The 57,671-nt window shown below is 60.8% G+C and carries 51 protein-coding genes and 1 pseudogene (2 of these 52 only partly in view); 22 read left to right on the forward strand and 30 right to left on the reverse strand.

The genetic code is table 11. The annotated features are described in order from the left end of the window. From AC0L4C_RS16535 to AC0L4C_RS16550, 4 genes are all read left to right on the forward strand, one after another. Positions 1-191 carry the 3' portion of a hypothetical protein gene (locus tag AC0L4C_RS16535; RefSeq protein ID WP_473400801.1) on the forward strand. It extends 163 nt beyond the left edge of the window, so only the last 191 of its 354 coding nucleotides appear in the window; its start codon lies beyond the left edge, outside the window; its stop codon occupies positions 189-191. Positions 192-433: 242 nt separating this feature from the next. Continuing rightward, a complete protein-coding gene (locus AC0L4C_RS16540) occupies positions 434-1,018 on the forward strand; it encodes a hypothetical protein (RefSeq protein WP_473400802.1) in 585 nt (194 codons plus the stop codon). Continuing rightward, positions 1,018-1,437, forward strand: coding sequence for a phage holin family protein (locus AC0L4C_RS16545; protein ID WP_473403541.1), 420 nt, complete (start codon positions 1,018-1,020; stop codon positions 1,435-1,437). The genes AC0L4C_RS16540 and AC0L4C_RS16545 overlap by 1 nt, the downstream gene beginning before the upstream one ends. After that, a complete protein-coding gene (locus AC0L4C_RS16550; protein ID WP_473400803.1) occupies positions 1,434-2,399 on the forward strand; it encodes a nutrient deprivation-induced protein in 966 nt (321 codons plus the stop codon). Before AC0L4C_RS16545 ends, AC0L4C_RS16550 begins: the two co-directional genes overlap by 4 nt. Positions 2,400-2,469: 70 nt before the next feature. Here the strand turns inward: AC0L4C_RS16550 and AC0L4C_RS16555 are convergent, their stop codons facing one another. Then, on the reverse strand, positions 2,470-3,201 hold the full coding sequence (locus tag AC0L4C_RS16555; RefSeq protein ID WP_473400804.1) for an SDR family oxidoreductase: 732 nt from the start codon (positions 3,199-3,201) through the stop codon (positions 2,470-2,472). A gap of 104 nt (positions 3,202-3,305) precedes the next feature. On the opposite strand from AC0L4C_RS16555, the gene AC0L4C_RS16560 reads away from it, so the two are divergent. Then, entirely contained in the window at positions 3,306-4,133 is an 828-nt protein-coding gene (locus AC0L4C_RS16560) for an amidohydrolase family protein (RefSeq protein ID WP_473400805.1), read from the forward strand. Here the strand turns inward: AC0L4C_RS16560 and AC0L4C_RS16565 are convergent. Next, the gene (locus AC0L4C_RS16565; RefSeq protein ID WP_473400806.1) at positions 4,118-5,848 is read right to left on the reverse strand and encodes a PAS domain S-box protein; all 1,731 of its coding nucleotides are present in this window, start codon (positions 5,846-5,848) and stop codon (positions 4,118-4,120) included. The genes AC0L4C_RS16560 and AC0L4C_RS16565 overlap by 16 nt on opposite strands. A gap of 169 nt (positions 5,849-6,017) precedes the next feature. Between AC0L4C_RS16565 and AC0L4C_RS16570 the strand changes: the two genes are divergently transcribed. Genes AC0L4C_RS16570 through AC0L4C_RS16580 form a run of 3 tightly spaced genes read left to right on the forward strand, consistent with a single transcriptional unit; the run spans position 6,018 to position 10,324 of the window. Next, positions 6,018-6,725, forward strand: coding sequence for an ABC transporter ATP-binding protein (locus tag AC0L4C_RS16570; protein ID WP_473400807.1), 708 nt, complete (start codon positions 6,018-6,020; stop codon positions 6,723-6,725). Beyond that, a complete protein-coding gene (locus AC0L4C_RS16575) occupies positions 6,722-9,085 on the forward strand; it encodes an ABC transporter permease (protein ID WP_473400808.1) in 2,364 nt (787 codons plus the stop codon). Before AC0L4C_RS16570 ends, AC0L4C_RS16575 begins: the two co-directional genes overlap by 4 nt. Before the next feature lie 3 nt (positions 9,086-9,088). After that, complete coding sequence (locus AC0L4C_RS16580; RefSeq protein WP_473400809.1) at positions 9,089-10,324, forward strand: efflux RND transporter periplasmic adaptor subunit; 1,236 nt, start codon at positions 9,089-9,091, stop codon at positions 10,322-10,324. Positions 10,325-10,351: 27 nt separating this feature from the next. On the opposite strand, the gene AC0L4C_RS16585 is transcribed toward AC0L4C_RS16580, so the two are convergent. The 14 genes from AC0L4C_RS16585 to AC0L4C_RS16650 all read right to left on the reverse strand — a co-directional run bounded on the left by AC0L4C_RS16585 (position 10,352) and on the right by AC0L4C_RS16650 (position 22,468). Continuing rightward, entirely contained in the window at positions 10,352-10,738 is a 387-nt protein-coding gene (locus AC0L4C_RS16585; protein ID WP_473400811.1) for a DUF302 domain-containing protein, read from the reverse strand. A gap of 51 nt (positions 10,739-10,789) precedes the next feature. After that, positions 10,790-11,194, reverse strand: a complete 405-nt coding sequence (locus AC0L4C_RS16590; protein ID WP_473400812.1) for a CBS domain-containing protein — start codon at positions 11,192-11,194, stop codon at positions 10,790-10,792. After that, entirely contained in the window at positions 11,191-11,352 is a 162-nt protein-coding gene (locus tag AC0L4C_RS16595) for a hypothetical protein (protein WP_473400813.1), read from the reverse strand. The genes AC0L4C_RS16590 and AC0L4C_RS16595 overlap by 4 nt, the downstream gene beginning before the upstream one ends. A gap of 9 nt (positions 11,353-11,361) precedes the next feature. After that, a complete protein-coding gene (locus AC0L4C_RS16600; protein ID WP_473400814.1) occupies positions 11,362-12,324 on the reverse strand; it encodes an FAD:protein FMN transferase in 963 nt (320 codons plus the stop codon). Positions 12,325-12,326: 2 nt separating this feature from the next. Continuing rightward, positions 12,327-13,547 (reverse strand): NADH:ubiquinone reductase (Na(+)-transporting) subunit F, encoded by a 1,221-nt coding sequence (nqrF, locus tag AC0L4C_RS16605; RefSeq protein WP_473400815.1) that lies wholly within the window; start codon positions 13,545-13,547, stop codon positions 12,327-12,329. After that, complete coding sequence (gene nqrE / locus AC0L4C_RS16610) at positions 13,544-14,146, reverse strand: NADH:ubiquinone reductase (Na(+)-transporting) subunit E (protein WP_473400816.1); 603 nt, start codon at positions 14,144-14,146, stop codon at positions 13,544-13,546. Before nqrE ends, nqrF begins: the two co-directional genes overlap by 4 nt. Beyond that, on the reverse strand, positions 14,143-14,802 hold the full coding sequence (locus AC0L4C_RS16615; RefSeq protein ID WP_473400817.1) for an NADH:ubiquinone reductase (Na(+)-transporting) subunit D: 660 nt from the start codon (positions 14,800-14,802) through the stop codon (positions 14,143-14,145). The genes nqrE and AC0L4C_RS16615 overlap by 4 nt, the downstream gene beginning before the upstream one ends. After that, positions 14,803-15,606, reverse strand: coding sequence for an NADH:ubiquinone reductase (Na(+)-transporting) subunit C (gene nqrC / locus AC0L4C_RS16620; protein ID WP_473400819.1), 804 nt, complete (start codon positions 15,604-15,606; stop codon positions 14,803-14,805). Then, positions 15,599-16,396, reverse strand: a complete 798-nt coding sequence (locus AC0L4C_RS16625; RefSeq protein ID WP_473400820.1) for an RnfABCDGE type electron transport complex subunit D — start codon at positions 16,394-16,396, stop codon at positions 15,599-15,601. Before AC0L4C_RS16625 ends, nqrC begins: the two co-directional genes overlap by 8 nt. Continuing rightward, a complete protein-coding gene (locus AC0L4C_RS16630; protein ID WP_473400821.1) occupies positions 16,393-17,637 on the reverse strand; it encodes a hypothetical protein in 1,245 nt (414 codons plus the stop codon). Before AC0L4C_RS16630 ends, AC0L4C_RS16625 begins: the two co-directional genes overlap by 4 nt. A gap of 55 nt (positions 17,638-17,692) precedes the next feature. Next, positions 17,693-18,481 (reverse strand): universal stress protein, encoded by a 789-nt coding sequence (locus tag AC0L4C_RS16635; RefSeq protein WP_473400822.1) that lies wholly within the window; start codon positions 18,479-18,481, stop codon positions 17,693-17,695. Positions 18,482-18,569: 88 nt separating this feature from the next. Next, positions 18,570-19,415 carry a universal stress protein gene (locus tag AC0L4C_RS16640; RefSeq protein WP_473400823.1) on the reverse strand — a complete coding sequence of 282 codons (846 nt, stop codon included), beginning with the start codon at positions 19,413-19,415 and terminating at the stop codon, positions 18,570-18,572. A gap of 159 nt (positions 19,416-19,574) precedes the next feature. Further along, positions 19,575-21,347, reverse strand: coding sequence for an SLC13 family permease (locus AC0L4C_RS16645; RefSeq protein ID WP_473400824.1), 1,773 nt, complete (start codon positions 21,345-21,347; stop codon positions 19,575-19,577). Positions 21,348-21,448: 101 nt separating this feature from the next. Further along, the gene (locus tag AC0L4C_RS16650) at positions 21,449-22,468 is read right to left on the reverse strand and encodes a polyheme membrane-associated cytochrome C (protein WP_473400825.1); all 1,020 of its coding nucleotides are present in this window, start codon (positions 22,466-22,468) and stop codon (positions 21,449-21,451) included. A gap of 336 nt (positions 22,469-22,804) precedes the next feature. Here AC0L4C_RS16650 and AC0L4C_RS16655 point away from each other — a divergent pair, with 336 nt between their 5' ends. The 9 genes from AC0L4C_RS16655 to AC0L4C_RS16695 all read left to right on the forward strand — a co-directional run bounded on the left by AC0L4C_RS16655 (position 22,805) and on the right by AC0L4C_RS16695 (position 35,043). Then, positions 22,805-23,515 (forward strand): ABC transporter ATP-binding protein, encoded by a 711-nt coding sequence (locus AC0L4C_RS16655; RefSeq protein ID WP_473403542.1) that lies wholly within the window; start codon positions 22,805-22,807, stop codon positions 23,513-23,515. Next, the gene (locus AC0L4C_RS16660; protein WP_473400826.1) at positions 23,512-26,052 is read left to right on the forward strand and encodes an ABC transporter permease; all 2,541 of its coding nucleotides are present in this window, start codon (positions 23,512-23,514) and stop codon (positions 26,050-26,052) included. The genes AC0L4C_RS16655 and AC0L4C_RS16660 overlap by 4 nt, the downstream gene beginning before the upstream one ends. Before the next feature lie 115 nt (positions 26,053-26,167). After that, complete coding sequence (locus AC0L4C_RS16665; RefSeq protein ID WP_473400827.1) at positions 26,168-27,448, forward strand: hypothetical protein; 1,281 nt, start codon at positions 26,168-26,170, stop codon at positions 27,446-27,448. Positions 27,449-27,579: 131 nt separating this feature from the next. After that, positions 27,580-28,611 carry a LacI family DNA-binding transcriptional regulator gene (locus AC0L4C_RS16670; RefSeq protein ID WP_473400828.1) on the forward strand — a complete coding sequence of 344 codons (1,032 nt, stop codon included), beginning with the start codon at positions 27,580-27,582 and terminating at the stop codon, positions 28,609-28,611. 97 nt (positions 28,612-28,708) lie between these two features. Further along, positions 28,709-29,974, forward strand: a complete 1,266-nt coding sequence (locus AC0L4C_RS16675) for an ABC transporter substrate-binding protein (protein ID WP_473400829.1) — start codon at positions 28,709-28,711, stop codon at positions 29,972-29,974. A gap of 156 nt (positions 29,975-30,130) precedes the next feature. After that, positions 30,131-30,961 (forward strand): carbohydrate ABC transporter permease, encoded by an 831-nt coding sequence (locus tag AC0L4C_RS16680; RefSeq protein WP_473403543.1) that lies wholly within the window; start codon positions 30,131-30,133, stop codon positions 30,959-30,961. Then, positions 30,958-31,776, forward strand: coding sequence for a carbohydrate ABC transporter permease (locus tag AC0L4C_RS16685; RefSeq protein ID WP_473400830.1), 819 nt, complete (start codon positions 30,958-30,960; stop codon positions 31,774-31,776). Before AC0L4C_RS16680 ends, AC0L4C_RS16685 begins: the two co-directional genes overlap by 4 nt. Before the next feature lie 8 nt (positions 31,777-31,784). After that, positions 31,785-33,971: a glycoside hydrolase family 2 protein gene (locus tag AC0L4C_RS16690; RefSeq protein WP_473400832.1), complete on the forward strand. Its 2,187-nt coding sequence runs from the start codon at positions 31,785-31,787 to the stop codon at positions 33,969-33,971. 10 nt (positions 33,972-33,981) lie between these two features. Beyond that, complete coding sequence (locus tag AC0L4C_RS16695; protein WP_473400834.1) at positions 33,982-35,043, forward strand: ABC transporter ATP-binding protein; 1,062 nt, start codon at positions 33,982-33,984, stop codon at positions 35,041-35,043. Between the two features lie 727 nt (positions 35,044-35,770). Here the strand turns inward: AC0L4C_RS16695 and AC0L4C_RS16700 are convergent. After that, positions 35,771-36,640, reverse strand: a complete 870-nt coding sequence (locus AC0L4C_RS16700; protein ID WP_473400835.1) for a glycosyltransferase family 25 protein — start codon at positions 36,638-36,640, stop codon at positions 35,771-35,773. A 187-nt stretch (positions 36,641-36,827) separates the two neighbouring features. Between AC0L4C_RS16700 and AC0L4C_RS16705 the strand changes: the two are divergent. Then, positions 36,828-37,471: pseudogene (locus tag AC0L4C_RS16705) on the forward strand (alpha-1,2-fucosyltransferase). A 5-nt stretch (positions 37,472-37,476) separates the two neighbouring features. On the opposite strand, the gene AC0L4C_RS16710 reads toward AC0L4C_RS16705, so the two are convergent. Beyond that, positions 37,477-38,757, reverse strand: a complete 1,281-nt coding sequence (locus AC0L4C_RS16710; RefSeq protein ID WP_473400836.1) for an O-antigen ligase family protein — start codon at positions 38,755-38,757, stop codon at positions 37,477-37,479. A 192-nt stretch (positions 38,758-38,949) separates the two neighbouring features. Here AC0L4C_RS16710 and gmd point away from each other — a divergent pair, with 192 nt between their 5' ends. Both gmd and AC0L4C_RS16720 read left to right on the forward strand, forming a co-directional pair. Then, complete coding sequence (gmd, locus tag AC0L4C_RS16715) at positions 38,950-40,011, forward strand: GDP-mannose 4,6-dehydratase (RefSeq protein WP_473400838.1); 1,062 nt, start codon at positions 38,950-38,952, stop codon at positions 40,009-40,011. An 11-nt stretch (positions 40,012-40,022) separates the two neighbouring features. Next, a complete protein-coding gene (locus AC0L4C_RS16720) occupies positions 40,023-41,138 on the forward strand; it encodes a glycosyltransferase family 4 protein (RefSeq protein WP_473400839.1) in 1,116 nt (371 codons plus the stop codon). A 23-nt stretch (positions 41,139-41,161) separates the two neighbouring features. On the opposite strand, the gene AC0L4C_RS16725 is transcribed toward AC0L4C_RS16720, so the two are convergent. From AC0L4C_RS16725 to AC0L4C_RS16765, 9 genes are all read right to left on the reverse strand, one after another. Next, positions 41,162-41,998, reverse strand: coding sequence for a glycosyltransferase family 2 protein (locus AC0L4C_RS16725; RefSeq protein ID WP_473400840.1), 837 nt, complete (start codon positions 41,996-41,998; stop codon positions 41,162-41,164). Positions 41,999-42,179: 181 nt separating this feature from the next. Continuing rightward, positions 42,180-43,211, reverse strand: coding sequence for a hypothetical protein (locus AC0L4C_RS16730; protein ID WP_473400841.1), 1,032 nt, complete (start codon positions 43,209-43,211; stop codon positions 42,180-42,182). Between the two features lie 5 nt (positions 43,212-43,216). Beyond that, entirely contained in the window at positions 43,217-44,212 is a 996-nt protein-coding gene (locus tag AC0L4C_RS16735; protein WP_473400842.1) for a UDP-glucuronic acid decarboxylase family protein, read from the reverse strand. Between the two features lie 447 nt (positions 44,213-44,659). Further along, a complete protein-coding gene (locus AC0L4C_RS16740) occupies positions 44,660-45,067 on the reverse strand; it encodes a DUF268 domain-containing protein (protein ID WP_473400843.1) in 408 nt (135 codons plus the stop codon). A gap of 1,894 nt (positions 45,068-46,961) precedes the next feature. Next, positions 46,962-47,855 (reverse strand): alpha-1,2-fucosyltransferase, encoded by an 894-nt coding sequence (locus AC0L4C_RS16745; protein WP_473400844.1) that lies wholly within the window; start codon positions 47,853-47,855, stop codon positions 46,962-46,964. After that, positions 47,852-49,057, reverse strand: coding sequence for a glycosyltransferase (locus AC0L4C_RS16750; RefSeq protein WP_473400845.1), 1,206 nt, complete (start codon positions 49,055-49,057; stop codon positions 47,852-47,854). Before AC0L4C_RS16750 ends, AC0L4C_RS16745 begins: the two co-directional genes overlap by 4 nt. 39 nt (positions 49,058-49,096) lie before the next feature. Beyond that, positions 49,097-50,068 carry a hypothetical protein gene (locus AC0L4C_RS16755; RefSeq protein WP_473400846.1) on the reverse strand — a complete coding sequence of 324 codons (972 nt, stop codon included), beginning with the start codon at positions 50,066-50,068 and terminating at the stop codon, positions 49,097-49,099. Next, positions 50,065-51,213 carry a glycosyltransferase family 2 protein gene (locus tag AC0L4C_RS16760; protein WP_473400847.1) on the reverse strand — a complete coding sequence of 383 codons (1,149 nt, stop codon included), beginning with the start codon at positions 51,211-51,213 and terminating at the stop codon, positions 50,065-50,067. The genes AC0L4C_RS16755 and AC0L4C_RS16760 overlap by 4 nt, the downstream gene beginning before the upstream one ends. Positions 51,214-51,314: 101 nt before the next feature. Beyond that, positions 51,315-53,003, reverse strand: a complete 1,689-nt coding sequence (locus AC0L4C_RS16765; RefSeq protein ID WP_473400848.1) for an ABC transporter ATP-binding protein — start codon at positions 53,001-53,003, stop codon at positions 51,315-51,317. A gap of 451 nt (positions 53,004-53,454) precedes the next feature. Between AC0L4C_RS16765 and AC0L4C_RS16770 the strand changes: the two genes are divergently transcribed. After that, positions 53,455-54,645 carry an IS3 family transposase gene (locus AC0L4C_RS16770; RefSeq protein ID WP_473400849.1) on the forward strand — a complete coding sequence of 397 codons (1,191 nt, stop codon included), beginning with the start codon at positions 53,455-53,457 and terminating at the stop codon, positions 54,643-54,645. A gap of 72 nt (positions 54,646-54,717) precedes the next feature. On the opposite strand, the gene AC0L4C_RS16775 is transcribed toward AC0L4C_RS16770, so the two are convergent. Next, positions 54,718-55,404, reverse strand: a complete 687-nt coding sequence (locus AC0L4C_RS16775; RefSeq protein ID WP_473400850.1) for an FkbM family methyltransferase — start codon at positions 55,402-55,404, stop codon at positions 54,718-54,720. A gap of 12 nt (positions 55,405-55,416) precedes the next feature. After that, a complete protein-coding gene (locus AC0L4C_RS16780) occupies positions 55,417-56,148 on the reverse strand; it encodes a class I SAM-dependent methyltransferase (RefSeq protein ID WP_473400851.1) in 732 nt (243 codons plus the stop codon). 999 nt (positions 56,149-57,147) lie between these two features. On the opposite strand from AC0L4C_RS16780, the gene AC0L4C_RS16785 reads away from it, so the two are divergent. After that, positions 57,148-57,453: a hypothetical protein gene (locus AC0L4C_RS16785; protein ID WP_473400852.1), complete on the forward strand. Its 306-nt coding sequence runs from the start codon at positions 57,148-57,150 to the stop codon at positions 57,451-57,453. A 55-nt stretch (positions 57,454-57,508) separates the two neighbouring features. On the opposite strand, the gene AC0L4C_RS16790 is transcribed toward AC0L4C_RS16785, so the two are convergent. Then, positions 57,509-57,671 carry the 3' portion of a LuxR C-terminal-related transcriptional regulator gene (locus tag AC0L4C_RS16790; protein WP_473400853.1) on the reverse strand. Its footprint extends 8 nt past the window's final position, so the window shows 163 of its 171 coding nt (coding positions 9-171); the start codon falls outside the window, past its right edge — the gene reads right to left on this strand; it ends in the stop codon at positions 57,509-57,511.

Here is a 57,671-nt window from a genome sequence, read left to right on the forward strand (position 1 = left end):
ATTCGTCCGGTACCATTCTCGAAGTCGACGAAGATCGTTTCGACATGCTCGAGATACTCGCGCTTTATCATGACGCCCGCTACCCGTTCGTGCGCAAGGTAGCGAAATCGGATCGCGACCAACCGATCGCGACGCAGGCGCCCGAGCGCTTCCAACGTATGAGCACGGCGGCCGTCAAGGTTCGCATCTAGCCTGACGGTCCTTGCGGGACCAGGCACACCTCCCCACAAATTCTCGACCGTATTCGCGCGCCCTGCCTCCGGGAGCGCGATTGCCGTTTCGCGGTCCGGATGTCGCAAGAGCGGCGCCCGGCCGGTTCGGCTTAATTCGTCTCGGGGAAGGGCCGCGATGGAACCACACTCCACCGTGCGAGGTTGAGAGCGCATCGAGCGTGCCAACTGAGCGGCACGAAAGCCCCCCAATGGAGAGACCGATGCCCAACGAATATTCGACCCCCTCCACATCATCCGGGAGGCCGCACCAGCAGGTGTTGCCGCCCGAGGCAAAAGACACTCTGGTCCATGACGCCGAGGCCGTTGTCGAAACCGCCAAGAGCGAATTCGACAAGGCGGCAACTCAGGTGTCGCATGACGCCGGCAACCTTGCCCACGAGGCACATGCGCGCATTGATGATGTCGCGCACAAGGCCAAGGGTCTGGCAGGAGAGCAGAAGGATCTGCTGGCTGGCCAGATCGGCGGCGTTGCCGAGGCGATGCGCCGCGTTGCCGACGACCTGACGCAGAACGATGCGTCGGGCGCAGACTATGCCCGCACCATTGCAGACAGCGCCTCCCGCATTTCCGAGACGGTACGCGACAACGATGTCGATGCCCTTGTCGGCATGGCGCAGGACTTCGGCCGCAAGCAGCCGGTGGCATTCATGGGGGCAGCCGCCCTCCTCGGCTTCGCTGCCAGCCGCTTTGTGCTGGCTTCGGCCAAGCGCGAGGACGAGCGCTCCGCTCCAGTTGCCAATGAAGGCACGGACGCTCCGGCTTACCCCAGCACCGGGAGGGCATGATGAGCGCAAGTGATCATGGATCCTCGCTGAGCGATCTGCTGGGCGGACTGGTACAGGATATCTCCGGACTGTTCCGCAAGGAGATCGAGCTGGCCAGCGTCGAAGCGGGCGAGAAGATCGATCAAGTGGTTGGCGCCAGCCGCAATCTTGCCATCGGTGCCGTTCTCGCCATCGGCGCGACCGGCGTGCTGCTGACAGCCCTGGTGGCTGGCGTCGCCGCGGTTCTGGTCGCGATGGGCCTGGGCGAAACGGTCGCCAATTTCCTTGGTGCACTGATCGTTGCCCTGGTGATCGGCGGCATTTCCTGGGCGCTGATCCAGCGCGGCCTCAATGACGTGCGCACCAGTCATCTCAAAATGAAACGGACCGCCCATTCGCTGCGCGCGGATGCCAAGGTGGTCGAGGAGAGTCTTTCATGAGCCATGATAGCGAAAACAATTCGGCCCGCGTCGAGCGCGAAGTCGAAGAACAGCGTCACCGCGTCGAAGCGCGGATCGACGCCATCAAGGACCGACTGTCTCCCGGGCAGTTGCTGGACGAGGTCCTGTCGCACACCAAGGGCGGCAGCCAGTTCGCAGCCAACTTGGGGACTACGGTCACCAACAACCCGATGGCAACCGCCCTGCTGGGCGTCGGCCTCACCTGGCTGATTGCCGGGCAGAACAAGCCGGCCATGCAGCCGCGACACCAGTCGCGTGCCGTCCGCCCCGACTATCCCTATGCCCGCAGTTCGTCGCAGGTCAGGCGTATCGGCCACGCCGCCGACGAGCAGGGCCAATGGTGGAGCGAATTCGACGCGGGTGAAGCCGGGCAACTCAAGGCCAAGTCGAATGAAGTCGGTGACCGCCTCGGACATTTCGTCGACAAGGCGGGTAAGCTTTACGCCGGCTTCATCGACGAGTCCGGCTATCGCGTGCACAAGTTCCAGGACGAGGCGGGCAACCTCATCGACGAGGCCAAAGGCTGGGCCGACGATGCCCGGCACGGGCTGGAACATGCGGCCGAAGATGTGGCCCATGCCGCCAAGGACGTCGGTCGGGCCATGCAGAAGTCGAGCGATCAGTTGACGCGCCAGCTGGGTGCGCTGCTTGAAGAGCAGCCCCTGATCGGCGGCGCGCTCGCCTTTGCTGCCGGCGCTGCACTGGGTGCCGCCCTGCCGCCCACACGGCAGGAGGACAAGCTCGTTGGCCGCGCGTCTGACGACCTGCGCCGCGAGGCCGGTCATATCGCCAGCGACCTCTACGAGGACGGCAAGGAGCAGGTGGAGGACGCCATCGAGAAGGCGGCCGAAACGGTGAGCGGCGCATATGATGACGTCAAGCACAGGCTTGGCGAAACCGGCGCCAGCGATGCCGACGGCGCTGCGCGCGCCCCGCACTGAGCGATCTGAGCCATAATGACGAAACGGCGGCCTAGAGGCCGCCGTTTTCTTTCTAACGGTCCCTCGGCAATCAGGCCGTCCAGCCGCCGTCGATGATGTGGACCTGGCCGGTGGTGTAGGTGGCGCCGGCGAGATAGACGGCGAGATCGGCGATCTCGGAGGGCTGGCCGATGCGGCCGATCGGCTGGCGGGCGATGAAGGCCTTCCTGGCTGCCTCGAAGTCGCCGGTGGCGTGCCAGCGTTCGTGCAGGCTGGGGCTGTCGACCGTGCCCGGCGCGATGGCGTTCACCCGGATGCCCTTGTCGGTATAGTCGGCGGCCATGGACTTGGTCAGGCCGATGACCGCCGCCTTGGAGATCGAGTAGGCAGCGCGGTTGGGCACGCCGGTCACCGAACTGGCCACGGTCGACATGTTGATGATGGCGCCGTCGCGGCGTTCGAGCATCTGCGGCAGGATGGCCTTGATGGTGCGGATCTGGGCCCAGACATTGAGGTCGAAGGCGAAGTCGAGGTCCTTGTCGGCCATCTCGAGTACCGAGCCGGAATGGACGACGCCGGCGCAGTTGAAGAGCACGTCAATGCGGCCGATCTCGGCCACGGCCTTGTTGACCTCGTCGGCCGACAGCACGTCGAGCACGCGGGTCGTGACATTGGCCAGGCCATCGAGCTCCCTGAGCTTTTCGGCATTGATGTCGGTGGCGATGACCCGGGCCCCGGCCCGCGCGAAAGCCTCCACCGAGGCGCGGCCGATGCCCTGGGCAGCCGCAGTGATGAGCGTGATCTTGCCGGTCAGATCGGCCATGAAATCGTCCTCCAGAATTAGTGCGGCTGTTGGTAACGCGGGGGGGTGGCTTGGACAAGGCTGGACTGACATGTTAGCCCAATTGCCTAGCCTCCGGAGCCTCCATGCACATCATCGATACCCACCTCCATCTGGTTTATCCCGATACCCTTTCCTACCCGTGGCTGGCGGGCTCCCCGAAGCTCAACCGGCCATGGCTGGCGGAAGACTACTGGGCGGAAGCGGACAAGCTGGGGATCACGGCGGCGATCCACATGGAGGTTGATGTCGCCGAGGCGCAAATGCTGGAAGAGAGTGCCTTTGCGCTCGAGGTGCATCCCAAGGTCATTGCCGCGATTGCCAACGGCCGACCGGAGCATCAGGACTTCCCGGCCTATCTCGACAAACTGAAGGCGCTGGGTGGGGTCAAAGGCATCCGGCGGTTGTTGCAGGGGCGCCCGCCCGAACTGTCGCAGCAGCCGCTGTTCATCGAAAATCTGAAGCGGCTCCCGGCCCATAACCTGACCTTTGACATCTGCGTGAAAAGCCATGAGCTGGAAATCGCAGAGCGGCTGGTGGCGGCGGCGCCAGAGGTGCAGTTCGTGCTCGACCACTGCGGCAACCCGAAGATTGCCGAAGGAGAGTGGGACAGCTGGACCCGCCACATCGACACCATTGCGGCGAGCCCGAATGTCGTCTGCAAAGTCTCGGGCGTTCTCGCCAACGTGACGGAGGACTGGACGGTCGACCAGGTTCGCCCCTATGTCGAGTACGTGATCGGCGCCTTCGGATGGGACCGGGTGGTGTGGGGCAGCGACCACTTTGTGGTGACGCTGTTCGCCGACCTCACGGGCTGGGTCGGGGCAACGCGAGAGATCATTGCCGGTTGCAGTGAAGACGAGAAGGCCAAGCTCCTGCACCGCAACGCGGAACGGATCTACCGGCTGAGCTGAGCTTCCGGTTCGTAGACGGCGATGCGGCCGCGACCGCTGGCCTTGGCAACATAGCAGGCCGAGTCGGCCTCACTCATCAGGTCGGCCGGGGTGCCAGCACCGCCCGAGATCGCGGTGATGCCGACGCTGGCGCCGATCCGGTAGGTCTTGCCCTCCCAGACGAACTCGAATGCGGCGATGGCGTCGACAAGCTTCTGGGCGACGCGTCTCGCCGCAGTGGCCGAGCAGTCGGCCAGCAGCAAGGCAAACTCGTCGCCGCCGATGCGGGCAGCGAAATCCTGGCGACGGCACGAGTTGCGGATGATCTGCGCCACCCGGCAGAGCAGCGCATCACCGGCTGCATGGCCGGCGGTGTCGTTGACCGGCTTGAAGAAGTCGAGATCGACAAAACAGAGCGCATGAGTCCGCAATTCACGGCGCGCCTCGTCGGTGACGCTGATCAACGCCCGTTCGAAGGCGAGACGATTGGCCAGCCCCGTAAGCGCATCGTGCGTTGCGGTATGGGCCAGCTGCTTTTGCAGGGCACGGCTGTTGGTAACATCCTGGAACACCAGAACGGCGCCGACCGTCTCGCCGTCGGGGGTCTTTAGCGGCGAGGCCGAACTCTGGACATTGCGACTGGTGGCATCGCGGCCGATCAGGCTGACATCCTCATTGAGATGGGTGATGACGCCCTCGGTGAGGCAGCGATCCACAGGGCTGCAGGCAGTGCGGCCACTGGCCTCCTCAACGATCGAGAAGACCTCGGTCAGACGCCTGCCCTGGGCTTCTTCCAAGCTCCAGGCGGTCATTTCCTCGGCGGTGGGGTTCATGAAGGTGATGCGGCTGTTCTCGTCGATGGTGATGACACCGTCGCCGATCGACTGAAGCGTGACGCGCAGCCGTTCCTTCTGGGCCGCAAGCTGGGCTTCTGTCGTCTTGAGACGCGTGATGTCGGTATCGGTGCCGACGGTACGCACGGCCTTGCCGTTGCTGTCCCACTCGACGGGCCTGCCGCGGCTGAGAATCCAGAGGTAGTGCCCGTCGCGATGCCGCTCGCGGTATTCAAGCGTGTCGTAGCCGTCGACGCCGGCATCCTGCTTGGCGACCGTGGCGAGTACACGCGGGACGTCGTCGGGGTGCATGCGCGACAGCCAGGCTTCCTGCGAGCCATCGACCTCTTCGTCCGGCGCAAAGCCGCGCATCGTCCGCCACATCCGTGAATAGAACATCTTGTCGGTGCGGATGTCGTGATCCCAGACGCCCTGCCCCGCCGCTTCGAGCGCGGCGTTCCAGCGGCGCTCGGTATAGGCCAGGGCCTCCTCGGCGCGCTTCTGGGCGTCGATATTGGTCAGCTGAGCGATCACGTACAAGGGCGCGCCGGTATGCTCGCTGCGCAACAGGGACGCCGTGGCGTGAACCCAGAGCGGGGTGCCATCCATGTGCGACATCCGGCAATCGATGCCGAAGTCAGCGATTTCGCCGCGCATGAGCTGATCGAACCGCAGCATTACGGCGTGCAGATCGGCACTGTGGATCATGGCATCCATCGACAGGCCCAGGCATGCGTCCGGTGCGTAGCCCAGCATCGCCTCGAAAGCATGGTTGGCATAGATGGTCCGGCCGTCGGCACCGACGAGCGTCATGCCCACAGCCGCGCTTTCCATCACTTTGCGCAGCAGCGCATCGCTCTGGTCGAAGCGGAACAGGTCAGCAGTCGCCTGGTGTCTTGCCATGCCGCAAATATACGGCCGCGGCTATTAACGACATGCTTCGAAGAGCCGGCGATTGCGACACTTTTGTTGCAGCCGTTTCTCTCCAGCGGGTGTTGGACTTGCCGTGGCGCCGTCGTATTGTCCGGGCCATGAGAATACCCTGCCCGCACGCCATTCTGCTCGGTCGATCGTGACCGGCCCGGCCTTCACGACGCGAGGCCTGACCAAGGTCTATGGCGAGGGGCGCACGGCGGTGCATGCCCTGCGGGGCGTTGATCTGGAGATTCCGCAAGGCGAGATCGTGGTCCTGCTCGGTCCCTCCGGCTCCGGCAAGTCCACTTTGCTCAACATCATTGGCGGGCTCGACCGTGGTACAGCCGGAACAGTGCACTTCCGCGACCAGTGCCTGACCGAGATGACGGATGCGGAATTGACGCGCTACCGTCGCAACCATGTCGGTTTCGTCTTCCAGTTCTACAATCTGATGCCCAGCCTGACGGCGCACGAGAATGTCGAACTGGTGACCGAAATTGCAGCCAATCCGATGGATCCCGATGAGGCGCTGTCGCTGGTCGGGCTGGAGGGGCGGACCGACCACTTCCCCGCGCAACTGTCGGGTGGCGAGCAGCAGCGGGTGGCGATTGCGCGCGCTGTTGCCAAGCAGCCCGAGGTGCTGTTCTGCGACGAACCGACCGGAGCACTCGACAGCGCCACCGGACGGACGGTGCTGACCGTGCTACGGGACGTCAATGCGCGGCTCGGATCGACAGTGCTGATGGTGACGCACAATGCCAATACCGCGGCCATGGCCGACATGGTGATCCACTTCGCGGACGGCGCCATCCGCGAGGTGGTGCGCAACCAGGCGAAGGTCAGTCCCGAGGAGATCGAGTGGTGAGCCCGCTCGACCGCAAGCTGCTGCGCGATCTCTGGCGTATCAAGGGGCAGGCCATTGCGATCGGCGCTGTCATCGGCGTGGGCGTGATGATGCTGGTGATGATGACGGGCCTGACAATATCACTCACCGAAACGCGCGACGCCTATTATGAACGCTACCGGCTGGCAGACATTTTTGCGCCGGCCAGCCGGGCTCCGGAACGGCTGGCGGAGCGGCTGGCCGCCCTGCCCGGCGTGGCGTCGGTGCAAACCAGAGTGCAGGGCCGCGCGCTGATCGACGTACCGGGACAGATACTGCCGGTCCAGGCCCAGGCGGTCTCCCTGCCCGATCGCGGCCGGCCGGCGCTCAACGATGTCTTCCTGACCGACGGGCGGCTGCCTGCCGCGGGGCGGCCCGACGAGGTGCTGCTGCTGCAGGGTTTCGCGCAGGCGCACGGGTTGCGGCCGGGCGATGCGCTGCGCGCCACGATGAACGGGACGAGGCGCAGCTTTGATATTGTCGGCCTCGCCCAGAGCCCGGAGTTTCTCTACACCACCGCGCCGGGCGAACTGGTTCCCGACGAGGCGCGCTTCGGCGTCATCTGGTTGGGGCGATCCGGCCTTGCAGCGGCCTATGACATGGAAGGCGCGTTCAACGAGGCGCTGATCGGGCTGGCCCGCGGCGCCAGCGAGCAAGCCACGCTTGCCGCCGTGGACAGAGTACTCGACCCCTATGGCGGATCAGGCGCCTACGGACTGGCGGATCAGACCTCGAACCGGTTCGTGACCGAAGAGATATCCGGACTCCAGGCGGCCGCGGCGGGCGTGCCACCGATCTTTCTGATGGTCGCAGCCTTCCTGCTCTATATCGTCATCGGTCGCATCGTGCAGGCGGAGCGCGGTCAGATCGGACTGATGAAGGCCTTCGGGCATACCAATGGCGAGGTGGGATGGCACTATTTCAAGCTGATCCTCGCCATCGCTGCCGGCGGTGCGCTGGCCGGCTGCCTCGGCGGCATCGGCGCCGGACGCGCGCTGATCGGCTTTTACACCAACTACTTCAAGTTCCCGTTTCTCGTGTTCCAGCTTGACCCGGCGTCCTTCACGAGCGGCGTCACCGTCAGCATTCTCGCGGCATCGGCTGGTGGACTCATGGTCCTGCGCCGGGTCTTTGCCCTGACGCCGGCTACTGCCATGCGCCCGCCGACGCCACCGGACTTCAGCAGGACGGGCCATTTCGGGCGTCTGCTGGGGCGTTATCTCGACCAGCCGTCGCGCATGGTCATGCGCCGCATCACGCGTCAGCCGGGCCGGATGGCACTGGCCACGATCGGCATTGCTTCGGGCATGGCGCTGTCGGTATCGATGATCACGATCTATGCCGGGTTCGACCAGACAATCGACCTGACCTTTTCGGTCGTCGATCGCAGTGACGTGACCGTCACCTTCACCCATCCGGTCAGCGACAAGACATTGTTCGAACTGGCACGCCTGCCTGGCGTGCAGCGCGTCGAGGCGACGCGGACGGTGGCCGCAGTCCTCCGCAACGGGCTCAACAGCTTCCGCGGCGCGCTGATCGGCATGCCCGAGGGCGCCGAGCTCAGTCGTGCCCTCAACGACCAGATGGTCCCCATCGACCTGCCCGAGACCGGCGTCGTGCTGTCGAGCGTACTGGCCGACATGCTTGCTATCAAGCCGGGCGAGACGCTGACGGTGGACGTGCGCGAGGGGCGTCAGCCGGTACTGGCGGTACCAGTGTCAGGCATCGCGGAGACCTTGCTGGGGTCGCCCGCCTATATGGATCTCGAGGCGCTCAACCGAGCCTTGCGGGAGCCGGACAGGGTGTCGGGCGCCTATCTGATGATCGACGACGCGCGAGCCGACGAAATCTATGCGGCCCTGCAGGACATGCCGACTGTGGCGGGCGTCAGCCTGAAATCGCAGGCGCTCGATGCCTTCGTGACGCTGATGAACACCGGCGCCGGCGCCATTCGCTATGTGATGAGAGCCATCGCGTTCCTCATCACCTTCGGCATCGTCTACAATGCCGCGCGCATCGCATTTGCCGAACGGACCCGCGACCTCGCCAGCCTGCGCGTCATCGGCTTCACCAAGGGCGAGGTGGCGTTCGTGCTGCTGGGTGAACTGGCCGTGGTGACACTGGCAGCGCTGCCGGTCGGCGCCGTTCTGGGCTATTATCTATCGTTCGGTATTGCTGCAGGGTTCTCGACCGATCTCTACCAGATTCCGGCCGTGTTCGACGCTCCAAGCCAGGGCCAGGGCATTCTGGTGGTGCTGCTGGCGGCCATCGTCTCCGGCTGGCTGGTCAAGCGCGACCTCGACCGGGCCGACCTTATCGAAGCATTGAAGACACGGGAGTAGACGGTGGCAAGAGCAAAACGAAAATCCCGTCTCATCCTCTCGCTGCTCGCCGGCGGACTGATCACGGCGGCACTGGCGGCGGCCTTCTGGCCACGGCCGGTGATGGTCGATCTGGGCGAGGTCACGCGAGGCGCCATGATGCTGACGATCGACGAGGAAGGCAGGACGCGCGTGAGCGAGGCCTATGTGGTCTCCACACCTGTAGCGGGTCGCCTCAAGCGGGTGGAGGTCAACCCGGGGGATCCGGTGGTGCGCGGCCAAACCGTTGTGGCGCAGATGCTGCCGACGAACCCCGCAGTCCTCGATGTGCGGACCCGCGAACAGGCGCAGGCGGCGGTGCAGGCGGCGGAGGCGGCCCTTCGCGTGGCCCGCGCCGATCTCAACTCCGCCATGGCCAGCCGGGACTTCGCGCAGACCGAGCTGTCGCGTACCGAGCGACTGGCCGCGCAGGAGATCTCCAGCGAGGCAGCGCTGGACCGCGCCAGGCAGAACTTTCGCGTGGCCGAGGCGGCCGTCGAAATGGCCGAAGCCGCGATTTCCGTACGCGAGGCCGAGCGCGCGAATGCCCGCGCGCAGCTCATCGGTTTCGACGACCAAGGGCTGGCGGCCGCCATCGGCAATGCCAGAGACGACAGCATTCCGCTGTTCGCCCCCGCCGACGGGCGCATCCTACGGATCATCCAGCAGAGCGAGACGACGCTCCCGGCCGGTGCCCCGATCATGGAAATCGGCGATATCGACGGGGAACTGGAGGTGGTGGTCGAACTGATCTCGTCCGATGCTGTGCAGATCCAGGTCGGCAATCCGGCAATCATCGACGACTGGGGCGGCGAGGCCTCATTGCAGGGTGAGGTCCGGCGCATCGACCCCTTCGGCATCACCAAGTTCTCGGCATTGGGAGTCGAGGAACAGAGGGTGCCGGTGACGATTGCGCTCACCGGTCCCAGAGAGGAGCGCCAGGCGCTCGGGCATGGCTATCGTGTCGAGGCGCGGATCATCGTCTGGCAGGCTGACGACGCGCTGCGCGTGCCGTCCAGTGCGCTCTTTCGCAACGGTGAGCAGTGGGCAGTGTTCAAGGCGGAGAACGGCACTGCGGTCCTCCGCCCAGTGACCATCGGCAGGAACAACGGCGTCGCCGCTCAGGTCCTCGAGGGCCTTGAGGCGGGAGACAGCGTGATCCTCTACCCGTCGTCAGGGGTGAGCAGCGGCACTGCGATTGCGCGGCGCGTCACCAACTGACGCCGTGGATGGCAGAATGCGGCCGGACTAGATAGCAGCGACGGCGTCCGACAGCAGGTCGCGCACCGAACCGGCGACGGCATGCAGTTCGGCATTGTCGATTGCCTGCATCGATGCCACCGGATCAATGGCGCTGACCTCCACCGCGTTTCCGACCTGACGCAGGATGACGTTGCAGGGCAGCATGGCACCGACGCGGGGTTCGATGCCGATAGCCTGGTAGGCCATTTTCGGATTGCAGGCGCCCAGAATGCGGTATGCAGGCATGTCCGCATCGAGCTTCTTTTTCATCGTGGCGGCGACGTCGATTTCAGTCAGCACGCCGAAGCCCTTGTCGGATAGCGCCGCCCGGGTGCGGGCGTCGATGTCGGCGAAGGCGGCGCCTTCGAAGGTGCGGTTGATCGTGTAGCTCATGGCATGAAGCTCCCTTGTTGTCTGATTGTGCGCACCAACAGGCGCGTCATTCTACTTCCATTGTCCGCTCAGGGCCTTCAGCACATCGGTGCGGCTCAGCTGCCCGGCAAACTCCCCGCGACGGAGTATGGGGAAGTGGCGATGCGGGCTGGTGATCATGAACTCGCAGGCGCTGACCAGGTCGTCGTCGGCCTCAAGCACCTGCGGGTCCTTTGACATGTAGTCGGCGACGGTACCGCCCCATTCCTTGTAGTAGGACGCACTGAGCGCGGCCTTCAGGCAGTCACGCATGGTAAGGATGCCGACCAGTTCGCCTTCGTCGTCGAGAACGCAGGCGCCCGAGATGTCGTTCTTCAGTAGCAAGGCAACGGCCCGTACGATCTCGAGACCCGGAGTGAGCGTCAGGGGATTGGCCGTCATGACTTCGGCGACGCGCTGCAGGGCAGGTTCACTCACGATGACGTTTCCTTGCGGCTGGGACAGGCCCGGCAGGCGCCACCACAGGCAAGGCCACCGCACGAGCCCTTGATGGCCGGACGCCCGAAGAGGACGCCGAGCGCCAGGCCGAGCATGACAAGTCCGATGGCGATGGTCGCGGCAATGATGGTTTGCATGATCTGCTCCTAGCTCGTGCGCAGCGCCGTGAAGGCGGAACTGGCGGACAATGTCAGCCCGCCGGCATCGTTCCGCAACAGGAAGAGGACGGGAAGGTCTAGAGCTTCGGCAAGCTCGAGTCCGGAGGTAGCTCCCAGCACCATCATGGCGGTGGCAAGGCCATCGGCGGTCATGGCCGACGCATGCGCCACCGAGACGGAGGCAACCGAGTTGTGCACGGGCTCACCCTGCCCCGGGTCGATAATGTGGCTATAGCGGCGGCCCGCGACTTCGTAGACGTTGATCGCATCGCCCGAGGTGGCGAGAGCCAGGTCGGATGCCTCGAAGCGGGCTGCCGTGCCACCGGCAATGGGATCGGCAACGCCCAGCCGCCAGCGGTGGCCGTCAGGTCCCAGCCCGGCGGCGCGCAATTCGCCCCCGATGTCGATCAGGAAGTTCTGGTATCCATGAAACCGCAGCCGGTCGGCCAGCGCATCGACAGCATAGCCCTTGGCGATGCCGCAGAGGTCGAGTGACAGGCCGGGCAGCGACTTGGTGATGCCGGCCGCGCTACACGCAACACTGGAGTAGTCGCCTACACGTTCGCCATGCAGAGGGCCGAAGCCGTAGCGCCCGACCACGGGTCCGACTGTCGGGTCGAAGGCGCCGTCGGTGAGTGCCGCAATGCGCAGGGCTTCACGCGTGACCAGAGCGAACTCATCGCTGGCGAACTGGCTGCCGGCCCCCGCCCGGTTGAAACCGGAGATCTCGCTGTCGTCGCGGAACGGGCTCATCGTCTGGTCGATCCGTTCGAGCACCGCGGCGAGGTCCTCGCCCAGACCATCGGGCGCGCCATCAGGCAAGGTGACTGACCAGCGGGTGCCGAAGGCAGGCCCGGAGAGGCGGACGGTGTCACGGCCGTAGGCCGGCAGCGCCGACAGGAGTCCGGCGGCCACTACACCCTGCAGAATCTGCCGTCGATTGATCGCCATGGCTAGCTCCCGAAATCGTCGTTGAAGATGGCATCCGGCTCGACACCGCAATCGTCGAGCATGGCGTAGACCGCCTGAATCATCAGCGGCGGACCGCAGAGGTAGTATTCGCAGTCAGCCGGCGCCGGGTGGTCCTTGAGATAGGCCTCGTAGGCAACGTTGTGGATGAAACCGGTCGCACCTTGCCAGTCGTCGGCCGCAGCGGGATCGGAGAGGGCCGCGGTCCATCTGAAATTGGGGTAGCGTCTTGCGAGGTCGTCGAACTGCTCGACATAGAAGAGCTCCGGGCGCGAACGCGCGCCATACCAGAAACTGATGCGGCGGCTGGTGCCCACCCGTTCCAGCTGATCGACGATGATGGAGCGGAGCGGCGCCATGCCGACACCGCCGCCGATGAAGACCATCTCTCGGTCAGTGTCCTGAGCCTTGAAGTGGCCATAGGGGCCGGCCAGCTCCACCTTGTCGCCCGGCCGGCGCGCGAAGAGCCAGGACGAAACAAGGCCGGGCATTGCGCCGGGAACGCCAGGAGGCGGCGTAGCGAGGCGGATGTCGAGGACGATCCTTTGCTTTTCGCTTGGCGGGCTAGCAATGGAGTAGGCACGTGACACCGGCTCGCTGCTGCTCGCCTGCAGGTCGTTGAGAGCGAGGCCGGTCCACATTGGCCGATGCGCTTCGGGAACGTCCATTTCCGCAAACACCAGTTCGTATGGCGGCGCGGTGACCTGAACGAAGCCGCCGGCCTCGAACGCGAAATCGACCGCAGCGGGAAGTGCCAACGTGATCTCGCGGATCAGCGGTGTCAGCGGCCGCACGTCGACGATCTCGCAGATCATGCTGGTGACGCCGAGGACCGCTTCGTCCACCGTCACCTCAAGGTCCTGGTGCACCGTGACCTGGCAGGCGAGACGTGCGCCCTGCCGCAGTTCGGCGGGCGACAGGCGCGCAATCTCGATCGGCAAGGGCTGGCCGGCGCCCGTCAGATGTTCAACCCGGCACAACCCGCAGGTGCCGGCCCCCGAGCAGGCCGAGGGGATGGCAACGCCGTTCTCGTTGAGAATGGACAGCAGCCGACGATTGGTCGATCCGGCAATGGTCCTGCTGCCGTTGACCGTGATGGTCACGGGCCTTGACGGGCGCAGGGTCTTGCGCGCGACATCAAGCAGCAAGGCCAGCGTCCCGATGAGGATGGTTGTGGCAAGAAGGGCGAGCGGGATCTCGATCATATCACCCGCACTCCCACAAAGGCCGAGAAGGCCATGGAGATGAGGCCGGTGACGATGAAGGCCATGCCGAGGCCTTCCAGCCCCTTGGGCAGATTGGCGTAGCGCAGCCGTTCGCGGATGGCCGCAAGCGTGGTGATGGCGAGCAGCCAACCGATGCTGGCGGCCAGCCCGTAGACGGCGCTTTCAGCCAGATCGTAGTCGCGCTCCACCATGAAGAGGCTGCCACCGAGGATGGCGCAATTGACCGCCAGCAGCGGCAGATAGATGCCGAGGGCCCGATGCAGGGCCGGGACGAAGCGTTCCAGCAGCATCTCGAGCATCTGCACCAGGGCGGCGACAATGCCGATGAAGATGATGAGCCTCATGAAACCAAGGTCGGCCTCCGGCAGGCCAAGCCAGCCGAGCGCGCCGGCGCTGAGTACATAGGCATAGAGCAGATGGTTGAGCGGCACGCTGATGGTCAGCACCAGGGTCAGGGCGATGCCCACCCCGGCCGCAGTCTCGACCCGATTGGACACGGCCAGGTAGGTGCACATGCCCAGGAAGAACGAGAGTGCGAGGTTCTCCTCGAAGACGGCGCGCTGGAAGAGGTCGATCATGGTGCCACCTGCCGGTCCGCTTCCATGGAGACGAAGGCACGCGCTTCCTGCTGGTCCGGACGCAGGCTGCGCACCGTCCAGACGAGAAGGCCAAGAATGATGAAGGCGCTCGGCGCCAGCAGCATCAGACGCATCGGTTCGAACCAGCCACCATCGGCGGCCAGAGGCAGGACGGCAAATCCCATGAGCGTGCCGGCGCCGAAGAGTTCGCGGATCACCGCGACGATGAGCAGCACGAGACCATATCCGGCGCCATTGCCGATGGCATCGAGGACCGAAGGCAGCGGCGGATTGTGCTGGGCGAATGCTTCGGTGCGACCGAGGACAATGCAGTTGGTGGCGATGAGCGAGACAAAGACCGAGAGGCGCTGGCTGATGGCGAAGGCGTAGGCCTGCAGCAACTGGTCGATGATCACCACAAGCGAAGCAATGATGGTGATCTGCACGATCAGGCGGATGGAGGATGGCAGGTGGTGCCGGATCAGACTGATCAGTCCGGACGAGACGGCGAGTACGGCCGTCAGGGCGACCGCCATGGTCAGCGCCGTGGTGACGGAGGTCGTCACCGCCAGCGCCGAGCAGATGCCAAGGATGTGCACCGTCACGGGGTTCTGGTCGACGAGCGGATTGGTGACAGTCGAAAAGCGCTTGTCCATTTACTCGCCTCCGTCGCGCAGTGTCTGAAGCCAGGGGCCGAAGCCCTGCGGGCCAAGCCAGAAGCGGATCATGTTGGTCACGCCGAGCCCGGTGATGGATGCACCGGACACGCCATCGACCTGGTTGGGACCATCGGCCTTGCCACGCACCACCTCGATGTCGACTGCGCCGTCCGTGCCGATCGACTTGCCGGGCCACTGCGCCTGCCAGGCCGGGTCGCTGATGCGGGCGCCGAGGCCGGGCGTCTCGCTCTGCTCGTAGATGGTGAGAGCGGCGACGGTCTCGAGATCGGCCTCGAGTGCCAGGTAGGCACGGATCGTCGACTGGTAGCCCTTGCCGTAGATCGGCAACACCAGGAGCGCCAGCTGGCCGTCCTGCCGGACGAGGTAAACCTGAGCGTAGTTTTCGCGGCGTCCGATTCCAGCCAGGTCGTCTTCAGCGGCAAGCGCCGTACTGGTCTCGGGATCGGCGGTGACGGCGGCCTGATCGAAGGTTGCGACATCAATGCCGGTGGCAATGCTGCCGGCATCGAGATCGACAATCAGGACCTCGGCAATGTCGGCGCCGGTTTCGCCAAGGATGTCGGCCATACCGGGGACGCTGTCGAGCATCGCACTCATGGCGGCGCGCTGCTCGGCCTTCAGGTTGGACTGGATGACGGGGCGCAACAGTACGGCGACGGAGGAGACTGCGAGCCCGCAGGTCATGGCGACAATCAGCGCAATGCCAACAGTCTTCACGCGATCGGTGTTGGGACGCGCGAGGAACTTCTGCCAGAGGCCGGCGGGCTTGTTGTCAGCCATGGCGGCGCGCCCTCCTTGCGACATTGATGGCGATCACCAGCCGGTCGACAAGCGATGCGAAGATGGACGCGGTCAGTGCCGCAAAGATCAGGGCGCTCTGCACCGTGCCTGCCTGCAGGAACAGAACTGCGAGCACACCGAACAGCAGCCCGTAGCCCAGCCTGCCCCAGTTGGTGGATGCAGACGCCACCGGATCGGCAACAAGAAAGACCAGCACGAGCCAGAACAGCCCGCTGCCAATCACCTCCATGCCGCCGGCCATGTCCTGCAACCAGACGAGCCCGGCGAAGCCGGCCATGGCGCCAGCGAGGACGCGCCAGTTCACCTGCCCTGAAGCCAGCAGGATCAGCAACGCCGGCATGACCGCGAGGATTGGAATGTCGGAGGTCGCCCGATAGCCGTCATCGACGAACGAGAACATCAGGAAGGTCAGAGCGGCCACTGCCGGGTTGAGGAGATTGCGTCCCTGACCGCCAAAGATCAGCAGGCCGATCACCACGCCGAAGGTGCTTCCAAGCGCCAGTTGCCAGAGCGGCGCAGCCTCCGGAACCAGCATGGCTACCAGCACGGCCATGCTGACTCCTTCGAGCCCGAACTCCTGCCGACGGGTGCGCTGGAAGAGGAGTTGCCAGACAAGCACAACGGCGACAACGACAAGAAACCGCAAACCGAGGGATGGCCCCTGGACCAGCAGCAGCCAGCCGAAAGGTGGCAGCAGGGCCAGCAGAACCGGCACCTGCCCCTGCATGACAGCGGGTCTGGCAAGATCGATGAGGCCCGGGCGCATCATAGTTGCGACTCCAGCTCATTGAGCACCTTGCGCAGCATGCCGCCAAAGTCGCTGCCCCGGCGATCGACATAGGTCAGTAGCGCCAAGTCCTCCTCAGCCAGTTCGAGGGCGCCAAGGCGGCGCGCGGTATCGGCATCACCGACGGCAATGGCCCGCAGAAGCGGCACCGGCAGAATGCCGGGGGGAGCGGCCTGTTCGTGCAGCGCATTGGGAATAATGGCGTCGCCGCCGCGCAGAATCCGGTCGACCAGCAGACGGGACCAGGTTGGGGGACGACCGGAAGTCCGGTGTGACATGGCGGACACCTGCAGATGCCCCTGTGCCAGATAGTGGGCAACTCGACCGTCGAGAGGTGAGCCCGACATCAGCTGCAGATGCCCGCCTTGCAGGCGACCATGGCTGAGTTGATGGAGATCCGCACCGCAGAATGTCTCGAGCAGTGCCGGCTGGCCCACCGCGGTCCCGGCCAGTCCGACGATGCGACGCCCCCAGATTCGTCCGGTGGACAGGAGATGGCCGAGCTCAAGCACATCCTGATAGCCGATGTGCCAGACGCTGCCACCGGCGCCAACCGGATGGAGGTGGTGAATGTGTGCGCCTGCCAGTCCCGCCGGGTGAGCACCCGATATCGCAGTAGCAGTGACGCCTTCGACGGTCGGCAGGGAGGCGCCGGCTGCGTGGCAGAGATAGGTCTTGCCACTCGTCAGCCGGCGTATGGCGTCGAGCCCGGTCGAAAACTGCGCGCTGCGGGATGCGATGATGGTAGCCGGGTCGGGCGACAAGGGGCGTGTATCCATCGCCGTGACAAACAGCGCATCGGGGACCGCGGACGACCTTGGCACCCGATCGAACGGACGGGTGCGCAGCCGGATCCAAAGCCCGGCGCCGATCATCAGGTCAACGAGCGCGCTTCGCTCGAGGACCGGAGGCACGGCAAACGTCGCCGAGTTGTCGCCGCCGACAGCGATGAGCAGATGTTCAAGGCTGCGGCGCGGCCCGAGACGGAGCTCCTTGACGGTTCCGGAGGCAGGGGAAACGTAACGCAGTTCGGGCCGGGTCCGATCCTCGAACAGCAGGTCGCCTGCGGCGACGCGGGCGCCCTGCTCGACGGCAAACCTCGGACGCAGGCCCGGCATGTCCTCGCCCAGCAATGCGATCGAGTCCGGCATCGCGGTGGATACCGTGCCGTATTGCGGCTCCGGACCGAACCGGAGTCTTAGGCCTGAAATCCTGACCGTCATTTCGCTCCCGACCCGTTGAGCTGCTGGACTAGGACGCTACAGCGAGCGACACGTCCTAGTTGGAGAAGAACCTGCTGATGTCCTGCGCAGCGAGCAGGTCACGCGTCATTCCTCCGAGTGCCCACTCACGCAGGCGGCTGTGACCGTAGGCGCCGCTGACGATCAGGCCGGCGCCCGCCGTCGCTGCCGCAGTTGCGATCGACTGCGCCGCGGTTCCAACCTTGGGCAGCACGTCACCGTGGGCCTTGACGTCGTGTGACGCGAGCCAGGCTACGGCATCGAGCATGCTGGCGCGCTCGGTTGCCAGATTGCCCTCATCGACCACGACCACATAGACGTCCTCTGCCGCCTTGAGGAACGGCAGGCTGTCGGCGACGGCGCGGCGGGCCTCCCTGGTATCCTTCCAGGCGACCACGATCCTTTCGGCCTTGAGCGTCCGCTCGCCGGCAGCGGCGACGAGCACCGGGCGTCCGGCACTGACCAGCACCGCGCCGATGTCGACGGGATTGCGACTTTTCCGGCTGAGCGCCGGAGAGCCGACGATGATCAGATCGACCGAGCGTGCCGTGGCGATGACGGCGCCCTCGGGCTTGAGATGGTAGTCCACAAAGCGATGTTGCACACCCGAGGGTACAAGCATGGCGAAGGCATGCTTGGCTGCGACCATCGCGGCACTATTCTCCGCCCTCCCCTCCTCGTAGAGCGCGCCGGCCATGGGAGGTTCGGCAGCGGTAATGCCGGTCAGCGTCGCCCCATGCTGACGCGCCAGGTCGGACGCCAGCGCCACGAGATCATCATCGATGCCGTCAAAATCGACGGCGACAGCTATGTTGCGAATTTCCATGTCCAGCTCCCGTGTGTTGAGGCGATACTAGCGGCCGGTCGGCCGCCGGGATTGATTTGCATCAACCGGAGGCGGCGGGTCGCGCCGATCAGTGCGACAGCAGGATCGGCAGGCGGGGTGCGCTCAGGACAGTTTGCGTGGCACCGCCGAGGACAAATTCGCGAAACCGGCTGTGGCCGAAGGCGCCCATGACCAGCAGATCGCTGTCACGGGCGAGGGCCGCGTCCTGCAGCGCGCTGCCGATATCGGCTGTGCCACGCGTCGCCTCGACGTGTTCCGTGCTGATGCCGTGGTGATCGAGATAGGTGCGGATGGCAGACACCGAGTCGAGATCAATCGTCTTGTCATCGCCGATGCTGAGGATGGATACACTGGCGGCGGCCGTGAGCAACGGCATGGCGTCGCGAAGCGCGCGCGAGGACGCACGCTCGCCGTCCCAGGCGACCATTACGGCGAGCGGGTCAGTTACCTGCTTCTGCAGGCGACTGGCATCAGGCACGAGGATGACCGGACCGCCCGACCCGAAGATAAGGGCTTCGCGGTCGGACTGCCGCTCCGGCTCCGCCTTGTTGCAGATCGACATGGTCAGGTCATGGAAGCGCGCGAGTTCGACGAGGTGCTCGCCAAAGGCCTCCGGTCGACACCGGATGGTGCCGGTATTGATCTCGACGCCAAGCGCAGCGGCCTGCTCTTCGGCAAAGGCACAGAGATCGGTGGCCTGCCCCCTGCTGCGCGCCTCGATCTCCTGGATGAGTTGCGTCAGATTGAGCGCGGCCTCGCCCAGGATATTGTGAATGGGCGGGATGTCCGCCTCCTGCGCCCGCGCGGTGACCCGCGCGCCGATACGGGCGCACATGCCCAGAGCGGCCGCGAGGTCGGACGTGGAAACGGCATCGGGATATGTCGCGATCGGTAGCAGTACGTCGAGTGCCATGCTGTCCTCCTGCGGATCAGGCGAGGTCGCCCGGTCGGTTGACGACAGAGCTGACCAGACCCGCGCGGTCGCACGGGCGCGATCCTGATACCGAGCCTAGGCGGTCAGCGCGGCGCAGACTTGACGCGTGTCAAATCGCGCACAGACGCCGCAGCGCCGCTACAGCGGCCAGAAGAACAGGATGGCTGGCACCGAAACGGTGATGATGATGATTTCAAGCGGCAGGCCCATGCGCCAATAGTCGCCGAAGCTATAGCCTCCGGGGCCCATGATGATGGTGTTGTTCTTGTGCCCGATCGGGGTGAGAAAGGCGCACGACGCGGCGACGGCCACCGCCATGAGAAACGGGTCGGGCGACACCTGCAGCGACTGCGCGATCGAAAGCCCGACCGGCGCGGCAATGAGCGCGGTGGCGACATTGTTGAGGAAGTCCGACAGCGTCATCGTCACGATCATCAGCAGGGTCAGGATGGCCCAGGTTGGCAACGCGCCGGCCAGCGCCAGGATGCCATCGGCGATCAGTTGCGTCCCTCCCGAACTCTCGAGCGCCAGGCCGAGCGGGATGAGGGAACCGAGGAGAACGATGATCGGCCATTCCACCGATTCATAGACCTCGCGGCCGCCAACGATGTTGAACAGCGCGTAGATGCCGACGACGATGGCCAAGGCAATGGCGAGCGGAAACAGCCCCATCACCGAACCAGCCACCGCGGCAGCGAAAACGCCGATGGCAAACAGCGCCTTGCTGCGCTGCAGAACGGCGTGACTCTTTTCGGCGAGCGGCAGCACGCCAAGCCATTCCGCAGCATCGGCGACACGGCTTTCCGGTCCGAGCAGCAGCACCACGTCACCGGGCCGGATCGTCAGCTTGCGGACCTGCTCGCGAAAGCGCCGGCCCTGACGCGCGACGCCAAGCAGCGCCACGCCGCGACGATTGCGCAGCCCGAGGCTGAGCGCCGTCCGGCCGACCATGCGGGCATTGTCGGGGACAATGGCCTCCATCAGCGTGAGGGACTTGCCGCGCAGGCCGACATGCTCCTCGCTGCCCGGCGCCTCGAGATCAACGGCGCCGAGGAAAGCTTCGATGGACTTGGGGTCGCCCTCGAGGACGAGCATGTCGCCCGCCACCAGCTCGGTGGCAGCCGAGAATCCGGGCAAGCGCTTGCCCTTGCGGACCAGACCGAGAAGGGTGATGTCGTGATCGTCCGCCGCCGACTGCAGGTCGTCCGGGGTCTTGCCGATGCTCTTGGAGTCCTCGCCGACGGTACCCTCGGCCACAAAGAGCCCCTGCTCGCCTGACAATCCGGCGGCAGCCTTGCCCGGCACTGATGGCAGGAGCCGCCAGCCGATGAGGGCCACGAAGGCAATACCAATCACGGCGCAGACGAGCCCGACCGGGGTGAAGTCGAACATCGCGAACGGCTCGCCCAGGGTGCGCTCGCGAAACTGCGACACAACGATATTGGGCGGGGTGCCGATCATGGTGATCATGCCGCCCAGGATCGTCGCGAATGAGAGCGGCATCAGCGAACTCGAGATCGAACGCTTGCCCTTGTCGGCCGCCTCGATATCGAGCGACATCAGCATCACCAGCGCGGCGACGTTATTGATGACGGCCGAGAGTGCTGCGCCGGCGATGGACATGATGCCAATGTGGGTGGAGAGCGGACGATCTGCCGAGATGACCAGCCGCGCCACGAGTTCGACAGCGCCGGCATTCATCATTGCGCGCGAAACGATCAGCACCAGTGCGATGATGATCACCGCCTCCTGGCCAAACCCTTCAAAGGCGTGCTCTGCCGGAATGACACCGCCGACAACGGCGATGATCAGGGCGGCAAAGGCCACGAGGTCGTACCGGATCTTTCCCCAGATCAGGAAAACAAAGACCAGCCCAAGGAGGCCGAAGAGGAAGATCTGATCGAAAGTCATTGGCACGGCACTCGCTTGGACGCTGACGGACGATCCTTAGCAGACCGTCCGCCACTCATCCAAGTCGGGCAGACCCGCCGGCGGCCGTTGGCCGGCCGTGGTCAGGGTCGCACTACGGCGGCGCTCTCAACCGCTGCGACTTCCGCCAGATCGGCAGTGCTGTCGATCAGCAGTTGAATCGCATAGTGCGGATTGTGGGCGAAGGCGCCGCCATCCTTGGCGACGAACTGGTAGTTGTAGGCGGCCTTGAGCAAGCGCGGCGTCCAGCTCCGGTAGCGATTGGGGAAGATCGCCTCGTCGGCATCGGAGGTGCCGTTACCGTTGGTGTCGTTGAAGAAATAGGGATAGGCCGACTTGGAGTAGACAATGGCCGTGCCCACGTTCTCCCTTGCATAGGTCAGGATCGCCGCTTCCAGCCGGTCGTGCAACTGGTCGATGACACCGGCAATCCCCATGCCGGTGTTCCCATCGGCTAGAATGTCGAGCGGAGTCGTCCGGATCGCCCGGAAGTCGGTGACGCCCGCATGGCAGGTGGTGCAGTTCTCGAGCTTCACCACCGTCGCATGGGCATCGTGGCAGCTGGCGCAGCTCGAAAAGCCGGGCACGTGGCCGAACGGTCCGGCGTAGCTCAGACCCTCGTATTCATAGCCGCCGCCAACGGCGCTGCCCTGCTGAGTGGTCGCGGCTGCGGAGTAGTGGATGTTCACGAAGGCCAGCTGGTCCGATACATCGTCCTCGCCAATGTCGGCCACGACCTTGTCGACGTCGGACCTGGAGGCGCGCCCCTGGTGGCAGACGGCGCAGACCGGGGTCCCCGAGGACATGTCAATGGTGGTATCGCCCGGGAAAATCACATCCTTGAGGGCCTCACTGGCCGGATTGTGGCAGGTGGCGCACTCCACTGTGGTGCCGATTGGCACGGGATGATCGATCTGGGCAGGCTTTGACTGGGGAGCGGACACGTAGTCCACAAGGCCGGTGGAGGAATGGCATACCGCGCAGTTGCCGGGGATCTCGCCTTCGCTATCCCAGTGCCGGAAGGCCTCGGACTCGGCATTGGCATGCTGCGACGACATCCAGGCCGCCAGGATTTCTTCGGCAGTCGGTGATGTCTGGCCCATCGCCGAGCTCACGACGAGCGCAGGCAAGAAAAGCGCGATCAAGGCACGCAAGAGCGAATTGATCATTCCGACCTCCCAGCTGTCTCAAGACAGAAAGTGTAGCACGACCTGCGAGGACAGGCATTGATCCAGATCAATGGCAATCTCGGTGCCGGAGTGACGGCTCCTTCCTAGTGCAACCACCGCGGCGATGCTGCGACGGCGGTGACGTGTTGATTCAGGTCAAGTGTGGATAGCCGGATTGAAGTAAGTTGCGCGGACATGAGGGACGTGGACTACTCCGGCTCGAGATGGATCCCCCCTGCCAGGCCCAACAAAGAAGGCGTTTTGTCCGTCGTGCCCTCCCCCATCCTTGAAGCCCGTGACGTCAACCTGCTGTTCCACACTGGCGGGGAGACGCTGCACGTTCTGCGCGACGTGTGCTTCGCCCTGCAGCCAGGCGAGGTGGCATCCGTCGTGGGGCCATCCGGCAGCGGTAAGACATCGTTGCTGATGGTGCTGGCGGGGCTGGAGAAGGCCACTAGCGGTGTGGTCTCAATCGATGGCACCGATATCGAGGCGCTGGACGAAGACGGGCTCGCCATCTTCCGCCGCAACAATTTCGGCATCCTGTTCCAGAACTTTCACCTCATCCCATCGATGACTGCGCTCGAGAACGTCGCCTTCACGCTGGAGATCGCGCACCCCACGCGTCCCTATGCCGACATCCGCCGGGCAGCGCTGGATGCACTTGCCGAGGTGGGACTGAAAGAGCGGGCGGGGCATTTCCCGAGCGCCCTGTCGGGCGGGGAACAGCAGCGCGTCGGGCTGGCTCGTGCGATTGTGGGCGAGCCCCGCATCCTGCTGGCCGATGAACCGACCGGCAACCTGGACCAGGCCACAGGCGCGAGCGTGATTGAACAGATGTTCTCGCTGGCGCGGGGTCGAGGTACGGCAATCCTGCTGATCACACACGATCTCCGTCTGGCAGCACGCGCTGACCGTACGCTCAGCATGAACCAGGGGCGGCTTGAGGAAGTGACTGTCAATCGCGAGGTCATGGCTTGAATCGTTCGCTTTTCAGCCTGATCCGGGTGGCCCTGAGCGACCTGCGAGGCGGCCTGCGGAGCTTCTGGATTCTGATCGCCTGCATTGGGCTGGGTGTTGCCACCGTGGCCATGGTGGGCTCGGTCGGCGCCTCCCTGCAGTCGGCGCTGGCGCGCGATGCGCGGCTCCTGCTGGGTGGTGATGTCGAATTCCGACTGACACATCGGCCCGCTGACCCGGCCGAACGCGCACTGTTCGCCGACCAGGGAGAGGTCAGCGAGGTCATCGACTTCATCGGGCGGGCGCAGACCGAAGGTATCAGTGTGCTGGCCATGGTACGGGCCGTCGATGCCGCTTATCCGCTGCGCGGAGTGGTGGATGCGCAAGGGGATGGCACGCTGGCCGAGCAACTGCAATTGCGGGACGGCGCGCGGGGCGTGCTGGTTGATCAGCGGCTGCTCGATCGGCTCGGCCTGGGCATCGGCTCCAGCATACGGCTGGGCAAGGCGGAGTTACAGATCCGGGGCATCCTGAACAGCGTTCCGGACCAGGTGAGTCAGGGCGTTGCCATCGGATTTCCCCTGCTGATGTCGACCGACGCCCTTGCCGAGACCAACATATTGCAGCCCGGAAGCCTCGCCCGCTACCGCTACAAGATTGCGCTCGCCGACGGGACCGACGCAGCGTCGGCGGCACGGGTGGTGCAGGAGCACTTTGCCGACGCGGGCTGGCGCATCAGCCTGCCAGGCGATGCGACCGAGGAGATGTCACGCTACTTCGACTTGCTGCGGCGCTTCCTGACGGTTGTCGGCCTGTCGGCGCTGCTGATGGGCGGACTGGGCGTTGCCCACGCGGTCTCCGCCTATGTGACCGAACGACAGAGATCGATCGCCACGATGAAAGCCCTGGGCGCCACGCGTGGCCGGGTGATGCTGCATTTTCTTACCCAGATCATGGTGCTTACGATGATCGGCATCGTGCTGGGCCTTGCCATCGGTGTGGGCTTCACGATGGCCGTGCTGCCGCTGCTTGGTCCGACGGTTGGACTGCCGCTGACGCCGACCATCGACGCCCGCTCCATCCTGTCTTCGACAGCTTTCGGCCTGCTGACGGGCTTTCTCTTTGCCTATCTGCCGCTGAACCGGGCGGAAGCCCTGCGACCGGCGCAGCTGTTTAGGTCCGCTGCATCGGTCACTGGGGGATCCAGGCGGCTGCAGCACCTGCTCAGGGCGCGAACCTTGCTGCCGATGCTTGGAGCAATGGCCGGGCTGTTCGCAGTGGCAGTGGTGGATACCGGCCGGGTCGAAATCGTCTTCTGGTACGGAGTTGGTGCCCAGCTCGCCTTCCTGGTGCTGCGCGTGGCGGCGCACCTGCTGCAGCGCGGCCTAAGACTGCTGCCGCCGGCGCCCCACGCCGTGCTAAGGAACGCCATCAAGTCAATTCATCGGGCCGGATCGCCGGCGCCGGCGGTGATCCTGTCGCTGGGGCTGGGTGTTGCGCTGTTGCTGTTGATCGCGCTGGTCGAGAACAACCTGCGCCACCAACTCGACCCGGCCGTGCGCGTCGACGCGCCGGATTTCCTCTATATGGATCTGTTCGAGGACGAGGTTGCCGCGTTCCAGGCCCTGGCGGCAACGGACAACCGCATCGCCGATTTCACCTCGGTGCCACTGGTACGAGCCAGTTCGTTCACCATCAACGGCAAGGCGCCGCCGGAGCTCAAGGAGCCGCCCAAGGACCTGACCCTCTATTTCGGTGACGAGCAGCCGCTGACATATGCCGCCGACATTCCTTCGGGTTCCCGAATAGTGAGCGGCAAGTGGTGGCCGGCCGGTCATGCCGGTCCCGCCCTGGTGTCGGTGACCGATGATCTGCGCAAACCACTCGGCCTGAAGCTGGGTGATGAGATCACCTTTGTGATCTTCGGAGAGCCGATTGCAGCGACAGTTGCGAGTTTCCGATCCTACGAATGGCAGCGTGGCGGCATCAACTTCCCCTATGTTCTGTCACCGGGGGCACTTGACGGCTATCCGATTTCCTATTTCGGCCTGCTGACAGCGAGGGATGGGGCCGTTTCCGAGCTGCAGGCCGAGCTTGTCGCCACCTATCCCGAACTGGTGTTTCTGCCTATCGAGGAGGCCATCGACGCCGTGCGCAGCCTGATGGACACAGTCGCCTCGGCGATCTCGACGGTCGGTGGCGTGGCGCTGGCCAGCGGCGTGCTGGTCATAGCCGGCGCTGTCGCTGCCGGGCGGCGGCAGCGGGAGGCGGACTCGACCGTTGCCAAGGTGCTGGGCGCAACGCGAACCAGTCTCATCATCTCCTTCTTGATCGAGTACGGTCTGGTGGGCGGACTGGCAGCCATGATTGCCGTGCTGCTCGGCGTTGCGGGAGCCTGGGCGTTTGTCAGTGTGGTGCTCGAATCGGCGTTTCTCGTTGACCCGATACTGATTGCCCTGGTGGTGCCGCTCGCTCTGGCGCTGACCGTCGGGGTGGGAGCTGCCATCACCTGGAGCGCCCTCTCCGGCCGACCGGCCTCGTTCCTACGGCAGGCGTGATGTCCGAACTGCGGGTTCGGCGGGTCGGTTGATCCACGTCAAGACGCCTTTTCAGCACCTCTGGTGTGGTGACCCACACGGTCGGCAACCGCCCTTGCCTTGAACTGGAGAGCCGATGTCAGACGTCAAGGAGCGGATGCACCCCGGACACCCCGGGCGCGGCTACGATCCGACAGCAAATTTCACCGATCTGCAGTGGTACTTTTATCATCAGCGCGCCGTCGCGCATTTCGGTGCCTTTTCAACCGTCGCGTACGACCTGCCGCGCCTGCTGGCCCTTGCGCGGTCGCTGACGAGCGCCGCGCCGCAATTCCTGCACGGCTATCGCGGCGCCGGAGGAGACTGCGCAGACTCGGTCCTGGAACGGATCATCTCGCTTGAGACGGTCGGCGACTTCGACGGTCTGCCGGACCGCTGGGTGGGCGACGTCACGCGGATCACCGACGATCCTGACCTGCCGATGCTGCGTATTCGGGTCGCCCAACTCGCCGACCGACCAGATGCCGGGGGCCGGCGCAGCTTCGTGTTCGTCGAGGTCGCGCACGCGCTGACCGAGGGCGACGATTCGGCTCACCTCAGCCGCTCACGCGGCGTCCGGCATGAGCCTGAGGTGGTGTCGGCACCACCAGTTCCGCCGGCCACAGCACTTCGCGGACGAATTGTGGGCTACTTCAACGCCTTGGTGCACCTGGCGATCTCGAGGCTGTGGACACCGCACGGGGGTGAACTTGGCAGCAGAAGCCGCGTCTATCCTCGAAAAAAGCTGCAACTGGCAGCACGCGAACTCGGTGTCAGCCAGCGGGCGCTGTCCTTGGCGTTGGTCTCGCATATGCTCACGGCAGCCGGAACGCCGACCGGCAAGCGAATTTCGGCCACCTATACGACGATGGCCAAAGGCGGCGGCGAACATCGCGATCCGTTCATGCGCATGCGGCTGCGCTTTGCCGATTTCGACAACCGGCCGGACCTGCCGGCCTATGCCAGAGCCATCGACGAGCAGCTCAAGGCGCCGGAAACGGGTTTCGAGGCAGAGCAGAAGGCAGCCTCCCTGTGGCTGCATCGTCGCCTCGCCCGCCTACTGCCGTTCCTCTATACGCCAAAATTCTTCGCCTTCTGGTCCTATGACGTGGTGCTCTCCCTGCTGACGCCACATCAGCTGGCCGGCCCCCTGACGGACGGCATGATGGAGCCAATCTATTGCGGCGCAACGATACCCGGGGTGAACGGATGTTTTGTTGTGCCTGGGCGGGAACTGGTGAGTTTCAACTTCGTCGCCGAGGCAGCCAGATTGCAACGAATGGAGACACTCGATGCCGCACTAAACGGGCTCGCGGCCAGCTCTCCCGAGCCTGCCGCAGAGGCTGTATCGACTTATGCGATGGGAACGCCGACCTGAGCGGCCAGCGAGGTTCGTCCCGCCGTGGGTGGAGAAGCTTGTTGCCCTCTAGCGGCTTTTTTGACAATCGTGGCAATTGCTCGCGCCCCCCGGGGCCGCGCCTTCTGCCAAGACGAATAGGATCGTGCGACGTGGTTACCCTCAAGGAAATTGCCAAGGCGGTCGGTGTGTCTACTGCCACCGTGTCGCGCGTGCTCAATTTCGACAGTTCGCTGTCGGTTGCACCGCACAAGCGCCAGGCCATCATCGAGACGGCCGAGGCAATGAACTACGCCACCCCGCGGGCGCGCAACCGTGCCAACCAGCAAGGCTTGAGCAAGATCGCCCTCGTCCACTTCCTGCGACCCGAGCAGGAACTTATCGATCCCTACTATGTCGGTCTGCGTCTGGGGATCGAGAGCCGCTGCCAGGCCCTCAAGATCGAGACGGTAAAAGTTTACCACACCGACAGCATGCCGGACGCCAATCTGCTGCAAAGCGCGTCGGGCGTCATCTGCATCGGCAAGCACGGGGCCGAGGAGGTCGAGTGGCTGAGCCGCCACTCTCGCCACCTCGTCTACGCCGACTTCAGTCCGCCCGACGAGGAGTTCGACAGCATTTCCTGCGACCTTGTCGCCGCTACCCGCAAACTGCTGGTGGCCCTTACTGCGCACGGCTACAAGCGCATCGGCTTTGCCGGCTGGATCGAGGACGGCAGCTCCCTGCCCTACGCCGAGCCGCGCTGCCAGACCTATGTCGACTGGATGACGCAGCACGGCATGTTTGATCCCTCGATCTGCGTTACCGCCAGCCCGGTCGAGCGCAATACCGAGCAAACGGGGTACGATCTGACCGCTCAGATGATCGCCCAGGCCGATCTGCCGGATGCAATCATCACCTGCAACGACAACATCGCCGTCGGCGCCTATCGCGCCATCCATGACCGCAAGCTGCGCATTCCCGAGGATATCGCGGTCGCCAGTTTCAACGATATTTCCGTCGCGCAGTTTCTCAATCCGCCGCTCACCACCATCCGGCTTCCCTCCGAGGAAATCGGCGAAGCGGCCGTGGAACTGCTGCTCGAACGGGCCAGTGGCCGGGAAACAGCCAAGCGCCTGACTCTGGCGTCGCGCATCATCTGGCGCGCCAGCACCCGCGCCGCCGAACCCGCTGGAATTGCCTGATAAATATTTACTGAAAATATTGCGCAGGTCCCGGACTGCGGCTAACAATGCTCCCACGAGGCCGGGAGGAACCGCCTCGCACATGGGAGGACTATTCATGAATCGCATCGCATCGCGGTGGCTCGGCATTGCTGTCGCCGGTATCTCCATGCTCTCCGTCTCCACTGCCATGGCCGGCACGGTGACGGTCTGGTGCTGGGATCCGAACTTCAACGGCGCCACCATGCAGGAAGCCGCCGACCGCTACGCCAAGGATCATCCCGACTTCAAGATCGAGATCGTCGACTTCGCCAAGGCCGACCTTGAGCAGAAGCTGCAGGCGCAGCTGGCTTCGGGCACCACTGACGGACTGCCCGACATCGTGCTGATCGAGGACTACGGCGCCCAGAAGTACCTGCAGTCGTTTCCGGGTGCGTTCGAGCCGCTGAACGGCAAGATCGACTATGCCGGATTTGCTCCCTACAAGGTCGACCTCGCCACCGTGAACGGCCAGACCTACTCGCTGCCCTTCGACTCCGGCGTCACCGGCTATTTCTATCGCGCCGACCTGCTCAAGGAAGCCGGCTACAGCGAAGCCGACCTCGCCAACATCACCTGGGACAAGCTGATCGAGATCGGCAAGGCCGTGAAGGAAAAGACCGGCACCGAACTACTGCCGATCGACCCCAATGACGCAGGCTGGCTGCGCATCATGATGCAGTCTGCCGGCAGCTGGTATTTCGATGCCGACGGCAACGTCAACATCAAGGACAACCCGGTCATCAAGGCCTCGCTCGAGACCTACCAGCGCATGCTGGCGGCCGGCATTTCCAAGCCGGTTTCGGGCTGGACCGAATATACCGGCAGCTTCACGTCCGGCGACACCGCCTCCACCTATACGGGCGTCTGGATGGTTGGCACGATCAAGGCCAATCCCGACCAGTCGGGCAAGTGGGGCATCGCGCCGCTGCCGATGCTGGACGGCGTCGAAGGCGCCACTCATGCCTCCAATCTCGGTGGCTCGAGCTGGTATGTGCTGGCGTCATCCGACAACAAGGACGAGACCATCGACTTCCTCGACCAGATCTGGGCCAAGGACGTCGATTTCTACCAGAAGATCCTCGTCAACCAGGGCGCTCTCGGCTCGCTGCTCGCTGCCCGTGAGGGCGATGCCTACAAGGCCAGCGACGAGTTCTTCGGTGGCGCGCCGGTGTGGCAGAACTTCTCGACCTGGCTGGGCAATATCCCCGGCGTCAACTACGGCATCTTCACCAACGAAGCCGATGCGGCTGTCGTTGCGCAGATCCCGGCCCTGACCTCCGGCGGCAATGTCGACGAGATCATGGCCAATATCGACGCCCAGGTCCGTCAGCAGACGCAGTGACCCTGACAACGAGGGCGGGAGCAATCCCGCCCTTTATTCGCTGGCGCACGCCTGCAACCGGCAGGCGTGCCCGTAGCTGACGCGGATTGAACGGGGCACCCCTTGGCACAGGCTAAACTCGGCCGCAGCGACCAGATCAACGGCTGGCTCTTCATCATGCCTGCCCTGGTGCTGCTCGGCATCTTCATGGTCTATCCGATCCTCTGGTCGCTCTGGATGAGCTTCCAGACCGGACGCGGCATGAGTTTCAGCTTCGGCGGCTTTGCCAACATCATCCGCCTGACGCAGGACCCGGTCTTCCTCCGGGCGCTCGGCAATACCCTGACATTCCTCGCCATCCAGGTGCCGATCATGCTGGTGCTGGCACTGCTCTTTGCCAACGCCCTCAATGACAGCAAGCTCTGGGGCCGCGGGTTTTTCCGCACCGCCATCTTTCTGCCCTGCGTCACCTCGCTGGTGGCCTACTCGGTCATCTTCAAGTCGATGTTCGCCCAGGATGGCGTGATCAACCAGATGCTGATGGGCCTGCACATCATCGCCGATCCCATTCCATGGCTGGCCGACCCGTTCTGGGCCAAGGTCGTGGTCATTTCCGCCATCACCTGGCGCTGGACCGGCTACAACATGATCTTCTATCTGGCCGCCATGCAGAACATCGACCGATCGATCTACGAGGCGGCGCGCATCGACGGCGTTCCGGCCTGGGCGCGGTTCTGGCACATCACCGTGCCCATGCTCAAACCGGTGATCCTCTTTACCTCGGTGATCTCGACCATCGGCACGCTGCAACTGTTCGACGAACCGAACCTGCTGACCCAGGGCGGGCCGTCTGACTCGACGCTGACACTCTCGCTCTACATCTACAATCTGAGCTTCAAGTTCATGCCCAGTTTCGGCTATGCGGCGACGGTGAGCTACGTGATCGTCGTGCTCGTCGGCATCCTGAGCTTCTTCCAGTTCTTTGCGGCCCGGGAGCGCCGTCGATGACAAGGCCCCTCACCCTGCTCAGCCGCGGCGCCACCTACCTCGCACTCTCCCTGGCGGCTTTCCTCTCGATCTTCCCGTTCTTCTGGATGCTGGTGGGCGCCACCAACACCTCGGCCGAACTGATCAAGGGCAAGGCGACGCCGGGGCTGGCGCTGGCGGACAACCTGGGCAAGTTCTTCACCAGCGTCGACATGCCGCGCGTGCTGTTCAACTCGTTCCTGATCGCCGGCGTCGGCACCGCGGCAACCCTGCTGGTCTCGTCGCTGGCGGGCTATGGCTTCGAGATGTTCCGCTCGAGGATCCGCGAGCGGCTGTTCGGCGGTCTGCTGCTGATGCTCTCGATCCCGTTTGCGGCGCTGATGGTGCCGCTCTTCGTGATGATGGCCAACCTCAAGCTGATCAATACCTATCAGGCCATCATCCTGCCCACCGTGGCCTCGATCTTCATCGTTTTCTATTTCCGCCAAGCCACCAAGGCCTTTCCGCGCGAATTGCGCGATGCCGCCCGCGTCGACGGGCTCAAGGAATGGCAGATCTTCCTCTTCGTCTACCTGCCCGTCATGCGCTCCACTTATGCGGCGGCGACCATCATCGTCTTCATGGCCAACTGGAACAATTACCTGTGGCCGCTGATCGTGCTGCAGACCAATGAAATGAAGACCCTCACGCTGGTCGTGGCAGGCCTGACCTCGGCCTACACGCCCGATTTCGGCGTGGTCATGGTCGGGGCCATCTTCGCGACCCTGCCCACCCTCATCATCTTCTTCCTGCTCCAGCGCCGCTTCGTCGAAGGCATGCTGGGCGCCGTCAAATGAGTAATCCAATGCGGACGATCACAAGCTTCAACGACAACTGGGTGTTCGAGGGTGGCGAGACCGTTACCCTGCCGCACACGGCTGTCGAGCTGCCCTTTTCCTACTTCGACGAAAAAGACTACCAGCGCCCCTTCACCTACACCAAGACCTTCGCCGCCGACCCGGCCTGGGATGGCAAGGAAGTCTCGGTGGTCTTCGACGCGGCAATGGCTGACGCCAGGGTCGCGCTGAACGGCACGGAACTCGTCGCCCACAAGGATGGCTACACGCCCTTCGAAGCTCGCCTCACCGGCGCTCTCAAGTCCGGTGACAACACGCTCACCGTCACCATCAACGGCAGCGAGAACCCGCTGATCCCGCCGTTCGGCGCCATGATCGACTATCTCACTTATGCCGGCATCTATCGCGACGTCTGGCTCAAGGTCACGGATCCGGTGTCGATTGCCCGCATCAAGGTGGAGACCCCTGATGCGCTGGCAGAGCGGAAAACCGTGCATGCGCGGATCGAGCTCGCCAATCCGCAGCACCTGAGTATCACGGGCTCAGTCACCGCCACCCTGCGGGACCCGTCCGGCAAGGCAGTGGCAACAACCTCGGCTCCGGCGGCTGCGGTCGTGTCACTGGATCTGAAAGACCTCGAGGGCATGGCCCTGTGGGACCTCTCCTCCCCCACGCTCTACGCTCTGGACGTCTCCCTCAATGGCGGCGATGCACAGACCGCCAGCTTCGGCTTCCGGACCGCCGAATTCACCACCGAAGGCTTCAGGCTCAACGGCAGACCGCTCAAGCTGCGCGGCCTCAACCGCCATCAGTCGTTCCCGTATTCCGGCTATGCACTGGGCCGCGCCGCCCAGGAACGCGACGCCGAAATTCTGAAGCACGAGTTGCACCTGAACATCGTCAGGACCTCGCATTATCCGCAGTCGACCTGGTTCCTCGATCATTGCGATCGCATCGGCCTCCTCGTCTTCGAGGAGATCCCCGGCTGGCAGCATATCGGCGGCGAGGCCTGGAAGGCCGAGGCGGTCGAGAACGTCCGCCGCATGATCACGCGGGACTGGAACCACCCCTCGATCGTCATCTGGGGCGTAAGAATCAACGAAAGCCAGGACGATCACGACTTCTACCTCGAGACCAACCGTGTCGCCCATGAGCTCGATGCCACACGGTCTACCGGCGGCGTCCGCTACATCACCGACAGCGAGATGCTCGAAGACGTCTACACCATGAACGACTTTATCCTGGGCAACGAGGAACTGGGCGGCAACAGACCGCGCACGCCGCTGCGGCCACAGCAGGAAGTTACCGGGCTCGACCGCATCGTCCCCTACATGATCACCGAATACGGTGGTCACATGTACCCGACCAAGAGCTTCGACCAGGAGCAACGGCAGGCCGAGCACGTTCGCCGCCACCTCGAAGTGCTCAACGCCGCTTATGGCGATCCGCAGATCGCCGGCGCCATCGGCTGGTGCGCCTTCGACTACAATACCCACAAGGATTTCGGCTCCGGCGACCGCATCTGCCACCACGGCGTCATGGACATGTTCCGCGAACCCAAGTTCGCCGCCTTCGCCTATGCCAGCCAGTGCGAGCCCGACGAAGAGATCATCCTCAAGCCGGTGACCTTCTGGGCCCGGGGCGAGCGCAATATCGGCGGCGTGCTGCCCCTGATCGTGCTCACCAACTGCGATGAGATCGAGCTGCGCTACGGCAACCACGCGCCCAAGCGCATCGGGCCGGACCGCGAGGCCTTCCCGCATCTGCCGCACGCCCCGGTCATCGTCGACCGCCGCCACTTCACCAATGAGGAACTGGGCCTCTGGGGGATGCTCTGGGAAGATGCAACGATCACCGGCTTTGTCGGCGGCAAGCCCGTCAAGACCGTCAAGTTCGTGTCCGGCCCTGTCGCCACCACGCTGGAGGTGACGGCGGACGCCACGGCGATCGGCGCGACCGACGCCGTCCGGGTCATCGTTCGCGCCCTCGACCAGGCCGGCAGCAAGCTGCCGTTCCTGTCCGAACCGGTGGACATCGCGGTGACCGGCGCCGGCAGGCGGCTCGGTCCGGCGCTGGTGCCGCTGCGTGCCGGCAGCACCGGCTTCTGGGTCCAGGCCAATGGCAGCGGGCCGATCGAGATCAGCGTGACCAGTCCGGTGCTGGGCACCACCAAAATCAGCCTGACGGCAGCGTGAGGGACACGGCATGAGCGGATTGAGGCTGCGCGGCATTCGCAAGTCATACGGGAATGTCGAGGTCATTAAGGGCATCGATCTCGATATCGAGGACAAGGAATTCGTGGTCTTTGTCGGCCCGTCGGGCTGCGGCAAATCCACCCTGCTCCGGATGATTGCCGGACTCGAGACGGTGACCGGCGGCGAGCTCTTCATCGGCGACGAGAAGATGAACGAGGTCGATCCGAGCAAACGCGGCATTGCCATGGTGTTCCAGACCTATGCGCTCTACCCGCACATGAGCGTGCGCGAGAACATGGGTTTTGCGCTGCGCTTTGCCGGAGTTGCGAAGCCGGAAATCGCCAGACAGGTGGCCGAGGCGGCGCGCATCCTCGAGCTGGAACCGCTGCTGGACCGCCTGCCCAAGGAATTGTCGGGTGGCCAACGCCAGCGCGTGGCCATTGGCCGCGCCATCGTGCGTCACCCCGACGTCTTCCTGTTCGACGAGCCGCTGTCCAATCTGGATGCCGAGTTGCGCGTGCACATGCGCATCGAGATCGCCCGCCTGCATCGCGAACTGGCGACCACCATCATCTACGTCACCCATGACCAGGTGGAGGCCATGACGCTGGCCGACAAGATCGTTGTGCTGCGCGATGGCGAGATCAGCCAGGTGGGCACGCCGCTCTCGCTCTTCGACGATCCGGACAATCTGTTCGTCGCCGGCTTTATCGGGTCGCCGAAAATGAACTTCCTGCCGGGCGAACTGCAGGACGGGACTGTCAAGCTGCACCTACACGGTGGCGTCAGCGCGCCGGTCAGCCTCGCCATCCGCGTGCCCAAGCAGCCGGTAACCGTCGGCCTGCGGCCTGAAGCTTTCAGCCATGGGGGCGGCGTCGAATTGCCGTTGACGGTCGATTTCGTCGAGCATCTGGGCAACTCGACCTATGCCTATGCGCGCCACGGAGACGGCGAACTGCTCACCATCGCAATGGCCAATGACCGGCAGCTGCAGGCCGGAGACGCTTTCGCCGCACGCTTTGACCCGGCGTCCATGCTGCTCTTTGACGCAAACGGACAGCGGCTGCGCTGAGCAGCGCTGCTGGCAAGGCTGATACGGGTGTTTCACTGCGGTGCGCGGCACACGGTTGCCCGGAGGCGCGTCTTGAAGATGGGGATACGCTTGGACTGGCCGGGCTTGCTGTCATGCCCATCTGAGCTAGAGTTCCTCTCAAGAAGGCGACCGGTAGATACCCAGACAACGAGCGGTCGGTCTCCTGCTACCGCGGACACGAGTTCGAGGCGGCCGGGTTGTCGTAGAAAAGGACGATACGGCGTCTGACTAACGGCGCGGATGGTGCCGGATCGCGCGGCGACTCATCTCTTTCGCGCGGAAATTGGCGTTATCGAACATTGACCTGTTTCACCGGGCCTCCAGAGCACGATTTCTGAGCATTAGCCGGCACCGCGGGACCTCAAGACCGCTTCGATGTCTGTACCACCGATACTCTTGCCGGCAAAAGCATATCATGCGGTTGCCTCCAGCAGTTCGATAGCGACGCATCGTCCCTTCCCGACCACTTGATAGAGGGGCTGGAGGTCGTCTTCAATTGCACCTTCCGATAGCTGGTGCAGCCGCTCAGCCGCAGACAACATGGCCACGGCCGGAGCGCCAACGATACGCAGGTCTAGGAACTCCAGCTAAACTCGTCACCTCGCGCTGCGCGCAAACCAATGAGTGTTTTCAGGGCTCTGCCAATCAATCGAATCCAACAATAGGCCTGATTGGCGCCGCACTCACGGTCTGCGGTATCATACCGTCAGCCAGACCGCCGCCGGGGAGCGTCTGAAAAGTGGACACGGCGCCGAAAGAACGCCTGAGGATCGGATAACCCTGTCGTGACTTGCTGAGCAATTCGACTAAGCCGAAGACCCAGCCCGTCTTTATCTGTGAGGTGTGGTCGCGTGCCGCTGATGTCACTTTTCCTCTCGCTCTCGTGCTCATCGCCATCCAGCTTATCGAGCTGGATGCACGCCGCCGGGATAACCTGATAGACGCGGCTTCTCAATAAATGCGGCCCTTCGAACCCAAACAAGAATGCATCCACCGGCTTGTTGAATAAGGTCACCTTCTCTAGAGCGGCGGCGGCCGTGGCGGCTTTGATGATGTAGCCGCACGAGCCATAGTGCGGCGTGACCAACTGCCGGAGGCTATACCGCGTGCCGCATTTGCCTCGGACACGTCCGAGCCGCACATTGCCGCCGCGTGTCTCAAGCTTGATCAGGTCGGCATCAAGTTTGTCACTAGCCGAGATCGCGATCACATCCATGAAGTCCGCTGCCAACACGCCATCGTCTTCCAGTACCACCGCAGCTGGAACTCCACTCTCTACGATCTCCTTCCAGGCCGCCGCGTGGCTCATTGAGCAGGCGAAGTCACCTGTCGACGGAAGCCATCCATTTGGTAGAACTCTGGCAGCTGCGGCGGGATTTACAGCTGAAACTCTTTTAGCGTCTATTCTCAGCCGTTCGAACTGCGCATCCATGAATACTCTACGATCCACACGGCAATCCAGATTTATGTAATATACAGGCAGTTGCAATTGTCTTGCCTCCCAAGGCACTCCCAGCAGCGCAAGAAAGTTTATGCCGCGTGAATTGTCCAGCGATTTCTTTGGATTGGGCGGCACTCACTAATAGGCTTTTCAGCAATGCTTTACGTCAAAATAGTCGGCGGTCTTGGGAACCAACTGCTTCAGTATGCGGCGGGCTATGCCGCAGCGAAACGGCGCGGCGTTCCACTCAAACTCGACATGACCGGCTATGGTCCAACATCGAGCCGAGGCCCCAATCTGCTCGCCTTCGCAATTGATGCCGATGTTGCTGCGCCGGAGGAGGTTGCACGCTTCCACAAAAACGAGAGGGTGGCTGCACCACAAGGCACGCGCCGGGGTCTACAAGCATGTGGTCAACTACTATATCGGCTACCACTCGGGCATCCTGGCGCCGGATCGGTTCGGCTATATGGATGGTTACTTTCAGGACGAACGCTACTTCAGCGACGTTGCGCCAGAAATTGCAGGGCTACGCCTGAAAGACGAGAGCCGGGTTGATGCGGCGACGCTGGAGCTTCGCAAGCATCCTGTGACCGTCTCTGTCCACGTTAGACGCGGGGACTATGTCAGCCCACAAAACGCACCTACGCTCAACATATGCGATGCAGCCTACTACCGGCAGGCTATGGAGCGCATGAGGGAACGTATCGGGCCATTTGTGCCCGTCGTCTTCTCCGATGATCTCGGCTGGGTTCGGGAAACGCGATATTCGCAGACGAGTTGCCGCCGCTATCAGCGCCGGAGGAACTAGTGCTTATGTCGCGATGCACCCACCACATAATCGCCAACAGCACGTTCAGTTGGTGGGGTGCCTATCTGGGTAGAGCGGGCATCGCAATTGCCCCGCGCACTTGGGCTAACGGCTCAAGCCATCATCCCGCGCTTCAAAGGTGGCAAAGGACCTAAAACGGCTAGTAAGGCCTGCGCAGCTGGCAAGCACGCCCGTTCATCACCGGGGGGGGAATTGGCACCGGTGCAAAGAACGCCATGACAACCGCTGAGCAAAGCACAAACATGGACTTCGGTATCTCGAATACGAACATCGTGTCTGTCAGCCCCATGACGAGATATGTGCCACTGAGGCCCACGGCTGCCAAAAGACGAAACCGCCAAACCTCGCCTCTTGGTCCGCGCCATACGCTTACGACAGGCGCAGCCATCAGAAGAAAGTAGGCAACGATACCCATAATACCGGCCGCAGAGGCGAAGTTGACGATGTCGTTGTGCAAGTGCGCGGTCTTGTCGTGGCTAATCTCACTCTCGAGGTCTGACGGCATAAATTGAACGGCCGCCTCGAACCGATTCCACCAGCTATGCCCGTAGATTGGAGACTCGAGGAAGGACTGGAGACCTGCTGCCCAAAACTTCAGACGAATGCCGGTGCTGACATCTGCAGGATCGCCATTGCCGACGACCTCGCCGGCCGCAACGAAGATCGAACCTACTCGTGACAGGTCAAACAGTCCGAAGCTGAAAATTGTCGCAATTGCGACGACGCCGACAACTGTTGTCACGCGCATCGAGGCTGACCGGTCCCACCAAACCAGAGCATAGGTGGCGAATATTGCGAGCATCGCGATCTCTGCGACGATTGCACCGCGCGTTCCGCCGTAAAGGGCTGCACCAACTGCGAAGGCGTTTGCCAGTGCCAGCAGCCAACGCCAACGGCTTCGCCAAACAAGCATACCCAACAGCGCAAAGTAGCCGAGCACCACTGCCATGTCTGAGAAGAAGATGGGGCTCGTTCCGCCGGCGGCCCTTGACGCTTGCTTGATAACAACCTCGTAGAACCCCACGGAAATGGCAATGATGCAACCTCCGGCGGCCAATAGAGCGACGAGAATGACGTTCTGCGGCGATGCTCGACGGGAGAGGAGCGCGAAGGCCGGCACGATCACTGGCAGAGCAAGAAAGTCAACGAAAGCCATGGCGTCGTCCGGTTTTTTTGCAGCGACGGCGAAAGCCGCAGAGAGCAGGGCGAAAGCCGCCAGAAAGCACCAGACGCCGCGATCCTGAAGCGCATGGAGTAGCGACGATTGGTCAAACAAGACCAGAGACAGAATGGCCGCACTCAGCGCTAGGTAGACACCGACGGGCTCGGCCCAGCAGGTGGTAACAAAAGTCGCGACTAGGAGGATTGTGATCAGCCCAACTCTCGTGCCGGCTGCCACGCGGAAAAGCAAAGAACCCATATTTTACGTCGCTCCCCGGGACCCACATGCGCACCCTCGCAAACTATCTTCTTTGCCCCCGTGACCGATATCGCGACGCAGGCTAAGCGCGTGTTTGATAGTCGACAAACGAGCCTCGGTCCACAAAGTGTTGCGCAGACCCGCGAATGCTCTAAAACGCCAGCGGGTATGTCGTTGGATTGGAATTAGAGATTGACCAAAGTTGCTTTGATTACCGGGGTCACCGGTCAGGACGGAGCTTATTTGGCTCGTTTGCTGCTTGAGAAGGGGTATACCGTTCACGGGATCAAGCGGCGCTCAAGTTCGTTCAACACGGGGAGGATAGAAGAAATCTATCAAGATCCGCATGTCGATCATCCGCGTTTTGTGATGCATTACGGCGACATGACGGACGCCACCAATCTCATTCGGATCGTCCAGGAAACGCAACCAGACGAGATCTACAATCTGGCTGCCCAGAGCCATGTTCAGGTGTCTTTTGAGACCCCAGAATATACCGCAAACGCCGATGGGATCGGCGTGCTCCGACTACTAGAGGCAATCCGCATCCTCGGATTGGAAAAGAAGACGCGTTTTTATCAGGCGTCTACCTCGGAGCTCTATGGTCTAGTGCAAGAAGTGCCGCAACGCGAAACCACGCCGTTCTACCCCCGCTCACCCTACGCAGCGGCAAAGCTATACGCCTACTGGATCACGGTAAACTACCGTGAAGCCTATGGCATTTTTGCCTGCAACGGCATCCTGTTCAACCACGAGAGCCCCCTGCGCGGCGAGACATTTGTTACGCGCAAAATTACCCGCGCAGCTGCCGCGATCCACCTTGGAAAGCAGGAGAAACTTTATCTCGGCAACCTTGATGCCAAAAGGGACTGGGGCCACGCCCGCGAGTACGTACGCGGCATGTGGATGATGATGCAGCAGGATGAACCGGACGATTTCGTGCTGGCTACAGGCGTGACAACAGCCGTCAGGCAGTTTGTTGAGTGGGCCTTTGATGACGTCGGCATCAAGTTGGACTGGCGAGGACAAGGGGTTGATGAAAAAGGTTTCGACAGTTCCACAGGTCGTTGCCTTGTCGAAGTTGACCCGCGCTATTTTCGTCCGACTGAAGTTGAGCTCTTGCTCGGTGATCCGCGCAAGGCGAAACAAAAACTCGGATGGAGCCACGAGACGAGCGTCCGCGACCTTGCAAGCGAGATGGTGCAGTCCGACCTGACAGTCATGCGAACGGAAATGGTGATGAGAGAAGCCTGAAAGGTCGGGGCATGGCTAAGCGTCTTGCACTGATCGGGAATCAAGCCTTCGCGATGCTCAATTTTCGCGGTCTTTTGATCCGTGAAGCTGTCGAACGAGGGCACGAGGTGTTTGCGTTTGCGCCAGATTTTGACGACAACAGTCGGCAGGCTCTCCTGGCTCTGGGTGCGACCCCGATGGATCATGCATTGTCGCGCACCGGCCTCAATCCGTTGGTTGACGCAGTCGCTATTTGCAAACTCATAGTCAAGTTGCGATCACTACGGCCCGACGTGTCGCTTAGCTTTTCAATCAAGCCAACAACTTATGGTCTAGTAGCGGCATGGTTGGCCGGAGTTTCAAATCGATTTGCGATGATTGAGGGGCTTGGTCACACCTTTATGGATCGGGCCACATTTAAGGGTCGGCTTCTAGCTGGCTCGGCCTCATTGCTCTATCGCATTGCGCTTTCACGCGCCGATCAAACGTTCTTCCTAAACCCTGACGATCGAGCCGAATTTGTTCGATCCAATATTGTCCTCGCCGACCGGAGCAAGGTCATCGGGGGGATCGGGGTGGACTTGACGGTCTGGAAAGCGGCGGCGCCGTTTGACACACCAGTGACTTTCTTGTTTGTCGGACGGCTCTTGCGCGAAAAAGGCATCCTCGAATATACTCAAGCGGCACGTCGAGTTAAGCAATCCGACCCTTCTGTCTGTTTCACTATTCTTGGAGACGTGGACAGCAACCCAAGCAGCCTCGGTCGAGTTGACTTAGAGGCATGGGTATCCGAGGGGCTCGTTGAATGGCCTGGGCAAGTCAGCGTTGCCCCCTGGATGCGGCGTTCGAGCGTCTTCGTACTGCCGTCGTACAGAGAAGGCGTGCCTCTCTCGACCCAGGAAGCCATGGCAATGGCGCGCCCCATCATTACCACGGATGTTCCGGGATGCCGCGAAACGGTGGTTGACGGCCTTAACGGTTTTCTCGTTCCGCCGAGGAATGTTCCAGCATTGGCCGATGCGATGTTGCGTTTTGTGAAGGACCCGTCGCTCTTGGATGCAATGGGAAAACAGAGCCGAATACTTGCAGAGCAGCACTTCGACGGCAGACAGGCCGCTGCACTGATCCTGGACGAAATGGGCCTTTAGGCTGTCGTTTGCCCCGTTCTCCACTATCTGCGTCCCAAGGCTTCAATCGCCCAGCGCCGCGCAAATTTGCATAACGATAGAGCGGAGGCCATCCATGCCGCCGGCCAACCAATTGCGCGCGCCCGGGCTAGCCCTCTTATTACCTCGAGCTCGGCGGCTTCCATCTGCCAAAGATGACCACTCTGCCCACCAGCACTGAATGGGTGGCGGTACGAGTATGCGAGAGCCACATCAAGCACCGCAAGGCTCTTACCGGCCGCGAGCATTGACATCCATAATGCGTAATCCTCGGCGAACCGTGAGCCAGCCGCAAAGCGATGGGTTAGTGATCGCTTAAGCATTACCGTTCTGGTCAAAATCGAGTTCTTGAAGAGCATTGGACTTAGTTTTAGCCACCTCGCAGTGATGGAGCCCGGCACCGCTAAGGGAACCTTATTGTCTAAACCCTCGCGGAGCGTGGAAAAGTGCCCGGAGAGGTCACAACTCGGATTTTCCATCATCCAACGATACTGAATAGCCAGCTTTTGTGGGTGCCATGCATCGTCAGCGTCCAGGAAGGCAACATAATCGGCCGTTGCTGCATCCCAACCGGCATTTCGAGCGGACCCTGGACCACGATTTTGATCCAGTAGAATGGCTCGAACTCGAAGTCCCCCGGGGTCATCGTGCATCTTTGCCAAACGAGAAATGCGTTCTCTGGTTGCCCCACAATCAGGACTACAATCGTCTACCAAGATCATTTCTAACGGCAGTACAGACTGAGCCAGGACCGACCCTACCGCTCTGTCTACAACTTCCGCGCATGAATAACACGGTATTATAACGCTCACAGCCGCAGGCTGCCCATCAGCACTTTGCATGCATCAACTCTTGAGCTTCGGAACGCCTTCTGCAAATCGGTGGTCGGTTATGCACTATCACCTGTCTAGTATTCCCTCTCGCTCACGCGACAAGACGTAGCCTCATACGACGCAATTCGTGACGCCTTGCTACCTAGTATGCTGTGCGTATGCATGACGTATTTCGGAAATGCCCCAAAACTCAGAAAAGGCGCCTTGCAAACGAACCGATCGTCTCAGTCGGAATCTCGTTCTGCGGAGTAGTGCCTTGGATTATGCAGCGCCAGTAACCGCTACGAAGACGAGAAAAGTCGAATTTGCCCGTAAGCATATTTTCTTTCTGACGCAACAGGAACTGTTCATCAACCTCTGCCCAGTCGTTTACGATGCAAACCGGCAGTCCATCGTACTGCTCATCCAGCGGAGACGTATGCACAATTGGTATCGACCCCAGTGCAAGTGCCTCCCACGTTCTATGGCAGTCCAGTCCGTTGCCCAGTGGACTGATTGTGAAAAGGTGACGAGCGTTGTTCTGCCAACTGCTCACGCGTTCCACCATTCTAGGTTCAAAGAAGATACAGGAATGGTCAATGCGGTCGTAGCACTCCTGGCGATCCCCTCTGTCCATAGCAAAATGCCAGTTGGAGTAAGCCGTGCATGAGCGATCGACGGTGTCAGGACTCGATTGCCTAACACGCAGAAGCTGATTTTCCTGCTCACGGGGTGACTGAAATCTTCGCCACGGCTTGCTATGGTTGCCTGCAAGCGTGTGGTAGTCGATCCCGATCGGTACCAGAGTGATTTTGGGGTCCTTGATCGTAGCATTCTGTGCATACCATCGCTCTATCAACGGATGCTCCAACAACACATCGGCTGCATCGCCTAAGAAGCCTCTCGACGCCGCGCAGTCATCCCCGCCAGTCACCAGCGTAAACGGCTCTTCCAATCGGGGAAGATAATGAGTCACGAACTCGCGGAGGCACGATGTAAACAGATAGATCTCTGCGCCGGCTTTTAGCCTCCTGAACCGTTCCGGATCGATGCCAACGGCGGTGGGGCGTCGAGTGTCCACCAATGGGTGACAGGCCTTGGCGATCGAACGACTGGACACAAGTTGACACGCAGTTTCGTCCAGCCGTGATTTGTTGAAATCATAGTGGGTTCGCTTGGCCATATGAACCGGCATGGTCGAAAGTCGCGCAACTTTAGCCGCAATTGAGAATACGTTCGCCAAGATGCCTATGCCACCGACAGCGTCTTGAAATAGTGGATCGTGCGATCAAGCCCCTCACTTAGATCGATTTTCGGGGTCCATGCCAGCGACTGCTTAGCCAGAGAAATGTCAGGTTGCCGTTGTTTCGGATCATCCACCGGAAGCGGTAAGTGGACAATGCTTGAACTCGACCGGACCTTATGGATGATCAGCTCGGCAAGTTCCAGCACCGTACACTCGACCGGATTTCCCAAATTTATCGGCCCAACAACGAACGGGTCGCTCCCCATGAACTTAGTGAAGCCATCTACCAAGTCGCTCACATAGCAGAAGGATCGCGTTTGCTGTCCATCGCCGTAGATCGAAATTGGCTCGCCGGCGAGAGCTTGGACTATGAAATTTGACACGACTCGCCCGTCTGAAACATGCATGCGGGGGCCATATGTATTGAAGATTCTCGCCACCTTGATCTCGACGCCCAACTGTCGATGATAATCAAAGAACAGCGTTTCAGCGCATCTCTTGCCCTCATCGTAGCAAGACCGAGGGCCGATTGGGTTTACATTTCCCCAGTACGACTCTGTCTGCGGATGCACCGATGGATCGCCGTATACTTCACTGGTCGACGCCTGAAACACTTTGCACTTCAAACGGCTTGCCAGTTCAAGCATGTGGATCGCCCCTTGAACCGAAGTCAGTGTCGTACGGATAGGATCGTGCTGGTAGTGAATTGGAGATGCCGGACAGGCGAGATTGTATATTTCGTCGACCTCGACTGAGAGTGGGATGGTGACATCGTGTCGAAGAAACTCAAATTGCGGACTGCCGAGCAGATGGGCAATGTTTTCCTTGGACCCGGTAAACAGGTTATCCGCGCAAAGCACCTCACAGCCATCTTCTATAAGACGATCTATGAGATGCGAACCTAGAAACCCCGCCCCTCCTGTTACGAGGACTTTTTTTCGATTGCTATAGTTTCGCGACACCATTTTACCCCATTTTCGTTTTTGTTCTGATAGCATATCTCTTACATATATACGATGCATATCCGAACAACCCACATCGTCATTGCTATCTTACCCTACTACGGACCATCTATGCAGTGTACACTACGTCCTGCAGCACGCACATTATTTCCAGACAAATTACCAGAGCGCCTAGATCAACATCGCGGCAAGACAGCGCACTGTTATTCATGTCCGCCCCTCAAAACTTCAGCACATGGTGGGGAGCAACACTCACGGACCGGGGCCACGGCTTAGCAGGCGCTCAAAATGAAGGTCTGGAACCGATCGTGGTTCAATGGCGAGTTCGACCCAGAGCCATTTGGGCAGCTCATACATCAGGTTTGTCGGTCGAGACAAATCAAGCTTCCCAAGCAGCGATCGACTGCTTCCGGCCGCCGTAGTGAGCTCTATGCGTAGGGTTGGGTATTGCGGCATTGGCAATGTGCGTGTGAACCAACGTCGTTACGCTGCGGGCTTACGCAGAAGAAAACATCCGCATCCATAGCGCTGTCGCGCCAGCATTTTATCGTCGGGCCAAAGTACCAAGCCGCCGTCCTTGGGATCATCCGAAATCAGGCAAAATTCTTCCAGGATCAATTCGCTGAACATCGCTTTGACCTGCTCGTATGAATAGATGCGATGGGCGTTGAAGACGATGGTCGGATTTGAACCGAGCGGCACAACAAATAGCAACTGCCCGTCTGGTGCGAGAACACGTTTCAGTTCGCTACAAGCGGCGATATCGCCATCGTAGTCCAGTGGTTCGCCGTACCGACCAAGCCCAATATGCTCCACCACGTGCATACTCGATAGCGAACCCACGCTGTTGCTGGCAAGCGGCAGGTGGTGAATATCTCCTCGCTGAGCCATGAGACCCTGGAGTGCAAGGTCTGCTGGTCGGTAGTCAATAAAGGTAATGGGAACAAACGCTGAGACGCACCCTACAAAGTAGAGGCTGCTCGACAAATCGACATGTTCGACTGGCCTTGTTCGCGCCAAGACCCGCGCTGCCCAAGCCGTATGAAATACGTAGTGTCGGTCAAAGCCGGTTGTCGCAGTAGCATCTGATAGGCATGGCTTTACCCTACGCAGACTCAGTGAGAAGCGACGCCTCTGGTTGCCTTGGCGCATAAGTGCAAAAAACTGGGGCAGAAAAACCACAGCCTGACCAAACATGCCAGAAAGTCTCGCAACGGCCCGCTTCCAGAATGAAGACATTTTCTATTGCAACCTCAGTTCATTCACATGCAATTGCGCCGACGAAATGGCGGCTCACCATCGGCGCTTGGCTCTAAACGATAAAGAACGAAGAAAATGCACCGGCATGCGGCGGCGCACCGAGGGCACTAGGCCCGACGTTCTCGGGGCGCATTCAACTGACCGGTCCGGTCGCCGCACTCTTGAATGCTCAACGCTCAACGGACTTTCGGAACGGGCCGGGACCAGAGGACGATCAATATGCCTCGCGGAAAGCAGCCCTAGTACCAGCGCCATTGTCGGAAGGTTCAGTCTGTTCCAGTGAATTCCATATTCAAAGCTCGAATACACAAGTACCGGAACGAGTAATACCAATGACATAACGTCGCCTCGTCTTAACGCCCGAAACGTAACGTAGAATATCAGCGATATAGCGACCACAAGTGCGCCCGAGCTTATGAGTGACGGCTGATCCAGCGCTGCGAGGATGAAGTTGTGCGGGTGCGAAACTTCACTAGGTAGCGTTTCTCCACGGGCTACAGTTCCCACACGTAGCGCCTCCTGCCAGATGCCAATTCTGTGAGGGCTTCCGGATAGGAAGCCATCGAACCCAAGCGAAGCAAAGTAGGCAATTGTGGCGAGAGCTGAGATCGCGGCGATCTTGGCACCCGTCGACTTTAGCCAAGCGCTTCCGCGCTGGTAGACGTTATTCACCACCAGAATAAGCGAGCAGATTCCAAGTGCGAGAAATGATGCCCTCGAATCGCTCGCTAAGAGGCCAACAGCACCAACGGCCGCAACGAGCACAGCGAGACGAAAGCGCAACGTGCAGGCAAAACAAATGAGCAGACAAGAGTAGAACCCAAATACACCTACGCCACGGAAGAGCCCGTGCGTGCGCCAAAGTTTAACGGGTGACAGTGTGGCCCAAGGGTGACGGATGGGATGCACTGAAACCAGTTCAGGCAGGAATGGCATCAGCAAAAGTGATAGCGTGATCAGCGCGAACAGAACTCCAGCAAATGCGTAGATACCGTGCTGCACTACCTCCCAGCTCGGAGGCACAAAAACCAATACACAGAGGCTCAATGCAAGTACTAACGAATAGACGCCTAGCTCACTCGCGTAGCCTGAGAGCCAAAGCGCAACAATCTGCCCGAAGATTAGTACCAGGATCAGCGAGACGGCGTCGGGAACGATCCAGATTCTCGGCCCTGCGGCCAAGCTTCCAACTATGAGAGGTACGAATGCTAGGAGCCATAGGCCTGCGGCGGGAAAGCCAAAAATAGGGGGCACCCCATATAGCGACGTCAAATAGTAAACCGTGTCGATTCCAAACGGCAGCAGAGACAGCCAAATCAGGTAGCTTGTTTTCCAGACGGGGGCCCTAGCTCCGGGAAGAAAACCGTCTGTCGAAAAACTCACTAGCCGTCTCTCTGCTCAGAAACGCTTCATTGCACTGCAAATAACGTTCCGAATCGCACATTCTTGGTCGCCTAGTGTCTAGATAGACAATATTGCAGGCTTTGCGCAACCAGCGACGGCGCTGGATGGCCTCGCGGCACGGTCATAGGGGCAATCTCGTCCAGCCAGGCGGGACGATATTGGGGTGCCGAACCCTCTCGCCTACGTTCCATTTTGCTGGAGCAAAGACAATCTTTCCTGCGTGTCTATTCAGATAGGCCGCCCACCAGCTGAACGAGCTATTGGCAATAATGTTGTGCGCGCAGCTCGCCATCAACGTTAGCTCTTGCGCCGGCCGGAGGGCCTGCCCACTCACCGATCGCTGTTCAGACACGAAAAGGGCGCCAGCGGTGAAAGGCAGATTGTCCCGCACCCACTGGGTATCGTCTGAGAAGATCACAAAGTTTGTATCCCCCACGCGCTCCCTCATTAGCTTAGCCGCCATTCCAAAATAAGCAGGTGTGCAGACATCATACTGACGCGCGTTCGCAGGGCTGCTTACGTAATCGCCACGGCGAACATGTATGGCGACGGAAGTCGCTCCGAGGTCGCGGATCACTTGACGTAGGTGGGAGATAGATACATCGAGTTCGCGCTTCAGTGTGAACTCATCTCGGATCACTCTCGCGCTGTCTGAAAAATAGCGCTCGGTCTGGAAATAGCCCTCGAGGAACAGATCTCCACCTCTTCTGAACAATTCCGGATGCCAATCAAAATAATAACGTCTGCCAATCTTCTTAAGTAGAAAACGCATACCTTTCGAGACCAGTCCGTATGGATTGCGCATCCGCTCCACATCGTCCTGATTGAGTATGCCTGCCGAAATATTGAAATCCGAAAGGGCGAATTGACGCTCGGTCTCGCCACGTTCGGCTTGCGATACAAACCCAGTTATGTCGAGCGTCAAAGTATCGTTTCTATGCCGTGCCAGACCAACCCCGGCGGCATACTGGAACATCTGATTTCCCAACCCACCTGCAAGGCGCACGGCAATCACGATGCGGAAGCCTTGCCGCTACGGACAATCTCTTCAAAGAGGGCGACATACTCAGTCGCCATCCGCTGTGTCGAGAAGGCATCCACCACATAGGCTCTCGCTGCGCGAGAAATCTGCGTCTTCGCGTCAGTCGGTTGAGCCAACACTTCACAAAGCGCCTCCAGCAACGCCTGTTTGTCCTTTGCGGGAACAAGTTTGCTGCCAGGAGCCTCCCGCAGCAACTCGCCAACACCCCCCACGTCATATGCAACTGCGGGTGTTCCGCAAGACAAGGATTCGATTGTCACCAGCGGGAATACTTCAAATCGAGACGGCATTACGAGGACGTCTGCAGCCGAAAAAAACGTTGATATCCTCTGCTTGTCCCGCGTCGCAGCAAACTGCTGAACATTTCCTTCCGTAAGATCTTGAGGCGCTCCAAGGCATACAAACTGCACGTTCTGAGCAACGCTTTGTTCGGCACACCACTCAAAGTCACCAAAGCCTTTGAAACGGTTTGTCGTCGCCGACGTCCCTACGAACAGCGCCATGGGCTTCGGCGACAATCCAAGTATCTCTTTTGCCCGCGCCTTGTCAGTTGGGACAAACGACGTCGTATCAATCCCATTCATTATTACGCGCATGGGCTTTTGCGACAAACTTGTACGCTTAACTAGCGCTGCGAGCCAATCACACGGCGCAACCAACTGCACATTTGTACGACTATAGATCTCTGATTTACGACGTGACAGGTAGCGATCATTGTTCCAAAGAGTCTTTGGATACAACTGAGCGTCTGACACAGTAAAAAGACCATTTTCCAACTGTTCGCTTTCTGAGTACGCAGAATGCGGCGTAATGGCCCACATATCGTGAAGCGTCCAGACAAGCGGCTTTATTTTCGATATAAGCTCAAGAATAGGAAGGTTGAAGTACCATCCGCTCAAATTGTGACAGTGCACGATGTCTGCCTCCCTGAAGCGCGCAGACATCAACATTTGATGCCCGTCAAAGAAATCAAAATCATTGGACAGAGCGTACGACAATGCCTTTCGCCACAGTGGCCTTTGTATTTCAGTTACGTCAACGGCTTCCGTAGTCTTCTTTCCAGTGAATAAATGCGACTGATGTCCCATTTCACTATATGATCGGTGCAAATCCACTGCAATTCTGGTGGCACCCCCAATGCCATTGTCATTTGCGCTGATTGTTAATATGTTCATGGAGGACTTCCCTAATACCCTTAGCCGCACGAGCGCGCTTTATCTTCCAAAGATGGCGCCTACGTAGCGACTAAGTCGGCCGAAAAGCTTCTGCAGAATCGTTCTCCGAAAAATCAGTTCATACTGCTTTCGATCCTGCCGCGCATTTCTGATTATGAACTCAGGGTGTTGCAGAGGGAAAGTCAGCGCTTGGGTCGACACGTTTGCGAGTTTGCTGGTTCCAACTGTGTGCGTCGCATCTGGCCCAAAGCCGATATTTGAGATCAGATTGACATTGGGAATAATGCTCAATCGGGACGATTGCCAATTTGCAAAAACCCACTGTGTGTCCCAGGAATCAATTCTACCAGCGGCGCTCGCGTCGAATGTGCGAGACCACATTCGAGCCTCATCGTCCCGCCCAAGAACGTCCTTAAGCCAGCCGCCAGCTTTCATGGCGGGCCACCTTCCCATTTCCACGTCGTAGTCGCCTCGCCATCGGCTTCCCCAAGTGGCCCAGCCCCAGATAAGCACCAATTTTGAAAAGTAATAAGAGTCGCTATTCCGCCTGTCGCCAAAGTTGAAATTGCTGCCAGAGATCATGCCGATGCGCATATCATCCCTGTACATCGACAGCATCTCGCTGCAAAAGCGGAAAAAACTTGGGGCGGGCAAGCAATCATCCTCCAGGATAATGGCTTCTTCCACTTGATCAAATGCCCAGTTCAAGCCAGAAGATACGCGCCGACGACACCCAAGATTGACTTCAGAGAAATTCGTCATGACGTCGCAGGGCCAGTCTACATCTGTAGCGATCCGCCGCACTTCAGCGCACCGCTCAGCCTCTCCTTCGCGATCAGCCCGCGGGCCATCGGCGATTACGAGCAGCTTCTTTGGCCTAACGCTAGCAATCTCCTTAAATACTTTGGCAGTATCATGGGGGCGATTAAAGACGATGAAGACGATGGGCGCGCAATCATAGTCGTCTTTCGACTGGCATCTCGCCTCGGGACACTCTTCCGCCGCCATCATGTGAATATCCTTGCGATTTTGTTCATGATCCGCTGGGACGTATGCATCGCCCACCATAGCGGCCGCTTTCGTTCTCCGAAGAAGTACTCAAACTCCCCAATTGCACTCCCATTGAGACGACCCGCGCTCGCCACCGCCAGGACGGGATAGACGACACGTGCCGCCATCCTTCGATCCTTCAATTTCCTCAGGCGTTCAAGGCACGTTGCGATATCATTGCGCTGCAGGTCTATAACGGCGCACCACGCCTGCAATGTCTCGTCTGGAGAGTCCTTGAACGCATCGTAAGCCTCAGTGTCGCCATAATTATTCGAAGCATCACTAAAGGCGGTGCCGCCTTTAGCCATGTCGCGGATCTCTTGGGAAATATTCCTTCCCGTCGCCAGCGCCCTGGGGTCTGAGTAATTATACTCGAATATTTTCTTTCTGGCCTCAGGCGAAAAGCGATAAGCCGACTCTAGAAATACATAGAACCAGTTTCTGCCGACATTCCCCGCCCTCGCCTCTCTTACATAGTACGATGGCCGACTCGGTAACCTTCTAAAATACTTCAGGTCATTGGTAGATAGGATCGACAAATTATTCCTCAGAACCCGAAATGCAAATCCGGGCGTGTCGAAACCATGATGCTCTGGGTATCCGCCCGTTTTTTCAAAAACACGTTTTCGATACAATAGATTTCCATATAAATTTGTGGAATTTTTAGAAATTAGATCTTCGAAACTGCAAATACCTACACGGTGATCCATCTGCTCCGTCACCGTCTCGAAGCTATCCTTGAAGAAAAACGAGGTGCCTGTCACAAGACCGTCTAGTTCTTGATTGGACATTAGTTTCAAGGCTCCGGCCAACATGCCGTTGCCTGCCAGCACGTCATCGCTGTCGAGTACAAAGATAAGGTCGTTTTTTGCTGCCCGTACCCCGGTGTTGCGCGCAGCACCACCGCCACGGTTTCGATCGTGCTTAATTCCGATCACGTTGGCATGGCTATTTCTGTATCCGCAGATCGCCTGCCACGAGCCATCCGTTGAACCATCATCGACCAGTATGATCTCCTGATCCGCGACACCGCTATTCAGGACGGATTGGAACGCCTCATCAAGCGTATCGACGCTGTTGTAGACGGGTATTACAATCGATATCATGGTGCGGCCTTTTTATCGTACGGCAGGCGATAGCAAAACACACGGACGCTGCAGCGCCGGGTAGTGAAATTTAGAGGGGAATGATGCAAGTCGCCGGGTGTTCATTCGAGCACCTGAAGACGGTCGGTTGCTTGCACATTGCCATCCACGACTTCGAATATCGCATCACAGCCGACGAGAGTTGAGAGCCGGTGGGCGACGATCAGCGTGGTGCGATTTGCAGATGTGTCAATAGCCCTCATAACTGCTGTTTCAGTTTCGCTATCCAGCGCACTGGTCGCCTCATCAAGGATAAGAACCTCAGGCTCCTTGTATAGCGCCCTGGCAATGCCGACGCGTTGTCGTTGGCCTCCAGACAGGCGTGTACCTCGCTCCCCTACAACCGTTTTATATCCTCGGGGCAAGCTCTCAACAGTGGAGGAGAATTGTGCCAGCTTCGCGGCCCGAGCCACCCTCTCGAAATCGATTTCGCCTTGGGGCACGCCGAAAGCAATGTTCTCTGCCAGTGTTGCGTCGGAAAGAAAGATCGATTGCGGCACATGTGCAATGTGGCGCTGCCAACTTTGCCTATTTTTCGACGTAACCACTTCATCGTCGATGCTGAATGTCCCGCTCGAGGGCTCGAGAAGACCCATCAAAATGTCGAGGAGGGTGCTTTTGCCGCTGCCCGTGACGCCGATAAAGCCGTAGCGTTTCCCTTTTTCAAGAGTCAGCTGGACGCCACTTAGCACATCTTGTGTCCCGTCGTACTGGAACCCAACATCGCGCAGTTCGATACGCGACCTAAATGCGATAGAACCTGCGCCATTCTGGTCAAGGTTAGGGAGGGGCCGGTCGAGGAAGTCAAGGACGTCTGACACCGACGAAGATGCGCCTCTTATCGTTGCAAACGACGCGTAGCCCTGCTGTAGCAGCGGCAACAGGCGCTGCGCTCCCAAAGCAAGAGCACCAAGTGCAGGTATCGCAGAAGTAACACCTCCAGGCTGTCCGCTGGCAAAATATGCCATTGCGGCAATGGCGATGATGCCGGCGGTTTCCACGATATATCTAGGACTTGCCGCCATGAAATAGTTCATGCCATGAGCCAGACGCAGGGGCCGATCTGCTTTCTGAAAAATACTCAAGTGCACTTCCTGCGACCCGTCGAGAAGAACATCCCTTATGCCGCCCAGTCCTTCCTGCAGACTTTTGACGACGGAGGTGGTGTTCCTCGCAATTATTTCGCTATTGCGTTGGAGCTGATTTTTAGTGACGGTGCTGATTAGCCAATATAGGCCTCCGACGGATACAAATACGGTAGCTATTAGAATTGGACTTATGATCATCAACGCAACGATCACACCAATGATTAGTAGTAGCGAACTGAGCATGTTGAGGATTGGCATCAGCACGCTGGATGTTAGCGAACCTGATTTCGTGGTGATGCCTGAAATCAACTCGCTGCTGTTTTCAGCCACATGTACGGAGTATGGTTGATAGAGCGTACGTCGATACATCCCTGCGCTGATGTCTGCGCCTACTGCGAAGGAGTACCGCGTGCTGGTGTAGATCATGATCAACCGGACCACACCTGAGATTAGCGCCACAAGCGCAAATGCGACCACAGTGGGTAGCAGCAATTCGTCCGGAGACCTTAGGTCGAGAACGCGGATGAAAGGTTGAGCAAATGGATGGTCGAACACTCCCTGAGGCACAGTGAGGACACCCAATAGCGGAAACACGGCACCGATACTCACAACTTCTGCCATTGAGCCCGCCACCATGATGCAAAGCAGCAGGTAGAATTGCACTCGCCGCCTCTTGCTGAGGTGGCGCCAAACACGAGCAATAGTCGTGGAAATCGGAGGGGCTAAGGTCTTAGCCATTTGTCACCGCTCTGGCCCGAAGAACATTTGACGGTTTCGGCGCAAACCGGGACCTCACCTGCAATTGCCGCAATGAGGCCCACCCGAGCCCGCCAATTGCAGACTCGGCTCCATGGGGCTTCGACTTGAGGTTCGAAGCGCTAACGAGTGCATTTAGAGTTCCAGCATATGAGGACATGGCGCTTCTTAGCGCCCAGAGGCTGCCCTGTGAAACAAAAACAGGTGTGGAGCTTCGAAAGCTGTGCGACGCGAACAGCCTCGGTATTTCCCGTCCATCACTCCTGAGCGCCCAGATTCTATCTGCGTAGCGGTTGACGTTGCCCGCTGCAGCTAATCCAGTTTGAAGTAGGCTCTGGCCCCACGACAAGGACCAGAGATGAAGCGAGCCAGGTTCACCGAAGAGCAGATCATCGGGATATTGAAGGAGCACGAGGCGGGGGTCCCGATCGCGGACCTTTGCCGGAAGCATGGCGTGAGCAACGCCAGCCTTTACAAGTGGAAGGCCAAGTATGGCGGCATGGACGTCAGCGAGGCCCGGCGGCTGAAGGCTCTTGAGGACGAGAACGCTCGGCTCAAGAAGCTGCTGGCCGACAGCATGCTCGATAATGCCGCGCTGAAAGATCTTCTTGGAAAAAAAATGGTGACGCCCGCTGCCGAGCGAGATGCCGTCGCCCATCTCCAGACTTCCTTTGGGATGAGCGAGCGGCGGGCGTGCAGAGTTCTGGGCTGCTGCCGGATGACGATGCGTTATCAGGCGCTTCGCACCGACGATGTGGTGCTGCGTGAGCGGATGAAGGCGATTGCCCATGAGCGTCGGCGGTTCGGCTATCGCCGGCTGCACGTGCTGCTCCGGCGCGAGGGCCATCTGGTCAACTACAAGCGGCTGTTCCGCATCTATCGGGAAGAGAAGTTGACGGTGCGCCGCCGCGGTGGCCGCAAACGGGCAATGGGCACCAGGGCGCCGATGCTGATCCCCGTGCTGCCCAATGATCGGTGGTCGCTGGACTTCGTCTCCGACCAGTTCACCGATGGCCGCCGGTTCCGGGTGCTGACGGTGGTCGACGACTGCACCCGCGAGTGCTTGGCCCTCGTCGCCGACACGTCACTGTCGGGGCTGCGTGTGGCAAGGGAACTCGAGACCCTTATTGCCGGCCGTGGTCGGCCCAGGATGATAGTCTCCGACAACGGCACCGAGTTCACCTCGAACGCCATCCTGAGCTTCGCCGACCGGCAGCGGATCGACTGGCACTACATCGCTCCGGGCAAGCCGATCCAGAACGCCTTCATCGAGAGCTTCAACGGCCGGCTGCGGGACGAACTGCTCAACGAGACCCTGTTCCCATCGCTCCAGCAGGTAAGGGCGACGGTGGCGGCCTGGCGGGCCGACTACAACATCAACCGCCCTCACTCCCGGCTCGGCTGGCTGACCCCGGCCGAATATGCCAACACCTTCAACCCGCGACGGGATCTGGCGCTGCGCTCGATGCAAGGCTCCGCACCAGCCCCCGTCGCTCACCCAGGCCAGAACGGCCAAACCAACCGCCCGAGTCTATTTCACGCTGGATAGAAGTTGGGGGCAACGTCAAGCGCTCCTCGATCCGTGGCGAGAGCTGGCGCACATTTGGGGAGCATAGCGATTTTAAATCTGCCGAGTAAAAAAATAGTCATTATGAGTGCCATCCCAGATCGGATTTGAGACAGTATTAAAATTGGTGATGTTCACTGGAGGATCATATCCGGCGGATGCCATTAGACTAAATAGATCTGATTTTTTGCCTTCATACACCTCAACCAAAACGGAGGTCGGCGCTGTCCGCCGAAAGTCCAGCCCCTTCAACACCTCTATCTCATACCCCTCAACGTCTAACGAGAAAAAGTCGACGTGCCCAATGTTGAACTCGTCCAAAACGGACTGCAGCGTTCTAGCCCGCACGCGCACCGAATTGTGGGCTGCTATCCGTTCGCCACCCACTGAAGACATTGGGCTCCCGTCGAAGTCGCCTTCAATTTCAGTGGTGGTATCGTTGGCTACCAGGGCGCAGTTCGCAAAAATGTTGTCCGGCGCGCGCAATTCCTTGCACATCGCGAATGCCTTGGGCGATGGCTCAACAAGAAGTCCTCGCCAGCCAAGGTTCTCCAACGCCAGTGTGTTTGAATAGAATTTGCCATCGAATGCGCCGCATTCGATGTAAACGCCTCGATCTCCGCGTATCGGCGTTCTTGCGATAAGTGGCAAAATTGCTGCGGCAACATCAATGGGCGGCGGCCAAAGGCCGGCGCGCACCAGACGGCGGCGTATCGGTCTTGGAATGAGTGCAGATAACACGCGAGCCCTCCCTCAGGATCCATTTTTTCTAAACAGGGCCCAAGTGTCAGTAATGACCTGAGGCTGAGTGAAGGCCATATTACGGCGACCATCTTCTAGAATATGGAACGGTAGGTAAGCATCCCATCTCGAATTGAGGCCCCGACCTAGTTGCCTAAATGCGAGCCATCTACTCGATACAGCGTGGAGCATGTACTTCCGAGATCCCCAGGCCCCGATCCCTACCACCGCACAATCATTCTGGAGGCCGAGGCGTTTAAGAAAACGAGGGTGAAATCCGGCAGAGTAATAGTATGGCTCGCCGTGAATGCAGTTTACCGAAGGGATCGTTACGTAGATCAATCCTCCTGATTTCGTCACTCGGCACAAATTGGCAAAGGCCAAATGTGGATTGAAAACGTGCTCCAATACCTGGTTGCACAAGGTTAGAGAAAACTGCGGCTCATCAGCCCATAGCTGGTCCAGATCGTAACGAACGTCCTTCTCAAAATTTAATACCGAAAGCTTACGAGCTCGAAGCAGTTTCAATTCTGGCTCGTTCTCGGTGCCAGAGACAACACCGACGTGATCTTGGTCGGCCAGACCATGGCGTTCGATGAGAGTGCGGAAATGGCACAAGCTGACTACCCGAGGATAATTGTGGTAGCCGCTTAGTCGACCTGAAAACGCTTTATCGTGCTCCGAAATGAACGCGGCGACCTCTCGCTGCGTGGGGCATTCTAAGTCAACAAATTTATCAGTCATGACAATTTTATCAGCTCCGTATCACTTCGGATATACTACGATACGAAAAACATTCAAATCGTTTAACGATTTCATCTTCACACCAAGAACGGCTCGCCGGCGCCGCGGCTGCGGTGGTTGCGGCGGCGACACTGATCGCCCAGCCATAAGAAGGCCTCGAGCTCCCGGGCCTACCAGGACATCGTCGGCATCTGGACGTTCTGTGACGGCGAGACCCTCGGTGACAACCGGTGACGTGGCGACGCCTGCGCCGGAATGGGTGCGTCATGTTGTCACCTGCCCTGCATGGCATCGAGGCCCTCGTAGGGCCGCTTATCCCGCTCGTCTTTGCGCGCTCCTTGTGCTCACCTCCTGCTCCCTTCGCCATTTGGTCTCGTGGATCACCTCCTACGACAGCACGCCGGGTCAGGTCGCTGTTATTGCGTTCAATAATCTGCAGGCCCAGTTCATGCGCTTGCAGACTGAGGGGATCGCGTGGGGTCAATGGATCGTCATCTTTCAGCGGTGATGCTTACCTTCGGGAGGTTATCATGAACGCCTTCCTCGACCGGTGCGCCGAATCCTTTTCGACGTGTCGTTCTAACTGGTGCTGATCATTGGCGCCGACATAACATTGTTCAATGTTTGCCCCTATCTCGAAAACGGCGCTCCGGCCGGCCGGTGGAAACCTGGCGCCAGCCCAAGGACATTTCAAGCCGAACCGTTCGCTCCGGCCGGCAGCGCAGCGACCCCTGGATCATCGGCCTGGCCTCAATGGGTGAAACGCGCGGCAACAGCTTCGCCGAGCTGCAGCATCGCTGCCAGCCGCTGTGGCTGGCGACGACGACGCGGTCTTTTCCCTGATTCTCCGAGCGCTGCCGCGCAGATGAGCCGGCGACAACTGGGTCCCTATAGCGAAGCGGGGTTGCGCCGCAGATTTGATACCTGACCATGATCGGCGGTCAGCGCTGATAGGCGCTCGCTGGGACGGACGCAAAGCCCAGCCTAAGGAGTGAAATCATGAAGAGATTTTTTGCAGCGACGTTGTTGACTGTGTCGACGTTCGCGGTGCCTACCGCTCTCGTGGCGGCGCCGGTGGCAGCCGCGACCTGTGGCGTCGACGCGCCGGCCGAATGGGAACGGCCTGGGGGTTACTGTGACGCGTTGAAGTCGATGAACTCGCTGAGCGCGCCTGTCGAAGGTCAGCCAGCGGCGACCAAGCCGCCCCCTTGCGATTACACCGACATCGAGACTCTGCGGCTGCTCCGAGATTTCGGTATTGGTGAGAGCGTCCAGGTCGCTGCCGCTCCATGCACGCCGGCTTAGGATTGGGAGAGGGCCGGGGCCCGGCTCCGCGCGGCCGTTCTGCGGCCGTAGTCGACTAGAGGTCAATGAGGCCGAGCCGGACTGCGACAACGTCCAAATCCACGGCCGATCGTGCTTCCAGCTTCCGCATCAGGTGAGCGCGATGAACCTCGACGGTGCGCCACGATATCGCCAATCGTTCTGTAACTTCTGCATTGTTGTTGCCGGTCAAAAGTTCA

Source organism: Devosia sp. J20-27 (assembly GCF_055808595.1).

Excerpts from the sequence above, each read along its gene's own strand:
- AC0L4C_RS16540 (WP_473400802.1), top strand. The coding sequence starts at position 434 with ATGCCCAACGAATATTCGACCCCCTCCACATCATCCGGGAGGCCGCAC.
- AC0L4C_RS16545 (WP_473403541.1), top strand. The coding sequence starts at position 1,018 with ATGAGCGCAAGTGATCATGGATCCTCGCTGAGCGATCTGCTGGGCGGA.
- AC0L4C_RS16550 (WP_473400803.1), top strand. The coding sequence starts at position 1,434 with ATGAGCCATGATAGCGAAAACAATTCGGCCCGCGTCGAGCGCGAAGTC.
- AC0L4C_RS16555 (WP_473400804.1), bottom strand. The coding sequence starts at position 3,201 with ATGGCCGATCTGACCGGCAAGATCACGCTCATCACTGCGGCTGCCCAG.
- AC0L4C_RS16560 (WP_473400805.1), top strand. The coding sequence starts at position 3,306 with ATGCACATCATCGATACCCACCTCCATCTGGTTTATCCCGATACCCTT.
- AC0L4C_RS16565 (WP_473400806.1), bottom strand. The coding sequence starts at position 5,848 with ATGGCAAGACACCAGGCGACTGCTGACCTGTTCCGCTTCGACCAGAGC.
- AC0L4C_RS16585 (WP_473400811.1), bottom strand. The coding sequence starts at position 10,738 with ATGAGCTACACGATCAACCGCACCTTCGAAGGCGCCGCCTTCGCCGAC.
- AC0L4C_RS16595 (WP_473400813.1), bottom strand. The coding sequence starts at position 11,352 with ATGCAAACCATCATTGCCGCGACCATCGCCATCGGACTTGTCATGCTC.
- AC0L4C_RS16600 (WP_473400814.1), bottom strand. The coding sequence starts at position 12,324 with ATGGCGATCAATCGACGGCAGATTCTGCAGGGTGTAGTGGCCGCCGGA.
- nqrF (WP_473400815.1), bottom strand. The coding sequence starts at position 13,547 with ATGATCGAGATCCCGCTCGCCCTTCTTGCCACAACCATCCTCATCGGG.
- nqrE (WP_473400816.1), bottom strand. The coding sequence starts at position 14,146 with ATGATCGACCTCTTCCAGCGCGCCGTCTTCGAGGAGAACCTCGCACTC.
- AC0L4C_RS16615 (WP_473400817.1), bottom strand. The coding sequence starts at position 14,802 with ATGGACAAGCGCTTTTCGACTGTCACCAATCCGCTCGTCGACCAGAAC.
- nqrC (WP_473400819.1), bottom strand. The coding sequence starts at position 15,606 with ATGGCTGACAACAAGCCCGCCGGCCTCTGGCAGAAGTTCCTCGCGCGT.
- AC0L4C_RS16625 (WP_473400820.1), bottom strand. The coding sequence starts at position 16,396 with ATGATGCGCCCGGGCCTCATCGATCTTGCCAGACCCGCTGTCATGCAG.
- AC0L4C_RS16630 (WP_473400821.1), bottom strand. The coding sequence starts at position 17,637 with ATGACGGTCAGGATTTCAGGCCTAAGACTCCGGTTCGGTCCGGAGCCG.
- AC0L4C_RS16635 (WP_473400822.1), bottom strand. The coding sequence starts at position 18,481 with ATGGAAATTCGCAACATAGCTGTCGCCGTCGATTTTGACGGCATCGAT.
- AC0L4C_RS16640 (WP_473400823.1), bottom strand. The coding sequence starts at position 19,415 with ATGGCACTCGACGTACTGCTACCGATCGCGACATATCCCGATGCCGTT.
- AC0L4C_RS16645 (WP_473400824.1), bottom strand. The coding sequence starts at position 21,347 with ATGACTTTCGATCAGATCTTCCTCTTCGGCCTCCTTGGGCTGGTCTTT.
- AC0L4C_RS16650 (WP_473400825.1), bottom strand. The coding sequence starts at position 22,468 with ATGGGCCAGACATCACCGACTGCCGAAGAAATCCTGGCGGCCTGGATG.
- AC0L4C_RS16665 (WP_473400827.1), top strand. The coding sequence starts at position 26,168 with ATGTCAGACGTCAAGGAGCGGATGCACCCCGGACACCCCGGGCGCGGC.
- AC0L4C_RS16675 (WP_473400829.1), top strand. The coding sequence starts at position 28,709 with ATGAATCGCATCGCATCGCGGTGGCTCGGCATTGCTGTCGCCGGTATC.
- AC0L4C_RS16680 (WP_473403543.1), top strand. The coding sequence starts at position 30,131 with ATGCCTGCCCTGGTGCTGCTCGGCATCTTCATGGTCTATCCGATCCTC.
- AC0L4C_RS16685 (WP_473400830.1), top strand. The coding sequence starts at position 30,958 with ATGACAAGGCCCCTCACCCTGCTCAGCCGCGGCGCCACCTACCTCGCA.
- AC0L4C_RS16690 (WP_473400832.1), top strand. The coding sequence starts at position 31,785 with ATGCGGACGATCACAAGCTTCAACGACAACTGGGTGTTCGAGGGTGGC.
- AC0L4C_RS16695 (WP_473400834.1), top strand. The coding sequence starts at position 33,982 with ATGAGCGGATTGAGGCTGCGCGGCATTCGCAAGTCATACGGGAATGTC.
- AC0L4C_RS16710 (WP_473400836.1), bottom strand. The coding sequence starts at position 38,757 with ATGGGTTCTTTGCTTTTCCGCGTGGCAGCCGGCACGAGAGTTGGGCTG.
- AC0L4C_RS16720 (WP_473400839.1), top strand. The coding sequence starts at position 40,023 with ATGGCTAAGCGTCTTGCACTGATCGGGAATCAAGCCTTCGCGATGCTC.
- AC0L4C_RS16725 (WP_473400840.1), bottom strand. The coding sequence starts at position 41,998 with ATGCAAAGTGCTGATGGGCAGCCTGCGGCTGTGAGCGTTATAATACCG.
- AC0L4C_RS16735 (WP_473400842.1), bottom strand. The coding sequence starts at position 44,212 with ATGCTATCAGAACAAAAACGAAAATGGGGTAAAATGGTGTCGCGAAAC.
- AC0L4C_RS16740 (WP_473400843.1), bottom strand. The coding sequence starts at position 45,067 with ATGGCTCAGCGAGGAGATATTCACCACCTGCCGCTTGCCAGCAACAGC.
- AC0L4C_RS16750 (WP_473400845.1), bottom strand. The coding sequence starts at position 49,057 with ATGAACATATTAACAATCAGCGCAAATGACAATGGCATTGGGGGTGCC.
- AC0L4C_RS16755 (WP_473400846.1), bottom strand. The coding sequence starts at position 50,068 with ATGATGGCGGCGGAAGAGTGTCCCGAGGCGAGATGCCAGTCGAAAGAC.
- AC0L4C_RS16760 (WP_473400847.1), bottom strand. The coding sequence starts at position 51,213 with ATGATATCGATTGTAATACCCGTCTACAACAGCGTCGATACGCTTGAT.
- AC0L4C_RS16770 (WP_473400849.1), top strand. The coding sequence starts at position 53,455 with ATGAAGCGAGCCAGGTTCACCGAAGAGCAGATCATCGGGATATTGAAG.
- AC0L4C_RS16780 (WP_473400851.1), bottom strand. The coding sequence starts at position 56,148 with ATGACTGATAAATTTGTTGACTTAGAATGCCCCACGCAGCGAGAGGTC.
- AC0L4C_RS16785 (WP_473400852.1), top strand. The coding sequence starts at position 57,148 with ATGAAGAGATTTTTTGCAGCGACGTTGTTGACTGTGTCGACGTTCGCG.